The organism is Demequina litorisediminis (assembly GCF_030161615.1).
Lineage (GTDB): Bacteria > Actinomycetota > Actinomycetes > Actinomycetales > Demequinaceae > Demequina > Demequina litorisediminis.
This window is the reverse complement of the sequence record NZ_BSUN01000002.1, coordinates 1-53322: the sequence shown is the minus strand read 5'-3', so window position 1 is coordinate 53322 and position 53322 is coordinate 1. Positions and strand designations below refer to the sequence as shown.

The 53322-nt window shown below is 66.6% G+C and carries 71 protein-coding genes and 4 pseudogenes; 37 read left to right on the top strand and 38 right to left on the bottom strand.

The features are described 5' to 3' along the window. The first annotated feature begins 695 nt into the window (after nucleotides 1–695). On the top strand, nucleotides 696–941 hold the full coding sequence (locus tag QQK48_RS17875) for a hypothetical protein (protein ID WP_284329548.1): 246 nt from the start codon (nucleotides 696–698) through the stop codon (nucleotides 939–941). A 37-nt stretch (nucleotides 942–978) separates the two neighbouring features. On the opposite strand, the gene QQK48_RS17870 is transcribed toward QQK48_RS17875, so the two are convergent. The 11 genes and pseudogenes from QQK48_RS17870 to QQK48_RS17825 all read right to left on the bottom strand — a co-directional run bounded on the left by QQK48_RS17870 (nucleotide 979) and on the right by QQK48_RS17825 (nucleotide 7072). Continuing rightward, nucleotides 979–1209, bottom strand: a complete 231-nt coding sequence (locus tag QQK48_RS17870) for a hypothetical protein (RefSeq protein WP_284329547.1) — start codon at nucleotides 1207–1209, stop codon at nucleotides 979–981. 7 nt (nucleotides 1210–1216) lie between these two features. Beyond that, on the bottom strand, nucleotides 1217–1633 hold the full coding sequence (locus tag QQK48_RS17865; protein WP_284329546.1) for a hypothetical protein: 417 nt from the start codon (nucleotides 1631–1633) through the stop codon (nucleotides 1217–1219). Continuing rightward, a complete protein-coding gene (locus QQK48_RS17860; RefSeq protein ID WP_284329545.1) occupies nucleotides 1599–2045 on the bottom strand; it encodes a DUF5979 domain-containing protein in 447 nt (148 codons plus the stop codon). Before QQK48_RS17860 ends, QQK48_RS17865 begins: the two co-directional genes overlap by 35 nt. Nucleotides 2046–2091: 46 nt before the next feature. Beyond that, the gene (locus tag QQK48_RS17855) at nucleotides 2092–2346 is read right to left on the bottom strand and encodes a DUF5979 domain-containing protein (protein ID WP_284329494.1); all 255 of its coding nucleotides are present in this window, start codon (nucleotides 2344–2346) and stop codon (nucleotides 2092–2094) included. Further along, nucleotides 2343–3011, bottom strand: coding sequence for a DUF5979 domain-containing protein (locus tag QQK48_RS22415; RefSeq protein WP_431308450.1), 669 nt, complete (start codon nucleotides 3009–3011; stop codon nucleotides 2343–2345). Before QQK48_RS22415 ends, QQK48_RS17855 begins: the two co-directional genes overlap by 4 nt. Then, nucleotides 2920–3693 (bottom strand): annotated as a pseudogene (locus QQK48_RS17850) (DUF5979 domain-containing protein); the annotation flags it as partial. The pseudogene QQK48_RS17850 and the gene QQK48_RS22415, both read right to left, overlap by 92 nt. After that, nucleotides 3686–4168 carry a hypothetical protein gene (locus tag QQK48_RS17845; RefSeq protein ID WP_284329492.1) on the bottom strand — a complete coding sequence of 161 codons (483 nt, stop codon included), beginning with the start codon at nucleotides 4166–4168 and terminating at the stop codon, nucleotides 3686–3688. The gene QQK48_RS17845 and the pseudogene QQK48_RS17850, both read right to left, overlap by 8 nt. Then, entirely contained in the window at nucleotides 4165–5568 is a 1404-nt protein-coding gene (locus tag QQK48_RS17840; RefSeq protein ID WP_284329491.1) for a DUF6923 family protein, read from the bottom strand. Before QQK48_RS17840 ends, QQK48_RS17845 begins: the two co-directional genes overlap by 4 nt. 55 nt (nucleotides 5569–5623) lie before the next feature. Next, nucleotides 5624–6664: a hypothetical protein gene (locus tag QQK48_RS17835; protein ID WP_284329543.1), complete on the bottom strand. Its 1041-nt coding sequence runs from the start codon at nucleotides 6662–6664 to the stop codon at nucleotides 5624–5626. A gap of 38 nt (nucleotides 6665–6702) precedes the next feature. Then, nucleotides 6703–6834, bottom strand: a complete 132-nt coding sequence (locus QQK48_RS17830; RefSeq protein ID WP_284329489.1) for a hypothetical protein — start codon at nucleotides 6832–6834, stop codon at nucleotides 6703–6705. Further along, nucleotides 6827–7072: a hypothetical protein gene (locus QQK48_RS17825; RefSeq protein ID WP_284329542.1), complete on the bottom strand. Its 246-nt coding sequence runs from the start codon at nucleotides 7070–7072 to the stop codon at nucleotides 6827–6829. The genes QQK48_RS17830 and QQK48_RS17825 overlap by 8 nt, the downstream gene beginning before the upstream one ends. Nucleotides 7073–7480: 408 nt before the next feature. On the opposite strand from QQK48_RS17825, the pseudogene QQK48_RS22410 reads away from it, so the two are divergent. From QQK48_RS22410 to QQK48_RS17800, 7 genes and pseudogenes are all read left to right on the top strand, one after another. Further along, nucleotides 7481–7711 (top strand): annotated as a pseudogene (locus QQK48_RS22410) (relaxase domain-containing protein); the annotation flags it as partial. A 44-nt stretch (nucleotides 7712–7755) separates the two neighbouring features. Then, on the top strand, nucleotides 7756–8370 hold the full coding sequence (mobF, locus tag QQK48_RS17820) for a MobF family relaxase (protein WP_284329541.1): 615 nt from the start codon (nucleotides 7756–7758) through the stop codon (nucleotides 8368–8370). Beyond that, nucleotides 8348–9496, top strand: a complete 1149-nt coding sequence (locus QQK48_RS17815; protein ID WP_284329540.1) for a relaxase domain-containing protein — start codon at nucleotides 8348–8350, stop codon at nucleotides 9494–9496. Before mobF (QQK48_RS17820) ends, QQK48_RS17815 begins: the two co-directional genes overlap by 23 nt. Next, a pseudogene (locus QQK48_RS22405) lies at nucleotides 9454–9543 on the top strand (hypothetical protein); the annotation flags it as partial. The gene QQK48_RS17815 and the pseudogene QQK48_RS22405, both read left to right, overlap by 43 nt. 64 nt (nucleotides 9544–9607) lie before the next feature. Continuing rightward, complete coding sequence (locus QQK48_RS17810) at nucleotides 9608–10279, top strand: hypothetical protein (RefSeq protein ID WP_284329539.1); 672 nt, start codon at nucleotides 9608–9610, stop codon at nucleotides 10277–10279. Further along, a complete protein-coding gene (locus tag QQK48_RS17805) occupies nucleotides 10239–10463 on the top strand; it encodes a hypothetical protein (RefSeq protein ID WP_284329538.1) in 225 nt (74 codons plus the stop codon). The genes QQK48_RS17810 and QQK48_RS17805 overlap by 41 nt, the downstream gene beginning before the upstream one ends. Next, a complete protein-coding gene (locus QQK48_RS17800; protein ID WP_284329537.1) occupies nucleotides 10453–11088 on the top strand; it encodes a hypothetical protein in 636 nt (211 codons plus the stop codon). The genes QQK48_RS17805 and QQK48_RS17800 overlap by 11 nt, the downstream gene beginning before the upstream one ends. A gap of 19 nt (nucleotides 11089–11107) precedes the next feature. Here the strand turns inward: QQK48_RS17800 and QQK48_RS17795 are convergent, their stop codons facing one another. The 14 genes and pseudogenes from QQK48_RS17795 to QQK48_RS17725 form a co-directional block, all read right to left on the bottom strand. After that, the gene (locus QQK48_RS17795) at nucleotides 11108–11326 is read right to left on the bottom strand and encodes a hypothetical protein (RefSeq protein WP_284329536.1); all 219 of its coding nucleotides are present in this window, start codon (nucleotides 11324–11326) and stop codon (nucleotides 11108–11110) included. Nucleotides 11327–11412: 86 nt separating this feature from the next. Beyond that, on the bottom strand, nucleotides 11413–11727 hold the full coding sequence (locus QQK48_RS17790) for a hypothetical protein (RefSeq protein WP_284329535.1): 315 nt from the start codon (nucleotides 11725–11727) through the stop codon (nucleotides 11413–11415). 123 nt (nucleotides 11728–11850) lie between these two features. Next, nucleotides 11851–12204, bottom strand: a complete 354-nt coding sequence (locus QQK48_RS17785; protein WP_284329534.1) for a DUF4913 domain-containing protein — start codon at nucleotides 12202–12204, stop codon at nucleotides 11851–11853. A gap of 17 nt (nucleotides 12205–12221) precedes the next feature. Then, nucleotides 12222–13994 (bottom strand): type IV secretory system conjugative DNA transfer family protein, encoded by a 1773-nt coding sequence (locus tag QQK48_RS17780; protein WP_284329533.1) that lies wholly within the window; start codon nucleotides 13992–13994, stop codon nucleotides 12222–12224. Between the two features lie 30 nt (nucleotides 13995–14024). Beyond that, a complete protein-coding gene (locus QQK48_RS17775; protein WP_348523826.1) occupies nucleotides 14025–15341 on the bottom strand; it encodes a P-loop NTPase family protein in 1317 nt (438 codons plus the stop codon). A gap of 127 nt (nucleotides 15342–15468) precedes the next feature. Then, a pseudogene (locus QQK48_RS17770) lies at nucleotides 15469–16949 on the bottom strand (SCO6880 family protein). After that, nucleotides 16946–18676, bottom strand: a complete 1731-nt coding sequence (locus QQK48_RS17760; RefSeq protein WP_284329530.1) for a TrbL/VirB6 family protein — start codon at nucleotides 18674–18676, stop codon at nucleotides 16946–16948. The pseudogene QQK48_RS17770 and the gene QQK48_RS17760 overlap by 4 nt, the downstream one beginning before the upstream one ends. Nucleotides 18677–18681: 5 nt before the next feature. Beyond that, entirely contained in the window at nucleotides 18682–19170 is a 489-nt protein-coding gene (locus QQK48_RS17755; protein ID WP_488798435.1) for a DUF8175 domain-containg protein, read from the bottom strand. Further along, complete coding sequence (locus QQK48_RS17750) at nucleotides 19139–19444, bottom strand: hypothetical protein (RefSeq protein ID WP_284329528.1); 306 nt, start codon at nucleotides 19442–19444, stop codon at nucleotides 19139–19141. The genes QQK48_RS17755 and QQK48_RS17750 overlap by 32 nt, the downstream gene beginning before the upstream one ends. Continuing rightward, nucleotides 19441–19635 carry a hypothetical protein gene (locus QQK48_RS17745; RefSeq protein ID WP_284329527.1) on the bottom strand — a complete coding sequence of 65 codons (195 nt, stop codon included), beginning with the start codon at nucleotides 19633–19635 and terminating at the stop codon, nucleotides 19441–19443. Before QQK48_RS17745 ends, QQK48_RS17750 begins: the two co-directional genes overlap by 4 nt. A 229-nt stretch (nucleotides 19636–19864) precedes the next feature. Continuing rightward, nucleotides 19865–20302: a hypothetical protein gene (locus QQK48_RS17740; protein ID WP_284329526.1), complete on the bottom strand. Its 438-nt coding sequence runs from the start codon at nucleotides 20300–20302 to the stop codon at nucleotides 19865–19867. Further along, nucleotides 20299–20730 (bottom strand): hypothetical protein, encoded by a 432-nt coding sequence (locus tag QQK48_RS17735; RefSeq protein ID WP_284329525.1) that lies wholly within the window; start codon nucleotides 20728–20730, stop codon nucleotides 20299–20301. The genes QQK48_RS17740 and QQK48_RS17735 overlap by 4 nt, the downstream gene beginning before the upstream one ends. Then, complete coding sequence (locus tag QQK48_RS17730; RefSeq protein WP_284329524.1) at nucleotides 20727–20909, bottom strand: M23 family metallopeptidase; 183 nt, start codon at nucleotides 20907–20909, stop codon at nucleotides 20727–20729. Before QQK48_RS17730 ends, QQK48_RS17735 begins: the two co-directional genes overlap by 4 nt. Continuing rightward, nucleotides 20906–21355, bottom strand: coding sequence for a M23 family metallopeptidase (locus tag QQK48_RS17725; protein ID WP_284329523.1), 450 nt, complete (start codon nucleotides 21353–21355; stop codon nucleotides 20906–20908). The genes QQK48_RS17730 and QQK48_RS17725 overlap by 4 nt, the downstream gene beginning before the upstream one ends. 392 nt (nucleotides 21356–21747) lie before the next feature. On the opposite strand from QQK48_RS17725, the gene QQK48_RS22400 reads away from it, so the two are divergent. Continuing rightward, nucleotides 21748–22212: a helix-turn-helix domain-containing protein gene (locus tag QQK48_RS22400; RefSeq protein WP_431308449.1), complete on the top strand. Its 465-nt coding sequence runs from the start codon at nucleotides 21748–21750 to the stop codon at nucleotides 22210–22212. Nucleotides 22213–22375: 163 nt separating this feature from the next. Here the strand turns inward: QQK48_RS22400 and QQK48_RS17720 are convergent, their stop codons facing one another. Together QQK48_RS17720 and QQK48_RS17715 are read right to left on the bottom strand one after the other, a co-directional pair. Next, nucleotides 22376–22810: a hypothetical protein gene (locus QQK48_RS17720; protein ID WP_284329522.1), complete on the bottom strand. Its 435-nt coding sequence runs from the start codon at nucleotides 22808–22810 to the stop codon at nucleotides 22376–22378. Further along, entirely contained in the window at nucleotides 22767–26222 is a 3456-nt protein-coding gene (locus QQK48_RS17715) for a hypothetical protein (protein WP_284329521.1), read from the bottom strand. The genes QQK48_RS17720 and QQK48_RS17715 overlap by 44 nt, the downstream gene beginning before the upstream one ends. Before the next feature lie 325 nt (nucleotides 26223–26547). Here QQK48_RS17715 and QQK48_RS22395 point away from each other — a divergent pair, with 325 nt between their 5' ends. The 11 genes from QQK48_RS22395 (at nucleotide 26548) to QQK48_RS17665 (ending at nucleotide 32848) form a co-directional block, all read left to right on the top strand. Beyond that, nucleotides 26548–26976 carry a helix-turn-helix domain-containing protein gene (locus tag QQK48_RS22395; protein ID WP_431308448.1) on the top strand — a complete coding sequence of 143 codons (429 nt, stop codon included), beginning with the start codon at nucleotides 26548–26550 and terminating at the stop codon, nucleotides 26974–26976. A gap of 54 nt (nucleotides 26977–27030) precedes the next feature. Beyond that, complete coding sequence (locus tag QQK48_RS17705; RefSeq protein WP_284329520.1) at nucleotides 27031–27771, top strand: hypothetical protein; 741 nt, start codon at nucleotides 27031–27033, stop codon at nucleotides 27769–27771. 267 nt (nucleotides 27772–28038) lie between these two features. Continuing rightward, complete coding sequence (locus tag QQK48_RS17700) at nucleotides 28039–28449, top strand: hypothetical protein (RefSeq protein ID WP_284329519.1); 411 nt, start codon at nucleotides 28039–28041, stop codon at nucleotides 28447–28449. 209 nt (nucleotides 28450–28658) lie between these two features. Beyond that, a complete protein-coding gene (locus tag QQK48_RS17695; RefSeq protein ID WP_284329518.1) occupies nucleotides 28659–29126 on the top strand; it encodes a hypothetical protein in 468 nt (155 codons plus the stop codon). Next, complete coding sequence (locus QQK48_RS22390; protein WP_431308447.1) at nucleotides 29041–29436, top strand: helix-turn-helix domain-containing protein; 396 nt, start codon at nucleotides 29041–29043, stop codon at nucleotides 29434–29436. Before QQK48_RS17695 ends, QQK48_RS22390 begins: the two co-directional genes overlap by 86 nt. Nucleotides 29437–29638: 202 nt before the next feature. Continuing rightward, nucleotides 29639–30040, top strand: a complete 402-nt coding sequence (locus QQK48_RS17690) for a hypothetical protein (RefSeq protein WP_284329517.1) — start codon at nucleotides 29639–29641, stop codon at nucleotides 30038–30040. Nucleotides 30041–30223: 183 nt separating this feature from the next. Further along, a complete protein-coding gene (locus QQK48_RS17685) occupies nucleotides 30224–30625 on the top strand; it encodes a single-stranded DNA-binding protein (RefSeq protein ID WP_284329516.1) in 402 nt (133 codons plus the stop codon). Nucleotides 30626–30834: 209 nt separating this feature from the next. Beyond that, on the top strand, nucleotides 30835–31440 hold the full coding sequence (locus QQK48_RS17680) for a ParA family protein (protein WP_284329515.1): 606 nt from the start codon (nucleotides 30835–30837) through the stop codon (nucleotides 31438–31440). Next, a complete protein-coding gene (locus QQK48_RS17675) occupies nucleotides 31400–32314 on the top strand; it encodes a hypothetical protein (RefSeq protein WP_284329514.1) in 915 nt (304 codons plus the stop codon). The genes QQK48_RS17680 and QQK48_RS17675 overlap by 41 nt, the downstream gene beginning before the upstream one ends. 11 nt (nucleotides 32315–32325) lie before the next feature. Further along, nucleotides 32326–32730, top strand: a complete 405-nt coding sequence (locus QQK48_RS17670) for a hypothetical protein (protein WP_284329513.1) — start codon at nucleotides 32326–32328, stop codon at nucleotides 32728–32730. Beyond that, the gene (locus tag QQK48_RS17665; protein ID WP_284329512.1) at nucleotides 32720–32848 is read left to right on the top strand and encodes a hypothetical protein; all 129 of its coding nucleotides are present in this window, start codon (nucleotides 32720–32722) and stop codon (nucleotides 32846–32848) included. Before QQK48_RS17670 ends, QQK48_RS17665 begins: the two co-directional genes overlap by 11 nt. Nucleotides 32849–33223: 375 nt before the next feature. On the opposite strand, the gene QQK48_RS17660 is transcribed toward QQK48_RS17665, so the two are convergent. Together QQK48_RS17660 and QQK48_RS17655 are read right to left on the bottom strand one after the other, a co-directional pair. Then, nucleotides 33224–33676 carry a homing endonuclease associated repeat-containing protein gene (locus QQK48_RS17660; RefSeq protein WP_284329511.1) on the bottom strand — a complete coding sequence of 151 codons (453 nt, stop codon included), beginning with the start codon at nucleotides 33674–33676 and terminating at the stop codon, nucleotides 33224–33226. Between the two features lie 19 nt (nucleotides 33677–33695). Next, the gene (locus tag QQK48_RS17655) at nucleotides 33696–33956 is read right to left on the bottom strand and encodes a hypothetical protein (protein WP_284329510.1); all 261 of its coding nucleotides are present in this window, start codon (nucleotides 33954–33956) and stop codon (nucleotides 33696–33698) included. A gap of 653 nt (nucleotides 33957–34609) precedes the next feature. Here QQK48_RS17655 and QQK48_RS17650 point away from each other — a divergent pair. The 14 genes from QQK48_RS17650 (at nucleotide 34610) to QQK48_RS17585 (ending at nucleotide 45081) form a co-directional block, all read left to right on the top strand. Next, nucleotides 34610–35026, top strand: coding sequence for a hypothetical protein (locus QQK48_RS17650; RefSeq protein ID WP_284329509.1), 417 nt, complete (start codon nucleotides 34610–34612; stop codon nucleotides 35024–35026). Nucleotides 35027–35914: 888 nt separating this feature from the next. Then, the gene (locus QQK48_RS17645; RefSeq protein WP_284329508.1) at nucleotides 35915–37240 is read left to right on the top strand and encodes a ParB/RepB/Spo0J family partition protein; all 1326 of its coding nucleotides are present in this window, start codon (nucleotides 35915–35917) and stop codon (nucleotides 37238–37240) included. 254 nt (nucleotides 37241–37494) lie between these two features. Next, nucleotides 37495–37743, top strand: a complete 249-nt coding sequence (locus QQK48_RS17640; protein ID WP_284329507.1) for a hypothetical protein — start codon at nucleotides 37495–37497, stop codon at nucleotides 37741–37743. Between the two features lie 217 nt (nucleotides 37744–37960). Next, the gene (locus tag QQK48_RS17635; protein WP_284329506.1) at nucleotides 37961–38893 is read left to right on the top strand and encodes a hypothetical protein; all 933 of its coding nucleotides are present in this window, start codon (nucleotides 37961–37963) and stop codon (nucleotides 38891–38893) included. A 236-nt stretch (nucleotides 38894–39129) separates the two neighbouring features. Beyond that, nucleotides 39130–39594 (top strand): hypothetical protein, encoded by a 465-nt coding sequence (locus QQK48_RS17630; protein WP_284329505.1) that lies wholly within the window; start codon nucleotides 39130–39132, stop codon nucleotides 39592–39594. A gap of 51 nt (nucleotides 39595–39645) precedes the next feature. Continuing rightward, nucleotides 39646–40062 carry a hypothetical protein gene (locus QQK48_RS17625; protein WP_284329504.1) on the top strand — a complete coding sequence of 139 codons (417 nt, stop codon included), beginning with the start codon at nucleotides 39646–39648 and terminating at the stop codon, nucleotides 40060–40062. Between the two features lie 713 nt (nucleotides 40063–40775). Next, nucleotides 40776–41123 (top strand): hypothetical protein, encoded by a 348-nt coding sequence (locus tag QQK48_RS17620; RefSeq protein WP_284329503.1) that lies wholly within the window; start codon nucleotides 40776–40778, stop codon nucleotides 41121–41123. 104 nt (nucleotides 41124–41227) lie between these two features. Then, nucleotides 41228–41497: a hypothetical protein gene (locus tag QQK48_RS17615; protein ID WP_284329502.1), complete on the top strand. Its 270-nt coding sequence runs from the start codon at nucleotides 41228–41230 to the stop codon at nucleotides 41495–41497. A 19-nt stretch (nucleotides 41498–41516) separates the two neighbouring features. Continuing rightward, nucleotides 41517–41855, top strand: coding sequence for a hypothetical protein (locus QQK48_RS17610; RefSeq protein WP_284329501.1), 339 nt, complete (start codon nucleotides 41517–41519; stop codon nucleotides 41853–41855). After that, nucleotides 41855–42196, top strand: a complete 342-nt coding sequence (locus tag QQK48_RS17605) for a hypothetical protein (RefSeq protein WP_284329500.1) — start codon at nucleotides 41855–41857, stop codon at nucleotides 42194–42196. Before QQK48_RS17610 ends, QQK48_RS17605 begins: the two co-directional genes overlap by 1 nt. Before the next feature lie 674 nt (nucleotides 42197–42870). Beyond that, nucleotides 42871–43059 carry a glutaredoxin family protein gene (locus tag QQK48_RS17600; protein ID WP_348523824.1) on the top strand — a complete coding sequence of 63 codons (189 nt, stop codon included), beginning with the start codon at nucleotides 42871–42873 and terminating at the stop codon, nucleotides 43057–43059. A 69-nt stretch (nucleotides 43060–43128) separates the two neighbouring features. Continuing rightward, nucleotides 43129–43665, top strand: coding sequence for a hypothetical protein (locus QQK48_RS17595; RefSeq protein ID WP_284329499.1), 537 nt, complete (start codon nucleotides 43129–43131; stop codon nucleotides 43663–43665). 27 nt (nucleotides 43666–43692) lie between these two features. Beyond that, nucleotides 43693–43944, top strand: a complete 252-nt coding sequence (locus QQK48_RS17590) for a hypothetical protein (protein WP_284329498.1) — start codon at nucleotides 43693–43695, stop codon at nucleotides 43942–43944. Nucleotides 43945–44940: 996 nt separating this feature from the next. After that, entirely contained in the window at nucleotides 44941–45081 is a 141-nt protein-coding gene (locus QQK48_RS17585; RefSeq protein WP_284329497.1) for a hypothetical protein, read from the top strand. A 37-nt stretch (nucleotides 45082–45118) separates the two neighbouring features. Here QQK48_RS17585 and QQK48_RS17580 read toward each other — a convergent pair whose 3' ends face one another. From QQK48_RS17580 to QQK48_RS17540, 9 genes are all read right to left on the bottom strand, one after another. Then, a complete protein-coding gene (locus QQK48_RS17580) occupies nucleotides 45119–45772 on the bottom strand; it encodes a DUF5979 domain-containing protein (RefSeq protein WP_284329496.1) in 654 nt (217 codons plus the stop codon). Beyond that, a complete protein-coding gene (locus QQK48_RS17575) occupies nucleotides 45738–46001 on the bottom strand; it encodes a hypothetical protein (protein ID WP_284329495.1) in 264 nt (87 codons plus the stop codon). The genes QQK48_RS17580 and QQK48_RS17575 overlap by 35 nt, the downstream gene beginning before the upstream one ends. A 227-nt stretch (nucleotides 46002–46228) precedes the next feature. Beyond that, nucleotides 46229–46483, bottom strand: a complete 255-nt coding sequence (locus QQK48_RS17570; RefSeq protein ID WP_284329494.1) for a DUF5979 domain-containing protein — start codon at nucleotides 46481–46483, stop codon at nucleotides 46229–46231. Then, nucleotides 46480–47829 carry a DUF5979 domain-containing protein gene (locus QQK48_RS17565; RefSeq protein ID WP_284329493.1) on the bottom strand — a complete coding sequence of 450 codons (1350 nt, stop codon included), beginning with the start codon at nucleotides 47827–47829 and terminating at the stop codon, nucleotides 46480–46482. Before QQK48_RS17565 ends, QQK48_RS17570 begins: the two co-directional genes overlap by 4 nt. Continuing rightward, nucleotides 47822–48304: a hypothetical protein gene (locus QQK48_RS17560; protein WP_284329492.1), complete on the bottom strand. Its 483-nt coding sequence runs from the start codon at nucleotides 48302–48304 to the stop codon at nucleotides 47822–47824. The genes QQK48_RS17565 and QQK48_RS17560 overlap by 8 nt, the downstream gene beginning before the upstream one ends. Beyond that, entirely contained in the window at nucleotides 48301–49704 is a 1404-nt protein-coding gene (locus tag QQK48_RS17555; protein WP_284329491.1) for a DUF6923 family protein, read from the bottom strand. The genes QQK48_RS17560 and QQK48_RS17555 overlap by 4 nt, the downstream gene beginning before the upstream one ends. Nucleotides 49705–49823: 119 nt before the next feature. Continuing rightward, nucleotides 49824–50801, bottom strand: coding sequence for a hypothetical protein (locus QQK48_RS17550; RefSeq protein ID WP_284329490.1), 978 nt, complete (start codon nucleotides 50799–50801; stop codon nucleotides 49824–49826). Between the two features lie 38 nt (nucleotides 50802–50839). Next, entirely contained in the window at nucleotides 50840–50971 is a 132-nt protein-coding gene (locus QQK48_RS17545) for a hypothetical protein (RefSeq protein WP_284329489.1), read from the bottom strand. Beyond that, complete coding sequence (locus tag QQK48_RS17540; RefSeq protein ID WP_284329488.1) at nucleotides 50964–51332, bottom strand: hypothetical protein; 369 nt, start codon at nucleotides 51330–51332, stop codon at nucleotides 50964–50966. The genes QQK48_RS17545 and QQK48_RS17540 overlap by 8 nt, the downstream gene beginning before the upstream one ends. A 210-nt stretch (nucleotides 51333–51542) precedes the next feature. Between QQK48_RS17540 and QQK48_RS17535 the strand changes: the two genes are divergently transcribed. The 3 genes from QQK48_RS17535 to mobF (QQK48_RS17525) form a co-directional block, all read left to right on the top strand. Further along, nucleotides 51543–51854: a relaxase domain-containing protein gene (locus QQK48_RS17535; RefSeq protein ID WP_284329487.1), complete on the top strand. Its 312-nt coding sequence runs from the start codon at nucleotides 51543–51545 to the stop codon at nucleotides 51852–51854. Nucleotides 51855–51888: 34 nt separating this feature from the next. Beyond that, nucleotides 51889–52011 carry a hypothetical protein gene (locus QQK48_RS17530; protein ID WP_284329486.1) on the top strand — a complete coding sequence of 41 codons (123 nt, stop codon included), beginning with the start codon at nucleotides 51889–51891 and terminating at the stop codon, nucleotides 52009–52011. Then, on the top strand, nucleotides 51980–53322 hold a 1343-nt coding region (mobF, locus tag QQK48_RS17525), incomplete at its 3' end, for a MobF family relaxase (RefSeq protein WP_284329485.1). The genes QQK48_RS17530 and mobF (QQK48_RS17525), both read left to right, overlap by 32 nt.

The window sequence follows — 53322 nt, the reverse complement described above, 5'->3', positions numbered from 1 at the left end:
TCGACTGTGGCGGCTTCTTATCGTCTGCCATGTTTGCTCCTCGTGCGGTCTGACCTAAATCGTCTGGGCAAGAATAAGGGCGACCAGAGACGTGCCCCACAGGACAAAGCCGAGCGAGGAAGTTGGCCCGCAGGTTGTTGCGTGACTCCTCCGCCGTCATGAATTCAAGGCTTGCGGTCGAGCACAATGTCTGAGGCCTCAACCGGCGAAGCGTCCCAGATGTCGTGCCGCATCGCCGCGACAGTGTGTTCGTATCGGTTCCCCTGCCACAGCGCTGCGATGCCGAACCCCACGGCGTTGGCTGAGAGCGTCATTGAGATCATCGCCCATCCAGGGTGCATCGCATCCAGGTTCGTCTGGCTAATTGTTAGGCCAGCCGCCGCAATCAAGATGCTTGCTCGAGTGAGAGCGGCACTCGCCGAGGAAACGATGTTCGCGCGTTGCCGGTCTGTCTCGGCATGGAGCAGCGCGAGATGGTGCGCCCGGCCCTCGTACGGGGAGGGGGTTCTCTCCGACTACCCTTGGGGCGGAATCTCATGCCGTCGCCTTATCGGCGCCGTGAAGCGCGTACATGGCCCTATTCATAGTGGAGTCCGTCCACACCTGTCGACCACGGCGCGAAGAGTGCCCGGTATGTCCAACTAGAGCCTCGTGATGTCGAGCGCTCCGCCCATACCTATCTCTATGCTCTGGGCATGAGTGCACCAATAAGCAATCCCGGCTCGCTGCCTACTTGGCGGAGCCTTCTTACTAAGACGTTCGCGGTCTACCGAGACGCCGAGCCCGAATCCGCATCCGAGGTGGAGCCCGGTAGCGACGCGTTCCACACACGTTCGTGGGCCCGTGGCCGCATCGATGCGCTGTTGCAAATCCTCGCGCTGCTGGACAAGGACAGGGCAGACCAAGCCCGCACGGAGTGGAATCGCGTCCTCGGGGCGTAAGGCTTGGCGGAGTACGAACACGGTGCTGGAGATGTATTCAGAGCCTGCCGTTGCGTCGACGTGATGCGAGCAGCGTTCCAGCGACCGCAATCGCTCCGGCAACCGCAAGGCTGACAACCCATCCAGCCGGACCCGTCGCGGCGAGCCCGCGCTGTGTCGTGGGTTCCCGCGGCTCGTCGTCCGCGAACGGGATGAATGAAGCGAAGTCGGCATCGCCGCCACGCTCGCCGATCGTCGCCAGGACCGTGATCCCCGAGGCGTCGGTCACGAGGCATTCACTTCCGATCGGGAGCAGGCTGCGCAGACACTTCCTCGTCGACCGCCAAGAGGAACCGCATCGGCTTGTCCTGGTCAAAACCGGTTGCAAAGATTTCACGGCCCGCCGCCGTGCACGTCGCGGTCACGGCCTCGCGTTCCCATGCTTGCGTAACGTCACCGGTGACGGCGCGACGAATTCTGAGGTCCGCGCCCTTGACGCTCGTCACCACCGCGACCTCGGCTGCAGCCGGCTCGCTGACGACAATTGTCGACCGTGACGCGGACACCTGAGCCAGATCGTCACCGTGCACGTCTACGCCGCATGTGGAGCCCACGGGCAATCCTTCGAGGGCGGCAGTAGCGCCGTCGACGGCCGCCGTCTCCTCGAGCGTGCCGACGTCATCGCCCCACGGAGCGGTGCACTGCGCGGCCACGTCGACGGTTGTCGGCGCCCACGAGGCAAGCCGAGCGTTCCCCACAGACGTCGTGTCGAGCAGCAGGCTCTCCGGCCTCATACGTGTTCGAGATCTCGACGTCCACCACGGAGGTGTTCGAGATCTCGACGACGTCCGCCGTCGTCGCCGTGCGCGCCTGACGGTAGTCACCCGTCTGGAGCGCGCAGGCTGTGTCCACGGGAAGCCCAGACGACAGTGCGGCCGTGGCAACGCTTGGCGTCAATGTCTCGTCGAGGACCTCGCCAAACCGATCCGAACGGCAGATGACGTCGACGGGGAATGTGGAGGGCACCCACGCCGCCCCGGCCGCCGGCCCCTCCACCGCGGCGCTCAACCGCACCTTGCCAGCGTCGAAGCGTGCCGAGACATTCACTCCGGTGTCGCCACGCACCTCGAGCAGCGATGCCGGAGTGAACGTCAGCGCATCCGCACCGCTGTCAGGCTGCGAGATCTCGCAGGCTCGCGCCCGTGGGAAGACCCGTCACCGCATGCGACGTCCCCGCGGCCGCGGTGAACGTCTTGACTCCCACCAGGCCCGAGTCCGTCGAGCACTTCACTGTGGTGGGGAACGTCGATGGCGCCCAGGCGGTCCGGGCGCCACTACCCAACGTGCCCTGTGTGACCCGCAAGGTGTTCTTGTTGAACGTGTAGGCCGCGGTCACGATCGAGGGTGCCTCGCGCGTGATCGTCACGGACTGAGCGTCGAGGGACACCGCGGCGGCCAAAGGTTCGGCGACTGCAGAGACTTCACACTCAGTCCCCATGGGCAGACCGCCGGCGGCCGGGCCGCAGCGCCGGATCCCACGGACACTGTGCCATCGATGAAAGTCCCGTAGTCGGGATGGGAGCAAGTGGCCTCGAGGACGAACTGCGATGGCACCCATGCCTCAGCCGCGGCGGTGCCGCGGACGGCAGCGGCGACGTCGAGAGTTCCGGCCTTGAACGTGTTCCGAACAGTCACGGATGACGTGCCGCGAACCTCAACCGATTCGCTGGGTCCGTAGGTGAGCGCATCGGCCCCGGCGTCGTCCTGGTGGACAGCGCAGCGTGCTCCCAACGGGAGCCCGGCGATCGTGAACGTCGAACCCGCCGCCTGGACGAAGTCTCGTGAGTACACCTCGCCAAGCCCATCGCGTGAACACACCACCGACGTGGTGAAGGCGTCGGGCACCCACGCCTCGCCGGCGCCGGAGCCGACGACTGCCGTCGTCACTCGCAGCGCGTTGGCCGAGTACACGGACACCAGGCTCGACGGTGGCTCCGCCGGCAGTGATTGTCTGCGCGTCCACGAGCGAGATCTCGTCGGCCTGATCTGCTTGCCCCGTGACGTCACACACCGACCCCACGCGAATCCCATCGACGGCGCGCGCGCCATCGGCCGGCACCGTGAGGATCTGGTCGACCACGACCCCATCCACAGGGTGCGTGCAGACCACTTGCGCCTTGATCGAGTCAGGCACCCATGTCTCACCGGCACCCTCACCCTGAACGCTGCTTTGGACAGTCAGCGAGCCCTGCGCATACGTCAGGACCGCGACCAACTGCACCGGCGCCGAAGTGTCCAGCGAGACTGACGCCGCGGATAGATCGGTGGAGTCCTGGCCGTAATCCCCGACCGTTCCCTCACAGGAAGTCCCAGGCGGGAGCCCGGCGAATGCGTAGCCGGTCCCACCCGGAACCACCGTCACCGCCTGGTCGACGAGCACTCCGGCATCGGTGTGCCGGCACACGACGTCGACGACTACCTCAGCAGGTACACGACCCGTCGACGCCGCATTGCCATCCACGTCAACGCGGACGTCGACGCCCGCAGAATCGAAGTCCGTCACCACCGCGACCTCAGGCACAACCCCGACGATTGCCGTCGACGGCGTTACCGTCGACGTGCCTGCGATGCCCGCATCAGGCACCACGGTGCACGTGTACCCCAGGGGCAGCCCAGCCGCGATCGACCAATCTCCATCCACGGCAAGCGTCACAGGCCGCCTCACCGAGTGCGACGCATCGGGCGAGACACACATGACCTCTGTCTCAACCATGGCGGGTAGCCATGACGCACCGGCCGCGTCTCCCGTCGACGAGTGAGCGACCTCGAGGGAACCAAACGACACCGCGAACGCCGCACCGCACGAGGCAATCTCGCCGCTGCAGTTCACGACGTCGGCACCCGCAACGCGGCTTGTCACATCCTGGTCGCCCACGTAGTTCGCGCCGACGACAAGGCTCGTGGCGGATCGTCGCTGACTCCCCCGCCGCCAGCGTGCCGCGCCACACGATCTGCTGTGCGCTCTCGTCATAGTCCGCGGTTCCGCGTGAAGCCGCCACCATTCCCATGGTGGCGTCGTCGAGCGCGCCCGAGACGTCGACGACAGCCGAGCGGTGCCACAGCGAATCCTTCCCGGTGTTCGTCAGAGTCGTCTCTACTGTCACCGTCTCGCCCGGCGCCGCTGACTCGACGTCGTCGACGATCCGCATCGCAGCCTCAAGGGAAGCCGTGTCATGCGAAGGCGTCACGAGGTAGTCCTCGACCTCGCCTCCCAGCACCGCGCCTGTGGGCTGAGGATCGTCAATGTCGCCCGCGAAGATCCGCAGACGTAGGTAGGTGTCTGTGGGGTCCTCCCCGCCGGCGGAGTGTAGGCGGGCAGGGTCAGCGACACCGTTCCGCTGTGGCTGATCGTCGTGGTGACGCGGTCACTGTCGTTGATGAACGATCCGCTCGAGTTGGTGTCGAACCACGCAGCCACGGTCGCGGGCTCATCGCCGCGCACCTGAACTGGGAAGTCGATCGTCAGCGGTGAACCGTCGACGGGATACTCGAGTGGAATGGTGAGGGCGTCCTCGTCCGCAGCGCCGTGGATGTCGTCGCCGTCCGCCTTGATGCCGGGAAGTGCGTCGTCGCCGTCAGCGTCGACCAGGTCACCGAGTGTGTAGTCAGCAGTGAACGACTCGGGGTCGTAGCCGGTGATCGAGTGGCGCGCACCATCGGCGGCAACGGTTGTCCCGTAGGAGTCGGGAGCATCACCGAAGTCAGTGGTGAGAGGCACGGTGCAGCGGGCGCCATCGTTCTGTGAAGACGTGGGGCCGGTGGCCACGAGCGTGGTCGCGCCAGTGATGACGTTCACCCGCCAGATCTCGCCCGTCGCGTTCTGACCGCCGTAGACGTTGCCTTCACCGTCGGCGTACATCGCGCCGTAGGTGCCGTAGGTCATGGCGAGGTTCTCGTGACGAGCCACGAGGCCCTGCTCGATGTTCGAGGGGTCGAGCGACATTGCAGTTGTCGTGCCGTCCGCCATGCGGACCAGAGCCCACACCAGGCCCGTGTAGGGCTCGTAGGCCCAATCCGAAATGTTGAAGGTGCCGGCGGGAACCGGAACGTCGTACACGTCCGCCAGGGAGTGCATGAAGGTTGGGCTCGTGCGGTCGACGTCGACGACCATCACGACGTAGGCCTCGTCCACGAGTCCCAGCATCCACAACTGTTGCGCGTCGTCGACGTCACCGATGACCCATGCGGGGCCGTCGTACTTCGAGCCGATGCCAATCGGAGTTCCGTACCTCTTGGTGACACCGTTGCTGCCCATCGACGCGATCACGGGGGACGCTTCGCGCAACGCACCCCACAGCAGCCCGTCAGCCTCGTTGTAGCCGACCGCGTTGAGGTTTGATGGCTCGTCGCTGGTCGCGACTCGTGAGGCTACTCCCGAGGCTAGGTCGAGCGCGTAAGCCTCGGTCGGGCCGTTCTGCAGAATCCAGCCCTCACCCGTGCACGCCCACGGCACCTGATCGGCTGCGCGGCTCGGGGTGGTCGCGGCCGAGGTAAGGCCTGCCGCGGTGATGACCGCGGCGAGAGCGAGCGCGGCCGCGCGATGAAGACGCGAGCGATGGCGACGGGTGATAGGTGCGGAGTGCTGCATGGTGAATCCCCCTCGCCTGGGACGAAAGTTTGTGAATGCTGACCCCTTGTCGACGTCACGCGACGTCGACACGGGGTGTCTTGCACCAGCGCCCGGTGGGTGAGGTGCAGCGTGGGGCAGTTACGGCGCGAGGTCGACGCGTGGCGCGCCCGGCGCCGGGGTCGGAGGGGCTACGCCCACCGACGGCTGCGCGACGGGCGCGGCGGCCTGAGCCGCCTTCCACATCGCGTCCATTTGCGGCAAGCGCCCGTCGAGCGCTCGCTCGACGCCTCTCACGGTTTCGGCGATCACGTCGCGCGGAACGCCACGTTCCACGCCCGAGCGACCGAGAACCCCAAGAGTGGAGTTGTCCCGCACGTGGCTGATGAGGCCGCGCACGACGGGCCGACTTGCCGTTCGCGCAGGTCGCGGTTACCGCGATCTCTGCGAATGCCGGTCGGTATTCGACCGGGGCTAGTCGCAGTGCCTCGACGACGACGGCCTCCGCAGTGTCCGAGTGGCACGCGCGTGCCACGATGGCAACGCGCGCGGCAACGTCAGACGTTGCCAGATGCCCAAGGGTCGACAGACGTGCTGGTGTGACCTTGGGATACTCGGCAACCGCCGCATCGAACGTGCGTCGTGCGACTTCCACGCGAAATGAGGGTGCGGTGCTGTCGAGAGCGCGAGCATCCTTGGTAGTCAGCACCGCATAGCCAGGCTCGGGTGCGAGTCTCAGTTCGGCCACAGCCCCCGGCGGTCGCTGCGCACCGGTGATGAAGGCCGCCTGGGTCGCCACATCGGGCAGCCGTTCGGGACGGTATGACTCACTCGGGGCGTCCCAGGCTTGCCAGGTGTCGCCCGCATCGACATACCCGTGAAGGGACTTGCCGCCGAGAGCCGCCGCGGTCTCGCGCGCTGTCGCCGCTGCAGAGCGGCCGTACCCGACGATGACCGCGAACTGCTCTGGTGTCCTCGTGATGCGCCGAGTTGCTTTCGCGATCTCCTCGCTGGTCGCGCCGGGACGGACTAGTGTCACCCCGCGGGGCCCGTCATCGTTAGCCACGATCACGGCCATCTGTCCTTCGACGGGTCGCTGTCCAATGGCATCGGGCAACGTCGCTATGAAGGGTGCGAGGTTCAAACGGTGCTCGCTCATCGGGCTTCCACGCTGATGACGGGGGTGATGAACACCGGGTCGGGCTCTTGATCGCTCCACGCAGCGATCGACGCCGCGACCACGTTCTCGAGCATCGAATCGAGCGCGAACAACGTCTCGTCAGGCATCCGAGACCACGCTCCCCTCGTAAGCCGGGGCGGGCTCGTCGACGGAGTGCTCCACTGCGGGCGCCGCGATGGGCGCCGAGCGCGCTGCGCGAATCATCCCCTGGACGTCTCGCACGGAGCGATTAAGAAGCATCGCGATCTCGCCTGCAGACAGATGGTCGTCGCGCAGGCTGCATGACGACGTCCGCGAGGCGCGTCCGCGCGGACTCCTCCGCGGCCGCCAACGCGGCCTGCGCACCTGCCAACGCTTCACGTGCGCTGATTACAGGAGCCTCGACGTCAAGTGCGGCCTCGACGGAGGCTTGGATTCGCGCGTCGCGCTCTGCGCGATCGGCGTTGAGTTTGGCCAGCCTACGTCGCACTTCTGCGCGTGCTGCTGGACCTGGCTTGGTAGAGCGAGGCATTGGTTCAACCGTTCGTCTGTGAGTCAGTTACCTCCCATTGCCCTAAGTCCTACCTCTCTCACAGGCCCGACCATACCCCTCCTTTGAGTGAGCCGTCCACACTCCCGTGGAAAACCCAGCCAAACCGCCAAAGCCGAAGGCAGAACTGAACACACCTCTTGCACCACGGTGCGGTTTTTCCACAAGTACCGGCTAGGGTGGGCGCATGATGACCGTTCACAAGGCTTTACGCGGGTGACGGCTATCGGTATCTGACTGATCAGATTTCGAGCGCAGACCAGAAGCGCGAGCGTGGGCAAGCGCTCGGCGACTACTACCTCGAGACGGGTAACCCTGCGGGCCAGTGGTGGGGTCGTGGCGCTGAGGCGCTGCGCGTCTCTGGCGCGGTGACCGAGGCGCAGATGCTCGCTTTGTTTGGCGAGGGCCGGCACCCCGACGCAGACAGGATCGAGGCGCAACTCACGGCTCAGGGGTACTCCCTGACCAGGCGCTCGCCAGCACGCAACTGGGTCACGCCATGCCAGTGTTCAAGGCCGCGGCGGACGACTTCACGCCCTACGTTGATGCCGCGTTCACTGACTTTCACACCGCCTACGACCGTGTTCCCAGTGCCAGCGAGGCGTCCCAGGCGCGGCGTGATGCCGCGTTCGAGTACCTCCGCATCCAGCCCGAAGCGGGCGTCATCACGACTACCGACGTGAACCGCTTCCTCGCCGAGCAAGGCGGGAGCGCCAAGCAGGCAGTGTCAGGATTCGACCTGGTGTTCACACCAGTCAAGAGCGTTTCCGTGCTGTGGGGCTTGGCCGATGAGGACACGTCCAAGACGATCGCCCGCATTCACGACGAGGCCTGGCAGGCGTCCATGACTGCGATGCAGGAAGACGCTTGCGTGACCCGCACGGGCCACGGAGGTGTGCTCCAGATCGACGGCGACGGGTTCGCGACCGCCGCGTTCGACCACCACACATCACGGCACGGTGACCCAAACCTGCACACGCACGTCGTGGTCGCGAACCGGGTCCAGGACGCCCAGGGGACGTGGCGCACGCTCGACGCGCGCGCCATCTACGCTTATGGCGTCGCCGCTTCCGAGCGCTACCAGGCTCGAGATGGAGTCGCGCCTGACCCGTGAACTTGGCGTGACGTTCGAGGACGTCTACACCGCACGCGGTGGCCAGGCCGTACGCGAAATCGTGGGCATCGACAAGGGTGTGCGGGAGGCGTTCTCGTCCCGCACACGCGACATTGGCGCGCATCTTGACGCGCTCGTGGCCGAGTACACGACCACTTATGGTCGGGCGCCGAGTAAGGCCACGATGCGTCGTCTTGCTCAGCAGGCGACCCTCGCGACCCGCCCGGCGAAGGAGTCTGGGGAGACTCTTGGTGAGCAGCGCGAGCAGTGGGCTGGGCGCGCACGCGAACTGTTGGGGCGTCGCTCCGCGGTGCGCAAGATGACCGCCGGCGTGGTTGCTGGGCCGCGCAAACCGGCCCCGTTCACCCTCACGGTGGACCAGGTCGACGGGCTAGCGCGCGCAGTCGTTGAGGACCTGGGGCAGAAGCGTGCGCGTTGGAACAGCGCCAACGTCACCGCGACCACTGAGCGCCTGCTGCGCGACTACCTCTCCCCCAACGCGGACCTCAAGTCCCGCATGGAGCACTTTGCCGGCGGTAGCGCGGCCGGAACGTTGGCCGACCTCGAGGACCTTGACGCCACGATTCGTGAGGTCGTGGCCGCGACCGAACATCACTCCATCGACCTGTCGATGCCGGACCTACTGAACACGCCCGACGTGTTGAGGCGGCGCGATCGCACCGTGGTCTTTGGCCCGGCCCACGCGAAGTGGCGCACAAGTGAAGCCGTCCTCGCGCGCGAGACGCGACTTCTCGAGGCCGCCGAAACTGCGTGGGGTCCCGTGTTCGATGCCGCCAACGTGGACCTGCTGTCACGGATGCGCACACGTCCCCTCGACGAAGGACAGGCTCGCCGTGGCGCGACGCTTCATCGCGTCGGGCCGTCTCGTCGACGCGGCTATTGGTCCTGCCGGCGCAGGCAAGACCACCGCCATGAAGGTGTTCGCCGATGCCGTGAACATCGGCGGCGGCCGCGTCGTTGCGCTCGCCCCATCGGCCGCGGCCGCGAAGGTACTGAGCGGCGAGGCTCGAGGTGCGCGCCGAGACTGTGGCGAAGTTCGTCGACGCCTACACGCGGGGTCGCATCCCCGAGGCCCTACGGCTTGACGCATCGACAGTCGTTCTGATCGACGAGGCTGGCATGACCGACTCCGCCGACATTGACGCGGTCATCACCCACGCCCGCGAGGCGGGGGCGTCCGTGCGCCTCATCGGCGACCCCGCACAGGCTCGACGCCGTGACCGGCGCGGGCTCGCTACGCCTGTTCGATCGCGCCGTAGGAGCGGTGCACATGGATCAGATCTGGCGCTTCCACTCGGCCGAGGAAGCCGACGCCACTATGTGTCTACGCTCCGGCAGCACCAGCGCTGCGGACTTCTACATCGACAACGGTCGCCTCCACACCGGTACTGTCGACTCCGTCACGGAATCGATGGTCGAAGCCTGGAAGGCTGATCTGTCACGCGGTGACACCTCCGTGATGATCGCCGCTACCCGCGACCAGGTCACCACTCTGGCCCGCGCCGCACAGGCCTGGCGCATCTCCACTGGGGCGGTCAAGATGACCACCACGAGCCTCGCAGACGGCTCTGTCGTCGGTATCGGCGACCTGGTCGTGACCCGCCGGAACGACCGCGAGAACACCTACGGTCGCGGTGACTTCGTGCGCAACGGCGACACCTGGACCGTCACCGCAGTAGACAAGACCGGTGCGCTCACGCTGTCCCGAGAGGGCACCCACGACCAGGTGCAGGTCGACGCAGAGTACGCCGCCCAGCACGTCGACCTGGGATACGCCGTCACCGTCCACGGTTCCCAGGGCCGCACCGTCGACCACGCCCACCTCCTCATCAACGACACCACAGGACGTGACCAGGCTGTACGTGGGGCTCACGCGCGGCCGCGCTGACAACCACATCTATGTCGCCAACATCGCCGCCGGTGACGCGGACGGCCACCACGCCGTCGCGCCGACCATTTCGGCCGCGTCGATCCTCAAGAACGCGATCGACAACAACACCGACCAGACCTCCGCGCACGCCACCTTGTGGGACGAGTACGCGGCAGAGAACAAGGCTCGACGTGTGGCTTGAACGCCACCGCGCCGTCCGCGATCTCCACTCCCCCAGTGCGGCTGCAGGCGACGCCATCGTTCGCTCCGCGATCGGCGACGACGCCCCTGCGGTGCTAGGCGCGGAGACGTACGAGGCCGCCGTCGAGTACGCGCGCACCCGCGAACCGCGATCCGCCGAGGCAGAACTTCGCGCCCTCGCGCACGCCCACACGAGCCGCGAGGACTTCACCGAAGCGTGCCGCCAGGGCGTCGACGACGCGCGCTACGCGCCCGGCATCACCACCGGCAAGGCGGACGTCGATGCCTGGCTCGGCCGCGCGGAGAGCCGCATCCGGGACCTCATGCAAGACGCATCGGCCGCGGACTACCCGGAGGGCACCGAAGCCGCGGCCATGCGCCACGAGTGGGGTGTGCGCCCCCTCGTGGATCCCGGCGCCGAGGCGGCCGCGGAGCACGGCCGCAAGCGCGCCGTGCTCGAGGGGCTTCTCCGAGAGCGGGGCCTTGACGGTGACCGACTCGCGCAAGCGCTCGCCCGCTACGACGCGGACCCCGCCGGGGTGACCGCGGCGGCGCAGGTGCGTCCGTCGACTTCCCCTGCGCCTGCGCCGAGTCCCACGCTCCAGCGCGATTCTCCCGCGCTGTAGCGCGGGCGAAGGCGGTCTGTCAGCCGGCCGACTGCTGTGACTCGCTGGAATCGCGGTCGATCAACCTGTGGCTGCCGGACTTGGTTGCGACCCGCTCACCGGGCTTACGTCCGTGCTTGACCTTGAAGGTGCGGATCAACTCGACTACGAGTTCTTCTTCGCGTGCGCTGATGGGCTCGGCTTGGCCGTCTTCGATCCGGTCGGCGAGTTTGCTTCGCCACTGTCGCGTGGTGCTCATCTACGCACCTCCCTCCTCGTCATTGTCGGTTGCCGCTGGCTCACTGTCCACGGCACGAAGCACCGTTTCCTCCAAGAACCCGACAATCATTTCTCCGTCTTCCTCGCTACCGAGTCAATGAGCACCCCAAGCGCTCGGATGCCTAGCAGACGATCAGCGACCGCATCAGCACGGGCCATCTCTATCGCCCACCCCGCTCGACTCCACCAGGCTTCGCGGGCGCCTGTGTCGCGGGCGACCTGCGACGCTTTGCCGGCGGCAAAGTACGCGATGACGGCGCCGACAAGTGCAAACAGTCCCGCGGCAGGCGGTCCGGTAAGGAATGGGTGCCAGAAGTCCTTCTCGGGGGTCCACGGCCCGATCAGGGCGCTGGCCCCCCAGCCGATGCTCGCACCCCCCACGCTCGCGACTAGTAGCCAACCGCGCTTGATTTCTACCGCCCAGAAGGGAGCACGAGGTGTTTCCTCTACCGAGGCGTGCTCAGATGCCCGTGACATGCCCCAACTATGGCGTACGAGGCTGCCTCAGGCGTCGTCGGGCTCGGCCAACTCGAGCACGCTCGTGGGGTCGGAGGTCATCCAGTGTGCGATCGTCTCGTCGATGGCGTGGTCGTGGTCGAGGAGTGGACTCGGGGCTGGCGTGTGAACCCCTGTCTTGCATTTCTGCATGGAGCGCATCGTGTTGATCCGCTCCATCGTCGGCCAGAGCCAGTGCAGGTGCCACGCGATCGGCGCGGTATCCGGGATTCGCATCGTGTATGCGCTGTCGTAGGCATCTTTGAGTGCGGTGAGGTGCCACAGCACGTCGGGGTGACGCCACCAGCACGGCTTGAGTGAGGTGTCGGAGTAGCGCAGGTGCGTCGCGTCAAGCCACTCCACCCACTGGACCAGGTCGCCTAGGAGCTCTGCGCGCAGCGCGGGGGCAACTTGTCCCAGTCCAGGCGCCGGGGCACGGGCGGGGAGTCGCTTTCGACCGGTGCGCTCTCGGCGGCCAGGTTGTCCGCGATCGCCATTAGTTCATCGTCCATGCCTGCACCTTGCTTTCGAAGTCCTCTTGGGAGCGACGAATCTCTTTGGCGTCGGGCCGCTCCCAGAAGGGTTGTGTGGTGATGAGGGCCGGTGGCTGGTTGAGGTAGAACAGCAGCGCCTTGCCGGTGGGCAGTTCGCGGATTTGGTCTACGCGGAGGTTGTCTTCCCACTCGGTGCTGAATGACCGTGATCCGCGATACGTGCCTCCGGTGGAAGACGTGGTGCGTACGACCTGGCGCTTGCCGGCAAGGTCCGAGAGTTGCTTGAGAAGGTCGCTCTCCTTCACTCCTCCGAGCAGCACGACGGCGGCGGCACCGTTGAACATGGTGCGCGCGCCGCTGGCACCCCAGCGCGCCTCGAGCCTGTGCGAAGGACTGGGTGATCGTCCACACGATCATGCCGCGGCCTCCCGAGTCCGTCATGAGGGCAGGCAGCGAAGGAATCGGGGCGATGTTGGGAGCCTCGTCGAGCACGAGCGTCACCGGTGTCTCGAAGCGGCCCGTGGTGCTCTGCTGCGACCGAATCCGCGCGTGACGCTCGATCGTGGCCACGAGCGCTGTCGTCAGCGGCGCAGCAGACCCCTCCCCCATGGTCGACATGAGGTAGAGGGTGTCCGATGAGTCAAGGAACGCGTCGACGTCGAACATGCGCGGCGAGGGAAGAACGGCCTCAACCGTCTTTCCAGTCCTCAGCGCCGACAACGCGTTCCCCAGCGTCATCTGGACCGACTGAATCGTGGGACCTGCCTGCCCGCGCGTGTAAGTCTCGAGTTCGCTTGCCCAACCGGGCGCTGCATCGTGGTGCGACTCGAGAATGCTGTACGGGTCTCGCATGCGGGTGTCGTGCGCCCACGCCACGACGTCCGCGATCGTTCGTCCGTCGAGCGCGGCCGCGTGGAGGTAGGCCCCGAGAACGGCAGAGGCGGCTTGCTCGAAGAACGCGGCGTTCGTGGCACCCTCGCCCATCGGTGCGGCCTTGACCATGGCGCGTGCCCGCTCGTCGGCCTCGTTGGGGTCTTGGCAGCCTGCGACGATGTCCCATGAAGCCGGTGTGGGCCATCCCGACATGCCCTCGGGGTCGAAGACGTGTACCGAGCCCTTGTGTGATCGCGACAGGTGGGTGAGGCGCAGGACCTCGGCCTTGGTTGAAGTGGTCACCACGGCACCGGGGGCGTCGATGACGGCGCCGATGACTCGTGTGGTGGTCTTGCCGGAGCGGGGCGGGGCAATCATGAGGCCCGCGTCCTCGCTGCGAATCGAGACCGGCTTGTTGCCCTCGAAGCCGATGACCTGCCGGTGAGTGTCGTTCGGGGACGTCGCCTTGGTCACCTTGCGTGCCGACGCGAGGCCCTTGTGTGTCGTGGCGCGCCGTGAGTGCATGCCTAGCGCCACGGTGACAGCGGCGCCCGCTGCCCAGATGCCGGCGGCGATCGCCCACCCCCAAGCGCCGGGCCACTGAATCGTGCCGTCGACGAGCGCGTCCACCGCATCTAGCGGATGGCCGGGCACGTCCTGGTCGATGCTGGCGGCCGCGGTGCCCCAGTGGAGTCCTGCGTAGAGGCCGGTGCCGCATGTGAGTGCGACGCCGCCGAGTGTGAGCAGAGAGGCGAATTGGGGGTCGAGGGGGCGTCGGTCGCTCATGCGGGTTCCTTGATCCAGGCGGCGTTGGTGTCATACACGGCGAGGCTCGTCGACGGTGAGGTCGACGTGGACGGGGATGCCCGGACGTCCCTGGACCTTGATGAGAAACTGTCCGACGCCGGGTGGGGTTGTGTTGGCGCCGGCTTGGTTCCAGGCGGGCGGGGCACCCCACGAGGTGAGGGTGTCGGCCTCGGCGGCCGACAAGGACATGATCGAGCGCAGGAGCGGGATCTCTGACTGTGGGAGACCTGCACAGGCGACGAGCCCGGCGCGCTCCACAAAGCCACGGGCCTTGGCCCGATCCTCGGAGTTGGGAAGCGCCTCGAGGTCGTTCATTGTGTGGGTAATCATTGCCAGGCCCACGCCGATGGTGCGGTTCAGGCGTGTCAGCGCGTCGACGCGGTCGACCATGCCGGAACTGGCCCGCAGAGCACGCCACATCTCGTCCATCACCACGAAGTAGTGGCGACGTTGTCCGATGCCGGCATCAGCGAGTGCGCCTGCTACCGCGACTGACGCGAATGCGGTCGACCAGCACGCCATCAGCGCTGCTGCTGACAGTTCACGATCCGATTCGTCGATGCCAGAGATGTCGAATGCCACCGGCCGGTCGAGATGCATGGGTTCGTCGGTCGGGTGGGCGAACATCTCGCCCAGGCGGCCCTTGCCTGTCAGTGCGATCAAGGACGCTTCGAGGTGTTCGGTGATCGTCTGGTACCGGGCAGTATCGCCGCGATCGAGGGCGACCGCTCGCACTGACTCTGGCGCCGAACGGATCACGGCGAGGACGTCGGCGAGCACGGGGACGTCGGGGTTATGAGCGTCGATGAAGCGCAGCGCTTGGTCAAGGATCGTTTCTTCACGATCCGTGATGGGCGCATGGCGCACCAGTTCAATGAGCGCGGACACCATCGTGAGGCGACGTCCGTGGGACTCCGCCTCAAGTTCTTGCGCTGCCTTGGTGTGGCCGGCGTCGCGCAGTTGCTTCGCGGCCTCGCGCGCCTCGCCTGGGTCCATGACGTTCAGGTGGCCGCGTCCGCGGCCGAGACGGATCACTTGGCCGCCAAGGGCGCGGACGACGTTCACATAGTCGGGCTTCAAGTCGCCGGCGACGATGGGGTTCACCCCGTAGCCTGCGAGACCGGTCACCATGCGCTTGACGAGGCTGGACTTGCCGCGGCCGGGCAGACCCATCACGAAGATGGAGGGGTTCGAGATGAGGCGAGCGCGGTTGAACCACGACACCGGGTCACAGCACACCGTGGCGCCGGTGCCGAGGTGACGTCCGATGGGCACTCCCACCATCGGGGCGCCGGCACCCACGACGAACGGCCATAGGCCGCACACCTGTACTGATGTGCCGCGCCACGTCTGAGGCACGGGGATCCGCGCGGCCGCTCCACCAGCAGGTCCGCGCCATCCACGCGCAGGGGCGCGCAGCGCCGGGGGTGGGCTGGCTTCTTCGCTGAGCGCTTCACAGTGCGCTCCTGATCGACGCCGTGAGTTCCGCGCGTCGCGCCGGAATGATGCCCAAGGGCAGTCCGATCGCGAACGCCGCGTCTTGCGCCCCGTAGGCCGGGCGAAGTCGGATGCGCGCCGCCTTGGAGGCCGAGTCGATGGCAGCCGCAACGTCGGCATCCGCGGCGCCGCCGGTCCCGACAGTCGTTGCAGTCACGAGCATGGCGAAGTTCATCAGAGCCGCACCGGCCGCTTCCTCGGCCGCGGTGGTGGCCGCCTGGAGCATCTCGAGCGAGTCACGCGCCGCGACTTGCTGGCGCTGCGTAGCGCGCTGGTTGGCGGTGCGAATGTCCTGCTCGACCATCCCGGCCGCGCGACCAGGGTCGATCGGTTCAAACATCAAAGTGACGCGCTTGCGCGCGATGCCGCGCTGAGGGGCGAGGAGCTTCTCTAGGCCTCGAGCCGAGATGAGGCCGTGGGGCGCACCGGTCATGACCCAGGTTCGGCTTGTCGCGTCGTCATGCCTGTAGGAGTCCCAGGAGGCTTCGGCCGCGGTGGGGCCAACGTCTGAAAACTCGAGCGGGACGTGGTCGCCAGCCATGCGCGCCTCGTCAATCAGCGACGCCACAGCGGGGTCATACGCGGTGCGAATCACCTCACACAACCGGGCCGCGTCGAGTGGCGCAGCGACGCCCGCTCCCGTGGAGGCAAGCGTGCCCGTCAGTTCGGGGAGACGAGAGGCCAACTCGCGTCCCACCCGATCTGCCTTCTTCGTACTCGACACAAAGGTGAGTGCGAGGTAGGCGCGGACCACAGACGATCCCGCGGGGTAGTTCTCGACCGTGTCCGCGAGGACCTGGCGGGCGAACTGGGGTGCGTCACCTGAAATGTTCGCCGCTACCTCCCTGCCGAGCCGACCACCCGTGTCGGGCGCGGTTTCCACCGTGACCGAGGCACCCACCAGGCCGGGCTCCCCCGCCAGGTGGGAGAGCCACCATCCCCACGAGCCAACCCATTGGTCGATCTGCTCATCGTCGACGAGAGCGGCACCGTCTGGCTCCGTCTCGATGACGAGCGTGTGAAGCCCGCCCGGCGGCGAGTAGATCAGAGCGAACGGTCGACCGAGCGAGTCCACGTGCTCGCTGAGCCGCAAGGGTGCGGCAACACCGGGCGCTGTGTGCGCCCCCAGCCAGTCGCGGCCAGCGGGCCGGACCTGTAGACGTTCCTCTTGGTTGCCTTCGTCTTTGCCCACATGATGCGCTCCCACACCCTTTCAATAATCGATACGTGGTCGGCGTTCTTCGTGACGACCAGGCCCGCGGCGATCGCGCTCACACCCATAGCGGCCAGACCCGCTAGTAGTCCCGCGATCGCGACCGTGAGGAACGTCGCGATTAGCGCCGCGAACAGGAGTGCCGTGCTCAACCAACCGAGGCCCAGGAGCCCCTTCGTGCTAGGTCGACGCCAGTTGCCATAGTTGCGTGTGCCAGCACTCACGACTGTGCTCCGTCCGCGGTGTTTTCGGCGACGTCAGAGGCGCCCTTGGCGATCGCCTGGGAAACCTGCATCCCGGCTTGCGCGCCCGCAGCGATCACAAGCGATGCGCCACCTGTGGCGGGTGCCGCGGCCGCTCCCGCGGCGGTGGCTCCGCCGCCTGCCGCCGCGGCGCCACCTGCTCCCGCGGCTCCGGCGCCTGCCGCTCCACCGGCCGCGCCGCTTGCCACTGGTGCAGCGCCCGAGGCCGGGGGCGTGCCTCCGCCGGGAGGTGCGCCGGGCGCAGTCGTGCCAGGTGCACCGGGAGCCCCACCGGCGCCGGTCGAGGAGTGCGTGCCGCCGTCGGCTCCGATTGCGCCTGGCGCCCCAGCGGTACCGGTGCCAGGAGCGCCGGGCGAACCGGGCGAACCGGGGCCTCCTGGTGCACCCTGGGATGCCGCGGGGGTGGGTGACCCGCCACCGGAGTTGCCCGAAGGGCTCTGTTGTGGAGTACGGGAGGCTTGTCCCGCTCCACGCATTCCGTACGCCATTGTTTGGGCGCCGGAGGCGACTGCCATTCCAGCGCCCATCGCCACACCTCCTCCGCCTGCTGAAATCACAGCGCCCACCGCGGGAGTGATGAACCGCATGAGTGCGGGCATCGCGATCAATGCCAGGACCATGAGTACGACCCCTGCTGCGAGGGTCAGTAGCGGGTCGTCTCGGTCAGGAAAGATGCCAGACGCGCCATCGCCTACGAGTTTGAACGCCGTGGCGTAGATGATCGCGGCCACGGGCTTGTAGAGGATCAGCGCGATGACCCACGCCACAGAACGGTTGAACCAGGTCCTCCCCATCCCCGTGTTCGTAAACGATGCGGTGAGGGGCAGCACGCCGGTCAGGACGACGAGCATTGCTCCTCGAGCGACCAGAAGCACGATCTGTAGGAGAGTGGCGCAGACCGCCAGCAGGCCCATGATGATGACCAGGAGCATGCCCAGTCCGCCGCCCATGGTCGCGGGGCCACCGATCACGAGAAGACTGGTGAGGCCTTCGCCGAAGCATGAAGCGTCCGCGGCGTTGCACTCGAGTGAGCGCGAAAGGATCCACACTGAGAACTTGTCGGTGGCTGCGATCAGCAAGCCGATCATCGTGGTGCCCACCGCGGTCACGGTGATGAGGGTGAGGATGGAGCGCAGGAGGTCCTTCGCGGGCTCCATCCTTTGGTCGATGATGATTCGGATGGCCCCCACCATCACTGACAGGAGGACGAGGACTAGCAGCCAGCCCCACAGGCTCGACTGGATGAAAGCCGCTGCGCCCGCGACTCCACGTGGTCCCCTGCCGACGACTGCGCGTGCGATCGGGCCCGCTGCACCCAGAAGGCCCACTGCCACGAGCACGGCACCCATGCGCCCGATCGCCATAGCGCCATCGCCAGCCCGAGAACTCCTCATCATGAGCATTGCGAGGCAGATCAGGGCCAGCACCGCGAGGACGGCACCGCCCCATGCCACCCAGTCCAGGACGGGATAGGTGCTACTCACCCCTGCCGCGTCCATCACGCCAGGGGTCTTCGCCCCGGGACTTGACGACAGCACGGGCACACCGATGTGTACCCACGCTGTGCCGACCGAGCCCACGGCGACACCAAGTGCTTCCTGAGTCATTTCGGCGATCTCGGCGAACACCGAGCCCGTCAGGGCATCGGCGACGGGGCCGGTCAGCCAGCCAAGTCCTGGGATATCCATGACGCCTACTGCGCGTTCGTGGTGGGTGTGAACAGCACGTAGCCGTCGAGGGACGAGATCGCGCCGGAGGTCACCTTGGACGTGTCGGCTTCAATCTTCCAGTCGCCGTCGCTCCACACGAGCGGCAGCATCCCCGCTTGCTGGGTGATGGTGCCCTGGTACGAGCTCTCGATCGCGACGTCAATCCAGGCGCGTTCGCCGTCGTACTGCAGCACCCGCACACCCAATGGGTTCGCGCGAAAGTCTGTGAGGATTTCCTTCCTCTGCACCATGTCGGTCTCAGTGCCCGGAGCGTTCGCGTCGGGACCGGGTCCCGCGGCGTATTCGTTGTAGGCGTAGAAGGCGTCGTCGACCAAAGCCGATCCCTGGATTGAGTACGCCATCGCTGCTAGCACGGCGCCCTCGGGGCTGTGCTGGAAGCAGTAGTAGAAGCCAGACGGGTCCTGAGCGCCCGGCCCGTACTCAGGCGAGGCTCCATAGCGGGAAGGTGCCAACGTGCAACTCGGAGACGTCGAACGGCTCGAGGACTGTTCCCGTCATCTCCACGCCGCCCAGGCCGCACACCGAATCGGACTCGGTTTCTTCCTCGGTGAGCACGGTCGGTGCCGTCGAGGGTGAAGGGGAAGCGCCAGGCGACGACTCCGACGAGGCGACAGCGTTCGGTGTCGCCGGTGCCTGGGTCACGATTCCTTCGCTCTGACCGGAGCAGCCAGCCAGGGCCACCGCGGCCGCGGTAGCCCCAGCCAGCACGAGCGAGCGTGTGCTCATGCGATGAAGCCGACGATGGACGATGCGGCACCGATGATGATGACCGCAATGAGGGTCTTGCCGATGGCGCCCACGCCCTCCTGGGTGGCGCCGGGACGCTGGTTAATCATCAGCATGACCGCCGCCGCGATGAGGGCGAACACGGCCGCGATGAGGCCGCCCCACTTCATCCATGCGAGCAGGGTGTCCACGAATTCGAAGCCCGGGGGCGCGACGCGGCCGGGTCAGGAAGAGCAGGGCTGGTCGTCGGCTCGATGAACTTCATGGTGAGTGCGTTCATGGGTTTTCTCCTTGTGTCAGGTGTTCCAGCAGAAGCCGCAGGCTCGCGCGGCTGGTTGCGTCCCGTCACGGCGCCGAGGCGCCATTCGGGCACATAGGGGATGGGCCACACGTCGGGTGCGGCGCCGGTGGCGTGCCGCCTCAGATCGCGCAGGCTCCTTCGGGAGTCGGCCCGGCTGGTCGGCGTTGAGTACCGCGGCCTCGAGGTGGACGAAGGGCAGGCTCGCCGGCGGCGTACTGGCGCAGCGCCGCCATGAGACGTGTGAGGCCCTGATAGTTGGTCCGAGCAACGAGGGCCACGCGTGCGATCGACCCATCGGTGGGTCGAGGCCAGCAGTGGTGCGCGTCCTGGCCGCCGAGCGCGGCGAGCGTGCTCTCGCCTGCCCCGCCATGAGCGCCGACCCACCAGACCGCACGTCCCGGGGCGACGTCGCGCACCTCGAGGCGGTCGATCGCCTCAGGTGGCACCACGCCCGCCTGCAGCGACACCTCACGGCGTGCACGGACGGCCACAGGTGGCGTCGTGATGATCGCCGTGGCGCGCTTGGAGATCCACGGATTGTTCGCGGCGTCGCTCATGCGTGGCTCCATGCGCTCGGGTTGAGCAGTTGCAGCCCCTCAGCGGCGCTCGTCGGCGCCTCGACCCGGCACGTCGAGCACGAGGCCGCCGTGATGGCACACGGGGTGTTGCACTGTCGGCACGGCCCCTTGACGGGCATCAAGTCGTCGTCGACGTCGACGTAAGGCTCACCCAGTGTGTGCTCCACGACGATGCCCGCGGGTGTGACGGCGAGGTGCCATTCGCCGTCAGGGTCGGTCACGTTGAGTGCCACCGCTCGACCTAGTTGGATCGCGACCTGGACGGTGCGGGTGAGGACACCTGCACGAGTTCGCTCAAGGTTGTACGCCTTCAGGTTCTCCGCGGCCGTCGACGTCCACACGACCGCCCTGGCGTTGTCGTTCACCTGCGCGGTGACCGTTGGCCACTTGGCAACGAGAATCCTCATGCCGGGTCACCGTCCAAGCGGCCGGCGAGGAACGGCACCGGGTCGATGGCCTTGTCCCCCACCCAGACCTCGAAGTGGAGGTGGCATCCGGTCGAGTTGCCGGTAGACCCGCTGATCGCGATCTGCTGTCCCGCGGCCACTTCATCCCCGACGTCGACGAAGATCCCGGCTCGCGTCATGTGTAAGTACCGAGTGCGAACGCCGTTGCCGTGGTCAATCGACACCATGCCCAGTTGCCGGACATGCCAGCGAAGGTCACCGTTCCGTCGTGGGCCGCGTAGATCGCTTCACCACAGGAGCCGGCCGAGTAGTCCGTGCCCAGGTGCGCGCGCCAAATGTGCAGGGTTGGGTGGAAACGAGAAGGGCTAAACGACGATGTGACGCGCGCTGTCGGGATGGTCGGGTGCGCCCATCCGCTGAGCGACACCTGCGACGTGGTGCACGTCTCGTCGACCACAGCCGTCGACGACGTCGACGGTGAAGGGGAAGGTTGCGCGACGCACACGTTGGCCGCGTCTGCATCCGAGCCGCCAATGACTGCGAGGCCGAGCACCAGAAAGATCGGGGCGACGAACACCGCGACAACGCCCGCAGCGGCGAGCCCGCCGCGACCGCCCTCAGCCATGGTGTGCGCTCCGCGCCGCCACGATGTGACGACTATCCCCCGTGTACTTCATTGCCCGTAACTCCTGCTCTCTCGTGATCTGCCCTCGGTGCTCTCATCCGGTGGGGTGGCCCGCTACTGGTTGCAGCGGGCCACCGCCGGTGTGTGAGAGATAGGACTCAGGGCAATGAGTCCCGCATCCCGCGCTGGGGCGGGTGCGTCTGTGGAGGGTCACCACGGCGACGTGGGACCACGGACCGCGGCGCACATGCTGCACGCGACCCAGACTCGAAGTGTGGATTAGGCGTTCCGGCGCACACAGAATGCGCCACTACGGCCCCATTCATATGTGGACGCAAGACAAGTTCCCTCAGCGAAACTAGGCGGGCCCAAGTGCCCGACTACCTGCTGTAATGTTACTAAACGAATGCGTTTATGGACATTTCTCAAATGTCCAATCTTTAGCATCACGCGCATTTCCCGCATCATTCATATTTTCCGTTTCATTCGCGACAGGAGTCACTAGTGATGAAGGACGAGGCCCGCTCGTGAGTGCAGGACTAGATGAGTTGTTCCGTGATCGCGCAGCGCTTCTGCCCCTGGCCGAAGTCGCCGAGATGCTTTGCATCGAGAAGAGCCGCGTGGGCGTGTGGGTTCGTGAGGGGAAGGTGCCAGCCGTGCGGCTTCCCGGTGGCGGCCAGTGGCGCATCATCCGCGATGACCTCAAGGCACAGGCTCGAGGCCAGCGGCGGCCGCAAGCCCGCCTAGATCCGTACACACGAGAGGGGGCAAGCCCATGCGGGCTCGCCCCCTCTCGGCGTTCATCCCTTACCTGCGACGGGAGTTGGAACGCAGCATGGCAGCGCCCCCGACGATGAGGAGACCCGCGGCCGCGGCCGCGAGCAGCCATCCGACTGTGACTCCCGTGCGCGACAGCCACGGCGGTGGCGGCGGCGAGGCCGTCGTCGTTTCTTCCTCGAGGCCGTACTCGTCAGCAAACTCACCGTCGAAGTAGGCGCGCAGGCTCCTCGGGCTGAGAGTTCAACCTGAACGACCACACCCACACGTAGACCCCAGGCTTCTCTGCCACTCCGGCTCGACGTACAGGCGCTCGCCAGCGCCCTTGGACGCGACCACCTGAGTGGACGCGACCGGCTCAACGCCCTTCGGCACGTCAGCAGTCGGCTTGGCGGGTGCCTCGTCGCCTGCGTAGTACAGGTCAACGTCCCACGTCACCGGGACGGGATCTCCGTCGGCGCCGGTGAGCCACTCGTCGTCCACGAGCGCGTCACCCTCGGCCGCGGACGTGAGGAACGTGTCCGACAGAGTGTCGCCCACGATGACTTCACGGTTCGGAACCCTTGAAACGCCCGCGGGCTGGAACGCCTTGGCCGTCGTCGTTTCGTTGAGCAGGCCGTATTCATCGGCCCAGTCACCCGCGAAGTAGGCGCGCAACTCCTCGGGCTGCGTTTCCACGTGGAAAGCCCAGACCCACACGTAGTAGCCGGCCTTCGTCGCGGTGCCCAGGCTCCACGGTCAGGACCTCACCGGCCCCGCCCTTGCCCGTCACCTGGGTCTGGCCCACCTGCAGCGCACCCTTGGGGGCAGCGCCAGGAAGCACCAGCGGCGGAGTCCACACGGTAGACGTCGCCACCGCTGACGGTGCCGGGGGCTCCGGCGGTGTGGTGCCGTGGAAGTAGAGCGTGACGTCCCACGTCACCGGCAACGGGGTGCCGGTGGTGTCCGTCAGCCACTCGTCGACGACGAGCGGGCCGCCAGGCTGCGTCGCCGTGGTGAACGTGTCAGCCAACACGTCACCGACCGCAACCTCAGGCTCCACGACCTGCGAGACACCCGCGGGCTGGAACGCCTTCGACGTCGTCGTTTCATCGGTGAGGCCATACTGGTCAGCCCAGTCACCCGCGAAGTACGCGCGCAACTCCTCGGGCTGCGTTTCCACATGGAAAGCCCAGACCCACACGTAGTAGCCGGCCTTCGTCGCGGTCCCCGGCTCCACGGTCAGGACCTCACCGGCCCCGCCGGTACCGGTCACCTGAGTCTCCGCGACCAGGTCGCCCATCTCGACGGGCTCCACGCTCGAGTCAGACTCGACCGCGCTGCCAACGTCCTCAGGGGACAGCGACACGCTCGGCGCCGGATTCGGTGACTCCCCCGCCTTCACGGGGTCGACCGGCGGTGTGGTGCCGTGGAAGTAGAGCGTGACGTCCCACGTCACCGGCAACGGGGTGCCGGTGGTGTCCGTCAGCCACTCGTCGACGACGAGCGGGCCGCCAGGCTGCGTCGCCGTGGTGAACGTGTCAGCCAACACGTCACCGACCGCAACCTCAGGCTCCACGACCTGCGAGACACCCGCGGGCTGGAAAGCACGCGAGGTGATCGTTTCATCAGTGAGGCCATACTGGTCAGCCCAGTCACCCGCGAAATAGGGCTGCCAGCGCGCAGGCTGCGAGGAAACGTTGAACTCCCACACCCACACGTAATAGCCAGCCTTCGTTGCCGTGCCCAACTCCACGGTCAGGACCTCACCGGCCCCGCCCGTACCCGTTACCTGGGTCTGGCCCACCACTACAGGTGTGGGCGTTGCAGGCTCGAGGGGGACTGCCGGCACACTCTCCGGCGGCGCCGACCCATCCACGTCGGGAGCCGGTTCACCGGCCGACTCGTCATCGCCGGCGTCGACGTCGATCGTCGGGTCGACCGGCGGTGTGGTGCCGTGGAAGTAGAGCGTGACGTCCCACGTCACCGGCAACGGGGTGCCGGTGGTGTCCGTCAGCCACTCGTCGACGACGAGCGGGCCGCCAGGCTGCGTCGCCGTGGTGAACGTGTCAGCCAACACGTCACCGACCGCAACCTCAGGCTCCACGACCTGCGAGACACCCGCGGGCTGGAAAGCACGCGAGGTGATCGTTTCATCAGTGAGGCCATACTGGTCAGCCCAGTCACCCGCGAAATAGGGCTGCCAGCGCGCAGGCTGCGAGGAAACGTTGAACTCCCACACCCACACGTAATAGCCAGCCTTCGCGGCCGCGCCAAGATCGACCGACAACAGTTCACCAGAGCCACCGCTGCCCGTGACCTTCGCACTGCGCACACGTTCAGCGCTCGACGGCACCGAGTTCTGCCGTGCAGGCGGTTCCATGCCGGCGTAGTACACCGTCACGTCCCACGTCGCCGGCACAGGGGTTCCACCAGGAGTAGTGAGCCACGAGTTCGTCACCAGCGCTCCCCCGGAACGCGTCGACGTCGTGAACGTGTCCACCAGGCGATCGCCGACCGACACGATGGGCTCAAGCACCTTCGACGTGCCGCCGGGCTGGAACGCCCGCGCCCGCGCAGTCTCATCGGCCAGGCCGTAACGATCAGCCCAGTCGCTCCCCTCAGCAAGATAGGGACGGTTCACCGCGGGCTGTGACTCGCGATCAAACGACCACACCCACACGTAGTAGCCGGCCTTCGTCGCGGTCCCGATCTGAGCCGTGAGCCGCTGGCCGCTGCCGTTGGTCCCCGTGACGCGTGCCGTGCCCACCAATTCTGCCCGGGCCGGCGGGCTCGCCGACGTCGAGGACGGCGCCGTGACGCCGTGATAGTAAACGCTCACGTCCCACGTCACAGGCACCGGTGAACCACTACGCCGAAGCCACGAGTTCGTCACCAGCGCTCCCCGGAACGCGTCGACGTCGTGAACGTGTCCACCAGGCTCGTCACCCACGGCGACCACCGAACGCTGCACGCTCGACGTGCCGCCAGGCTGGAACGCCTGTGCCACCGAAGTCTCGGCCGGGATGCCATAGTCATCCGCCCAGTCCCCAGTGAAGTATTTGCGATACGCGGACGGTTGCTCGCTCGCATCGAAGCGCCACACCCACACGTAGTAGCCGGCCTTCGTCGCGGTCCCGATGGTCGCGGTCAACCGCTCCCCCGGACCCTCAGTGCCGGTAATCGTTCGTGTGCCGACCAGCTCCGCTCCACTCGGGACCGTGCCCCGCTGCGACGGCTCCGAACGGCCGTGGAAGTACAGACTCGCCTCCCACCGCGCCGGAACGTACGGGAAGCCAGCCTCTTCAAGAATCGGCCACGTCTGAGAACCCGACGCCTGAGTGGTGAACGTGTCCGTCAACGTGTCGCCAACGTCAACCCGAGCCGCCTGCACACGCGAAACGCCCTCAGGCTGGAAAGGAACAAACACGGCCGTCGCCGGGTCTGAGTAGGTGAGGTCAGTGTTGGCGCCCGAGATCACAACATCCTGAGGGCTGGCCGTACCGACCGGCGCCGAACTTGCCGGTGCTGCGTCGTGATAGCGAATCGTGAACGAGACATCACCGGTGCCCGTCGCGGTCCACGCGTGCACGCCTGACCGAGCGGAGGTCGTTGTAGTTCCATACGCGAACCGGCCTCCCGACTCATCAAAGGTTGCCGGTCCTTCGATGCGGACTGTGTACGAGATCCCCGATAGGTGGTCCCCCCACGCGTCCTTCACCCCTACGCCTGAGAGGGTTCCTCGCATCGGGCTCGAGTTCGTCACGGGGTTGGCCTTGAGTGCCGATGTCGTGTTGTTCCACTGAGAAAGCCCCCTGAACTTGCTCACAAGGTTCTTGGAGGCCTGAGGGAAATCGGAATGGTTCCACACGCGTGAGGCCAACGACGCGTTATCCCCGCTCCCGGAGAACTCATCTGCCCACAACAGGTACTGCACAGCGGCCGCACCCGTGGGAGTGTCCCAACCGTTATTGCCAAGCCACAGCAGGTAGCGCAGCCGCGCCGAGCCTGTTCGACGACCACGAGTACGAAGCGCCTGTCTCGAGATCAGCGCCAGCCTCGATACACCACACCTTGCCCGTAGTTCCCGACGGACGATTGCCCACCACATTCGGATTCAGGCCGCCCAACCACTTCTGACGCCACGCTGCGCTATCGCCGTAGGACCAGAACTCAGACAACACAACGCCGGCACCAGAGCCGCGTTGCTGTCCCGAGCCGTTCGTCCACCCGTTGGTTGTTTCGTATGCCTGAGCGGGCTGCGGTGTGGCCGTTACTGCGGCGGCTCCCACCAGCAAGGCAACCAGGAGTGCCGCCCAAGGCTCTGTGCACTGATCTCACGTTGACCTCCGTGCGATAGAGACTGAAAAAAGTTTGATGTAGTTTCTCACTACATCAGAGCGAGTAACCGTGTTAGAGTCTATTCGTGATTCTGAATGAACCGCTACCCTGGACACATGCCTGGGGCGATGGAAGGACTACCGAAAGTGCCGCCGTGGACCCCTGCGCCTGGACACCTGTCGACAAGAGCCGGCCTTGATGTGTTGCGCGCCGTTGCCCTGCGTGGCCCACAAGGCGCGACCGTCAACGAGGTCATGGAAGACATCAACGCGAGCCGGAGCCGTGCCTACTCGGCGCTTGAAGGGCTCACCACGGATGGGCTGGTCAAATCGGATCCACCACAGGGTCAGCGTCGACCTCGAGTTCCGATTCGGTACGTCGCCAGCCACGACGCCATCGAAAGCGCTGTGCGTGATCTCGGCCGCTGGGCTCACGGCGTCGTCGAGGATGCCGACGGCGGCGAGCATGGTGGCCAGTCCGACGCGTGTGGCGCCGTCGAGGCGTCTCAAGCGCTTAACTCTTAGTCACATCAACCGATCTGTCCCCTCCTGCGGCGTCCAAAGGAAGGGAGCATCGCCGTGACCTCAAACAACTCTGAAACAAGCCCGGCTCCTAAGCCCAGGCTCACCCGCCGAAGGGTTGCCTTGGTCGCCGCCGCGGCCACGGGCGTCCTGGCATTTGCGGGTGGTGGGGTCGCGTGGGGCGCGCACCGGGCTGCCGAGGCTGACGCGGCGGCCGCGCTCGACGCGTGTACTGCGGCGGCGAGTGACCTTGCGACGCTCGCTGGCCGCGCCGCCGAGGCGGCGAAGGCCGGCGCCGACACCACGGTGGACGCCGCGGAACTCGAGAGCACGCTCGCGATTGCGCGTGGCTTGCTCGAGGAAGCCTGCGACGGCGGTGGCTCTGCCTCCGCCCGTACAACCGCGCTCGAAGGCGCGGCGCAGGCGAGGCTCGACGCTGCGAGCACGCTTGAGGGCGCGACCGACGAGTTCGAGACCGCGACTGCCGCGTGGGTGCACGACGACGCGCGCACCACGTGGGAAGACGTCGTCTCCCAGTGGGATGAGGCAAGCGAGAAGGCTCGCACGCTGGTCAAGGACGTAGGCGAGGACGTCAAGAAGCCTGCGACTGTCACTGCTGTCACCAAGCATCTCAGCGCAGGCGACACGATCGCCGATGCGCTCTCTGATGATGCGGATGCTACGGAGATCTCCGCGCATACCAAGGACCTCGAAGCCGCGATCGACGAGCCTCGCACCGCTGACCGCGGCGCTGTCGAAGTCTCACCAGGCCTGGAAAGACGAAAAGGCCAAGGCTGAGGCCGAGGAGGCCGGCTCGTCTACCGACGACGGCAAGGCCGCCGCGGCCTCGCCAGGCGGTTCCTCAAGTTCGTCTGGATCGTCTAAGTCCTCGAGTTCCGCGCCTGGATCATCTTCTGGCTCGTCGAGCAGGCTCCAAGGGCTCATCTTCCTCTGGCTCGTCGAGCTCGTCTGGCTCGTCGACGCCAGAGAAGACCACGGAGCCCAAGCCCAAGCCCGCGGAGACCACTCCCCCGCGCCCAAAGACCCCGTGATGTCCTGGTCCAAGTGCGACGGAGAGTCCATGTGGCGCTTGCCGATGGCAGCCCCACGGGAAGTGGAAAGGGTTGCGCCATTGCCTCGGACGTGCGTGCGCGCATCAAGGACAACCCTGGCAGCGGGGCGTGCTCGTTCCTCAAGTCGATCACTGCCGACAACAGGGACACGCTCATCAGCCAGGCGAACTACTACCAGAAGCCTTGGGAACACCAAGACGGTGGTGACGCAGGCGAACGAGACTCAGGTCAAGGTCGAGTATTACGGCTGCCAGGCGTCCTAGTGGCAAATGACAACTTCTCGCGTCGCGCCTACGGCGTGGGAGAGTTTGCCGCCCCTAGGGTGCCCCTATGGATAGCCCTACCTGCACCGTGCGTGCGTGGTGGCGACCCTATGAGCCCAGTGACCTCCAACTCAAGGTGAGGTCGACCGGCGGGTAACAGCCCCCGGGAAAGCGAAAAGCCCGCTCCCGATGTTTGGCGACTGGAGGAGCGAGCCTTTTCTAACGGTTAGTTAGGAGTAGTCCCATAGTAGGCCCCCACACGGGGTTTAGTCGAACACACCCAAAAACAGGTGATCTACCTGCATCTTCACGCACTTTGTGGCGTGTCCTCGACGACCCTCTGCCCTCCTTGGCGACCGCTCAAGCGGACCCGCTAGCGGCCCTCGCCGCGCTCCCGGTGCGCTCTCACGCGGCCGCGATCCAATACGCGATCGCCCGCTCCCTCGGACAGCCGGCACCCGCGGCCGCGACCACGGCCCCACAAGCCGCTCCCAGCCTTCCTGCGTGGCATCTGTGCAACGACGCACAGCAAGCCCGCTGGCGCGTCCTCAAACGCCGCGCAGCACGCTCCTATCACCGCTCCCGCCCCATCCGGGGCCTCAAAGCCTCCGACCGTGGCCACGAGGCCGCCGTGAGCCGCGCAGTGACGCTCGAGGACGACCTCACCAGGCCCGCGACCCGCGCCGGGTGGATCGAGGCGCTCGAAGAGTCAGCCTTCATCGACAGCCTCGATGCCTCTCAGACGTCCAGGAAGGGCCGCTCCAAGCGCGACATGGTCCTCGAGCCTGGCCAGAGCCCTCGCAGCGTCAGAACGTGACCGTACGGGCACCACAAGCCCCGGCCACGCCTATCTCGCACGCCGCCTCGGCGTCAGCGGAAGGACCGTCACACGCTACCTACGCGCCCTTGAGGCGGCCGGTTTCGTCATGGCCCTGTCTGCGGGCCGTTCAGCAGGCTACGGAGGCTCTGACGAGGGCGCTTTGCGCGTCGTCTACCTCCTGGTGGTGCCCCGCGACCCCTCGAAGCCTGCGCACGCGGCCGTGCACCGCTCGCCGCACTTTCACACAGTTCATGCGGTCGGTTGTGGAGAAGGTTGTCACCCCCTCCTGGCCACCAGGAGTAGGTAAAACCCACGCACGCGCGCACGAGGTTTCAAGCATGATGGAGCCGCTTCGCGGCCCAGAATCTATTCCGAGCGGCCTATTCGGCCGCTGGTCACGTGCCAATCACCCTAGATACACGCGCACAGTTCGGCTTGGGCCCAGGAGATTGTCCCGGACAAGCCGTGACAAGGTCGCGCTCGAGGTCACCCAACTGCGACCTGAGTTGATGCGCGTCAAAGGGCTGACGTTCAAAGCGCTGCGGGCCGCGATTCGTGAGTTCGTCGACGCCGGCTACGACGCCACCGACATCGTTCACATGCTCGACTGGACTCCCAGGAACGAAGCCCGCCCACACTCAGGGCTCTACGGCATCGTGCACGGCACCGCATGGATCGCTCGAGTATTCGACCCCTGGCGCGATAGCCACGGCACTCCCCTGGCGTCACCTGGCGCTCGTCGACGCGCAGCCGAACACCGTCGGCGCAACGCGGCCGCCGAGCGCGCCGCACAGCGCGAGCACGAACGGATCCAGGCTCCTCCACGAACGGGCAACAGCCCCCGCGGGCTACGGCCGCGACTACTACCTCGCCTGCGCGCGGCTGGCGCGTTCAAAGGAGCCCGGTCGTGAGTGCCCAAGCGTTAGGACATACGTCCCTACGGGCTCGCCGTATGTCTGATTTGCCCTGGAATCGCCTGCGAGTCATGTCACACCGGTTAACACCCGTAACACCCCGATCCCTACCGTGAAAGTGCACAATCTTTCGCCACGGCACGGATGCCAACGGCACTTCATGGAACGGATTCCACCACAATGAACACCTTCACCGTCCCCACCGAGGGAACCTTCCCAATCATGGGCTGGGTCGCCACCGCGCCCGTCCTCGACGACGACACCGTGACCTTCGACCTCGTCGTGACACCCCGCATCAAGAACGCTAGCGACGACGGATGGACGCCTGCACCAGCCGAGTGGTTCACCGTCAACGCCTACGACAGCCTCGCGTTCCACCTTGCACAGTCCGTGCGCGTTGGAGAGCCCCTGTTGGTCTTTGGCTCAGTGGGCAGCCCCTCCCCCGCCTCCGGGACACAGCGCACGCGGCACCGCCTCCACGCCACCGCCGCGGGACACAACCTCGCCATCGGGCCAGCCATGTTCGGCGCCGGCCGAGACGAACTCGTGGATCATGACACCTATGACGTCACGCCCGTGTGAACGCGTGACGCCACAGGTGCATCCACATAGGCAGACCGACGTGACGCCACACGTTCGGCTCTACGTTTCCCCATCTATGACGTATGGCTAGCGTTATGGCATGGCGTAACGTGTGAACTATGGTACGGTAGTAAACGTTAGACAGGGCGTGGCGCAACGCACGCTCTCACATACGGCTACTAGTGTGGTTTCACACAGGAGGAATGGTTATGGCTATTGCACGCAGTGTGGTTGTTGCTCAGGGCAAGGGTGGCGTCGGTAAGACGTCCGTTGCCTGCAACGTGGCGGGCCTCGCCGCGGCGTCCGGGCTGAGGGTTCTGCTCGTGGACCTGGATCCCCAGGGCAACGTGGCTCGCGACCTCGGCATGGAGCGGGGGAGTGGCAACGACCTCCTGATGGCACTCATGGCCGGGGCCACGCCACCGATCGTTAAGGACGTGCGTGGAGGGCTTGACGTGGTCCCCGGCGGGCCAGACATCGCCGACCTCACCGCCATGGCAATGTCCCGCGCGATGCGCGGCGAGCCGGGTCTGTCCAAGAACCTCAACCAGTCGCTCGCGTCCATCGCGGGTAACTACGACCTCATCCTGATCGACACCCCGCCGGGGGAGAAGATGCTCGTCGAGGCCGCGTTCGGCTGTGCCGCCGCGGTGGTCATCCCGACCAGGTCGGACGACGCCAGCATTGACGGCCTCGAGCGAGTCGCTGAGCGGTTCATTGCCGCACGCGACACCAACCCCGACCTTGAGCCTCGCCGGAGTGCTGCTGTTCGGCATGGGATCACGCTCCCGCCGCCTCGAGCGATCAGTGCGTGACACCATCGCCCAGGTCGTTGGTGCCGCCGCTCCCATCTTCGACACGCCTATCCGGCACCTCGAATCCGCGGCCGTCGACGCCCGCCGTCACGGCCGTCTCGTCCACGAACTCGAGGACGCCGTCTCGGAGGACCGCAGCGCACGCCTCGCAGCGCTGCGCGCAGGCGAGAAGCCCGGCGAAGGACTGTTCGTCAGCAACGCCACCAGCCTCGCCAACGACTACCAAGACTTCACCCGCGAACTGCTCAAGCGCATCGCTGAGCCTCGAAAGCAAGGAGATCCCCGCATGAGCCCCGAACGCCAAGCCCCCCAGCGTGCCAGCCTCGAAGGCGCATTCTCAGGCAAGGACCGCGGCCAGGCTCTCTCGGGTCTCCTGACGCCCAAGGCCCCTCAGCCGGCGGATGCAGCCACACCCGCACCGTCGGAACCGGTGCCCGTGAAGCCGAGCGCCGAGCCCAAGCAGGCTAAGCCCGCTACAACACCCAAGAAGGCGGCCACACCCGTCTCCCAGAGCGTCGACAACGAGACGATCGTGAACGTCGGTATCTACCTCGAGCCCGACCTCCTCGAGCGGCTGACCGCGATCCGCAAGGAACGCGACACGACCTACGCCGACCTCCTGGTGGAAGCATTCGACGCCGTCGACGTCGAGAGCCTCACCGAGCACTTCGCAGGTACGACCGCGCCGAGCCTCGTCCCTGGACAGATGCCCCGGGCTGTCAAGGTCAAGCGATCCGGCTCCGGCATCCAGCGTCAGTTCCGCCTCACCGTTGCGCAGCGCGACTACCTCGACGCGATCGCCGACAAGGTCGGCGCCCCGTCGAGGTCAGCCCTCGCCGCTACGGTGCTCGCAAAGCACGTCGACCGCACCTAGGAGCCACACGTATGGTCAACACCGATAGCGGCCCCACGGAGTCCGCCAATCCCGTGGAAGCGGCGATCACCGCGCTCACGGCCGCGGCCCGTCAGACCCGTGTCAGGGGCGCAGGCACCGAGCACGAGAAGGTCGAGCCCGTCGACTTCGCCGAGATCGCGTGCCACGTCTTGACGACGGTGGCCGCGAACATCGGGGGAGTGGAGGACCTGCTTGCAGGACGCTCCGGCTCGTGGGAAGCCGACTACGTGCGCAACATCGTGAACTCCACCGCGGGCGCCGAGCCCGGCACCCTCCTGCCGTACCGCACCGAGCCAGTCCAGATCGCATTCGACGAGGAAGAGGAGTTTGAGATCTTCGGGCTTACTGACCTCTACTCCGAGCAGGTCGACGAGCCTCGAGGCCGTGACGTTTGACGAGAACGCCACCGAGGAGCAGACCAACGCGGCCTACCGGGCGCTGACCCGCATGGCCGAGCCTGTGGGAAGCGGACCTTCTCGCCTACCGCGACAACTACCTCGAGGCAGCGCGTAGTTTCGTGGCCGCCCGCGGTGCCACGTGCGACGTCGTGCTCGTCGGACGGGACCGGTGGAATGAACTCGGCGATGAGGTCAAGTCTCACGCCCACGACCACGCCCGCCTGCCCATGACCGGCGCCGCCCCAGACTTCTCAAATGGCACGCCCGCGGACGCGCTACGCCGCTCTGGCAACACCTACGCCGATCGTGCAAGATGATCGCAAGCCCTGAGGCTCCCCCCAGGAGCCGGCGCGTCGGGTTAGCCCCCTTTCCTGACGCCGCGGGTTCGACTCCCGCACAGGGCACCGTGCCGGCATGGTGGTTTGGTCGCCACCACACCGGTCACTCACCTGAGGCCGCCGACACCAATTCCTTTCTGGCTCCGGCGGCCTCAGGCCTTTCTCCGCGCCGTCCGCCACGAACGACTCGAGATCGCACGCCTCCGGCTCGCATGCTCGGCCCGCAACCGTGCCACATACTGCGCGTGCAGATCAGGCACCACGAGCATCGGCAAAGCCCGGTTCACAACCTCGTGCCACAACCCCACCTTCTCGATCGTCGCGACAGAGGGACAATCCTCGCGCCCCGCAGCCCACTCCCGATACTGCGAGCCCGACGTCGACCCCGTCTCAGCGATGAACTCCGCCACCACATCGGCGCACAACTCCAGCGTCCACTTGTCATGCCTACGTAGAGGCTGCACAGTGCCCACTCCCGCGGACTCGAGCGCGGCATTCCATGAGCCGAAACGTCGAATGATCGTCTGGCTCGACGGGGCAGAGGCACCCGGCCGCGTCGCGAGATTTCGATAGCGGGCCTCACGCACATCACCATCAAGAACCACCGCCGCCTTACGCAGCGCTTCACGCAGCCTGCGCGTCAGTCCACGCCCGTGTCTTGCGCCGCTCAGGCGCGGGTGTGTGCGCGCTGTGACGAGCAAACGCCACCAAATCCGGACCCAACACCCTCGCCAGCGTCTCGACGTCGGTCCTCGCATGCCGGGCGAGAGCCTTCATGGTGATCCCCGGCTGCGCTTCCAGCACGCGACAAGCGCGCGCCAGCGCATCAAGAGATCTCGAGCGAGCATCCCGATCGGTGTACTGGAACGTCAGCATGGCCCTCATGGTGGCGGGACGACACGACGATGTCGACGGGCCACGCCTGCCCCCAACCAAGTACCGTCCGGCAACGCTGCCACCGCGGAGTGTGTGGCATCTATTGACAGCACGAATGTGCGGGCTTAGGTTGCAAATGCGTGCAAAGGGGCATCGCGCATGTGTTGGGGATCTAGTCCAATCTGGGGGGACATGATGACACAAACGGCCAAGCCGGCGAACTCGGCCAAATTGAGAGTGGCCGCCATTTCGGTCATGGCGGGAATTCTCGTCGGCATGACAGGCACTGCGGCAACCGCGGCCGTGGTGTACGGGGCCTGGGAAACGGTGTGGAACGTCGGCGCATACGACTACAAGGCCCGACCTTCCGCTAACAGCAATGGCACGAAGCCATCAGGCGGACTCACCGTGTCGTCGTCGCCTACGGCTCCCGCGGGGTGGCAGGGGGCGTCGGCTCGCCTCTGGCGCGGCAACGCCCTTTGTGGCTCGGCGAGCCGGGTCCTTACAACACAGAGCGTCACAATCATTTCGCGAACCGTGGCGAAGGATTGTGGGTCGGGAGAGTACCGCGGGTCCGGCTTTGGGTACGCGTACTACAGCGGTGACTATCGTTCACACCAATCGGCCCGAAGCCCGATTGTGATTTGGTGAAGGTGATGAAAATGCGACACATCTCGCTCTCTCCTCAAATGATTCTCATCGCCGGGGTCGGCCTCGTCGGTGGAGTGGGAATCGGCGTTGCACTTGGCGTCTCAGGTCTAGGTACCTCTGCGCCGCCTGGCGCGGCTCCTGTCGCTGAAACTCACCAGCCCACTGTCAGCAACGACGACACCCGGCTCGGAGAAGTCATCCTCGACGAGAAGGAGCCCGAGTTCATTCAGGCCTGGGGTGAAGACGGAACCCTCGGGTTCGTCAAATCAGCAGACCTCGAGCCTGTAAAGGTGTCCAGCCCTGAGGATGCTGCGCGTGCCAACGACGTGGCGGACAAAGTGTTCTCGATCCCGCTGTATGACGAGGACGGGAAGACTGTCATCGGCGAGTTCCTTGTGAACGACGGCGCGTCGACTATCGAGAAGTAGCGACCCCGGCGTTCCCCCCGCCCTCCGGCAGAGAGGTTGTGCCCGGTCGACGTGGCACCGCCGCGCAGCCGCCTGCTTGCGAGCCGGTGTGTGTCGGCGGGGTACAACCGTCACCCAGAGTCCCGCTGTCCACTTGTGGGCGGGTGGAGCCCCTTGCGTAGCCTCAGGCCGTCCACAAGAGGGCAGGGGGCACACGCCCCAACCCACCCCCGCGCCGCCGGCGCTAGCCGGCGAGCGCGCTACCAAAAGGAGCGACCGCAAGCGGTCGCGCAGTCACCCTCCCGCCGACCGGACGCCCTGCGGGCGTCCAACGGCATCCCCGGGTCTTCTGGCCATCATCACGGTCAGTGCCTGCCAATACGTTCTGTCTTTGAAGTTCACCAGGATGGAGTGCCGTGGCTAGAGCCCGACCTGGTGGGCGTGCCCTTCGGGTCGGGCTCTAGTCGCTTTGCGACCCAAGCCCCGCTGTTTCCATCCGTGCGCGCGCGGCGCTTCGGATGGGCGGGTCTTGGCCCTTCGGGTCACGATCCCTCACGCATACCCCAGCCTGCGGCTGGTGGCCCACCAGACAAGCCTGGTGGGGAGCGCTGCGCGCTCGTGGACGCGTCCGCTGCGCGGCCGCGACAGTGTGGGGTGTTCAAGCATCGGCTGAGGGACCATTCTTGCCCTCTGCGCGCTGCGCACAACCGTCGCCTGCGCTGCCGGCCTGACCGGTCCGGCGAGATTCCTTTCCCTCGCTGCGCTCGGCCGTGAATCTTCCTCCCGGTGGGCCCCTTCGGGGTTGCTGCTTTCGCGCTCCGAGGGCATCTGGTCCCCTATCAGCCGATGCGGTGACCAACCGTCACGCACACCGCGCGCGGGCCGCACCGGGTGAGAAAGGAACCACCCATGCACGCCATGACGCTTGCCACCGTCGCGCTCAACGAGGTTCACCCGAACCCCGCAAACCCGCGCTACGACCTCGGCAACCGCGACACCCTCACCGCATCCATCAAGGACCGCGGAATCATCCAGCCCCTCGTCGTCACCCCCGACCCCGAAGGCGGCTACACCATCATCGCCGGACACCGCCGCCACGCCTCCGCCACCGACGCCGGGCTTACCGAAATCCTCGTCAACATCGTGCCCGACGCGGACGCCGCCACCATCGCGGCCGCAATGGTCCACGAGAACACCCAGCGTGCAGGCTTCACCGATGCCGAACTCGCACGCGGCATCCAGGGCATGCTCGACACCGGCGCAACCGCCGCCGCGATCGCCAAGGGACTCGGCGCCAAGCGCGACACCATCAAGAACCTCGCCGCCGCCCACGCCGCACCCGAGGACACCCGCGCCTACCTCCATGCCGGAGAAATCTCGCTCGATCAGGCCCTCGCCCTTGCCGACCTCGAATCCAAGGACGCCGACCTGTACGCCACCACCCTCGCCGCGGTCGAGGACGGCCAGAACCCCGACTGGGTGCTCAGGAAGGCCCGCGAGGCAATCGCGAAGGCCGAAGCCGTCGCCCAGGCCGAGAAGATCGCCGCCGACACCGGCGTGACCATCATCACCGAACGGCCCTCCGGCTGGGACGGTAAGTCCAAGCACCTCAAGTCCGACGAGGAAATCGCCCAGCACCACGGCCAGCCCTGCTACGGCATCTACCCCACCGTCACCAACGACGGCGAGGCCGTCGTCCAGCACTGGTGCACCAAGACTCGCGCCCACGACCCCAAGGCCGAGACCGTCGAGGTGTCTGAGGACGACAAGGCCGAGCGACGCCGCGTGATCGCCAACAACAAGGCATGGGACACCGCCAACGGTGTCCGTCGCGCCTGGCTCACCGAGTCGCTTCACCCCCGCACCACCATCCCCAAGAAGCACATCCCCACGCTCCTGGCCCTCAACATCGCCACCCCCTACAGCGAAGAGCACGTGCGCGAAGCCGTCCGCATCGTCGCCGCCGTCAAGAACGGCGCATGGCCCGGCGCAGAAGCCCACGCCAAGGCCACCGTCAACGACGGAGCGACCCTGCGGACCCACCTCCTGGCCACCATCGCCCGCCACGAGGACCGCGTGTCCAAGACCGTGTGGCGCGAGAACCGCACCGGCTTCGCCGCACACCTCACGCTCCTGGCAGACCTCGGCTACACCCTCACCCCGCCCGAAGCCCACTACGTCACCACCCACAACAACGGCGACCACACCGCCACCCAGACCTACACCACCGACTAGCCACCACGGTCGCGGGCCGGAACACCCGGCCCGCGACCCCGGCAAACGACTCGGGCCGCGTGGGTACCTTGCGCGCATGACCCACCACAGCGCGCAGCTTGACCAGACCGGCATCGAGCCGGCCCCGGCCAACGCGCCTCGCGGCGCGACCGTCGACGACGTCGACTTCGACTGCCACCTCTAACCGCGAAAGCCGCACGCCTTTCTGTGCGCGACGCCTGTTGGTGAACGCATCTAACCTCTAGGTTCAACTCATGGCTATTCACCAGTCACCCGACGTGGACCGCATCATCTCCGACGTCCGCCGCACCGCTGCCGGCCTGCCCTTCGACGAGCGCGCACGCCTCATCCGAGGCGTCACGCACGCCGTCCGCGAAGCCATCAAGACCGACGTGTCTACAGGCGGCGCCCCAAAGGGGCGCGCATGGGAACTTGACCAACTCGCCCCCATTAATGACGCGGCCGAGAACCATTACTTCACGGCCCTCGACGAACGGCGATAGCGACCATGACCGGCTCCTCCTCCCTCGTCTGGGACCCGCTGCTCGCCGAGACTCACTCGCGACCGAACTCACCATCACCGGGCTGCGCCACCTCGCGCAAGCACCCACGAAGGCGGACATTTGGATAGGGAGCGTTTCGGACGTCAAAGCCCCCTCAACCTTGGCCTCCACACCTTTACATCAGGCTTCGAGCGACTAGGGAAAGTCGCGATCCTCCTTGACGGGCGACTTCGCGACGGCGAGTTTCGGCCCGTTAGGGGCTACAACCACGGCGTCGCGCAGCCTGTACGCAGCCGTCCGCGACCTCGCCGCTGGCAACGGCGACCAGTGGCCGTCCATTGACCCCGGCACCTTTCACGGCGACGCCGTCGAGTTCCTGACCGCATATGCGGGTGGGGGAGGGCGCTACGCCTATATGGACACGCTCGCCAGCGGTGAAGTCAAACCCGACCCCCACACCCAATGGACTGCGCTTTGCGACCGCGCGCCAGCCTTGAGCAGACCTGACGAGTTCATGATCTGGATCTACGACCAGGTGCCGAACGTGATCTACACGAGCGAGGACGACGAGATTCAGTCGATACTTTCAGGCTGGCTCGACGGTGTTCGAGGCTCGTATCTGAAAGGTTCGACGGCGACCACTCTCGCGCTCTACGACCTGGTGTACCCCATCACACGCCACATTTCAGCCCTGTCGCGGCGAGCCTTTTACGAACACGACACGCCAGGCATTCCCTACCTCGCCGAAGTGATCGACCACGTTTTCCTTCCCTCGCATGAGGACTTCCTCGGCATGACCCTGATGAATTTTGGCGACCCAGAAGTCGTGAAGGAGATCGTTCTCGACCGGCACGAAGAGCCCAACTTCGACGACCTGGACGACGACGAAGAAGGAGACAGCGAGGACCTGGTGGGCGTGCCCCTGGCGGGGTCGGGCTCTAGTCGCTTCGCGACCCAAGCCCCGCTGGCTCCATCCGTGCGCGCACGGCGCTTCGGATGGGCGGGTCTTGGCCCTTCGGGTGACGATCCCTCACGCGTGCACCAGCCTGCGGCTGGTGGCCCACCCGACAGGCGGGTGGGGAGCGCTGCGCGCTCGTCGACGCGTCCGCTGCGCGGCCGCGACAGTGTGGGGTGTTCAAGCATCGGCTGAGGGACCATTCTTGCCCTCTGCGCGCTGCGCACAACCGTCGCCTGCGCTGCCGGCCTGACCGGTCCGGCGAGGTTCCCTGCGGTCGCTGCGCTCCCTGGTGAACCTTCCTCCCGGTTGGCCCCTTCGGGGTTGCTGCTTTCGCGCTCCGAGGGCATCTGGTCCCCTATCAGCCGATGCGGTGACCAACCGTCACGCACACCGCGCGCGGGCCGCACCGGGTGAGAAAGGAACCACCCATGAGCGCCTTCATCGTCGCTAAGACCCACATCGACGCCCTCGTGACCGCGGGCGTGAAGAACCGCACCCACGGGCCTCTCTATGTCCACCACGGCGGCATCGCGCTCGACGTGCGCCACGCAAACGCCGACCTCATCGGCCAAGCCCTCACCGACGCCGTTCACGCATCCGTAAACCACCGCTACCGCGACGCCGTCAACCCGCCCGCCTACACGTTCCGCATGCTCGACACCGACGTGCTGCCCCCCGTCGTGATTCTGTCCCTCATCGCCTGCTACCGCTACCAGGCATGCGAAATCGACGGCTGGGACACCACGCTCGCCGCGACCTACCTCAACGTCATCGAAGCCGCCAGCATCCGCGAACTTCCCGGCTACGACGAAGCCCCCTGGGAACTCACCGACGAGGGATACCAGGCACTCGGCCCCAAGCGCATCGTCTCCGCACGCGGCCGCCGCTCCTAAACCCCGCGCGGCGGGCCACACAGTGGCCCGCCGCCCCGAAAGGAACCCCAAATGCTCACCACCCAAGAACGAACCGAAGCACTCTACGAGGCCGCCACCGCCGTAGGCGACGCCAAGCGCCACGAACTCGCCACGGCGGCAGGTGCTCTCATCGCCCACGCCCTGAGCATGTGCCCCGACGCCCACCGCGTCTACCTCATCGACACAGGCGAGAGCGACCGCGACGCCTACGGAATGATCGTCGACGAAATCGAGTGCCCTCACCACGTCATCGCCACCTCGGCATGCGCCGTGGCCCGCGCCCTCGACCTCGGAGAAAGCGAAAAACTCGACCCCCTGGCCCACGCAAGCCACCTCAGCGCCGACCACCTCGCATGGATGATCGAAGCCCTGCGAATGCGAGCACACACCTACACCCAGCGCTACAGCCTCGCGACACGCGACCTCGACCACATCGACAGCCTGTAACCCAAGCGCCCGGCCACCCACCAGTGGCCGGGCCGCCGGTCGGGCGGGTGTGGGTGTCTGGCGTCGAGCCAGACGCCCACAGCCCACACGGGGTGTGGGCGGGTCGTGACCGCGCAGGCGCATCGAGCGCCGGCGGTCACGAGCCTCGCACAAGTGCGAGCAGGGCCGGACGGAGCCGGCCCGAGGGTGGGGGAGTAGCACCATGAGTGCCCCCTGACCACCTGTGCACGCGCTCCGGCTGGGGCCGGGCCTTCGCGCGCACCCAGGATGGACAGCAGGACCCAACCGCCCGGTTGCACCCCGCACGACACAGCCAGAACGTGCATGCAGCCTGCGCTGCTCACGCCTGGCCCACGTCGACCGGGCACAACCTGGACCCGTGGGGGAGAGCAACGGCGGCGGCCGCCGAGGCGGCCTGGTGCCGGCATCCGCCGGCACAAACGCTGGCCGCTAGCGCGGCCCTGAATTGGTCGACCTCGCATCCGGCGAGGGACCATTCTTGCGCCCTCCGGGCTGCGCGCAACCGCACCTGCGGTGCGGCCGTCTCGTCCGGCGAGGTTGCTTCGCTCCGCTCGCAACCTTCCTCCGTCGACGGCCCTACGGGTTGCACTTCGCCCTCCGCGGCGCATCTGGTCCCCTATCGCCGGATGCGGGGATTGACCAGCGCTCAACACCACAAAGCGCATCCCCCCACCGCGAGAAAGGACACCACCATGCCCAACCACACCTTTGCCGCCGCGAGCCCCGTCAACCTCTACGACGAGAACAACGAATGCCGCCACTGCGGCGAGCACGTCGCCGACCCCCACCAGCCCGAATGCGTCGCCGGACTCGGCCTCACCACCACCAGCGAGACGCCGCTGTTCTGGTGCGAACACAGCGGTCGCATCGTGTGCTTCGAGCACCTTGGCCACTACGGCCGGACCGCCGTCAAGCACGACCCCCGCGCCAACGAATGGCCCACGCCCCTCAACCACTGGCGCCCCGTCCTGACGGTCGACCGCCGCGACTGGCACGAGGAGATCGGGGCGCCCATGAAGTGCGAGTCTTGCCCCCGCTGACCCGCACCGGGCCTCGCTGGCACCAGCCAGCGGGGCCTTTCCTTTTCCCGAAACGCAGGCTAATATTGGTGGACACAATCCATATTGTGTGAGACAATATTCATATGGGAATCGAGTGGACCGCTAGCGCCGACAAGCACGGCATCCCCCGCGAGGAAGCGCAGTGGGCCATGCTCCACGCCGATCACGTCGAGACCGAGTTCGGAGAACCGCGCATCCCCGGCCAGGGAGCCCCCACGCTCTACATCGGCCCCAGCAGGTTCGGAACACTCGAGGTACTGGTCACGACCACCCCGCCACGCACCGTCCTGGTGTTCCACGTCATGCCGCTTCGGGCAGTCACCGCCCGAGCCGTCGGGTACACGCAGAAGTAGAAGAGGAAGGAACCCCGCCATGAGCGACACCACCGACCGCGACGCCGCCCTCGACGCGTTCGCCGCTGACCCCACCAAGTGGGGTCAGTCCCGCGGCACACTCACCGGCGCCGATGCCGCCGCTCACGGCCGAGCTCTGCTCGAATCCGCCGGCGTCGACGTCGAAGCCATCGAGCGATCGGCCGGACGGCCGCGCCTGGACCGCGCCACCAACAAGCCCGGCCAGCGCAGCCCCCGCGTCAACGTCGCCGTCACCGACGCACAAGACCGCGCACTTGCCCGCCTCGTCGGCCCCGGCCGAAAGAAGAGCGACATCGTGCGCGACGCCATCGATGAGTACCTCGCCGCACACGCCTGATGTTTGACTCTTTCCTCGCCAACGCCGTGCTCATGGTCGGATGGGCGACCGTCGTCGCCGGCGTCGTCATCCTCGCCAAGAACCCGCGCTCACACGTCGACGACGTGCTCCGCGACAGAGCAAAGCGCATCCAATCGCTCCGAGCCGTAAGCGTCGGCTTCGCGCTGGCCGTCGCAGGCATGACGCTGGTGTGCGCCTCGAACTGGATCGCAGGTGTCCCCGGACTCGCGAACCGCCTCGTGTTCACCGCGGCCGTCGTGTTCGCTTGGGGATGGGCCGCGCGCGCTGCAAGAGCCAACGCGCAGCGCATCCAAGAACTCGAGGTTGATGAAGGCTACTAGCGACGGGCGGGTGTGGGTGTCTGGCGTCGAGCCAGACGCCCACAGCCCACACGGGGTGTGGGCGGGTCGTGACCGCGCAGGCGCATCGAGCGCCGGCGGTCACGAGCCTCGCACAAGTGCGAGCAGGGCCGGACGGAGCCGGCCCGAGGGTGGGGAGTAGCACCATGAGTGCCCCTGACCACCTGTGCACGCGCTCCGGCTGGGGCCGGGCCTTCGCGCGCACCCAGGATGGACAGCAGGACCCAACCGCCCGGTTGCACCCCGCACGACACAGCCAGAACGTGCATGCAGCCTGCGCTGCTCACGCCTGGCCCACGTCGACCGGGCACAACCTGGACCCGTGGGGGAGAGCAACGGCGGCGGCCGCCTGGGCGGCCTGGTGCCGGCATCCGCCGGCACAAACGCTGGCCGCTAGCGCGGCCCTGAATTGGTCGACCTCGCATCCGGCGAGGGACCATTCTTGCGCCCTCCGGGCTGCGCGCAACCGCACCTGCGGTGCGGCCGTCTCGTCCGGCGAGGTTGCTTCGCTCCGCTCGCAACCTTCCTCCGTCGACGGCCCTACGGGTTGCACTTCGCCCTCCGCGGCGCATCTGGTCCCCTATCGCCGGATGCGGGGATTGACCAGCGCTCAACACCACAAAGCGCATCCCCCCACCGCGAGAAAGGACACCACCATGAAGATCACCGTCTACTCGACAGGACCCACGTGCCTGCGGTGCCACATGACCAAGCGAGCGCTCAAGGAGGCAAGCCTCCCGTTCGCTGAGGTGGACGTCCGCGACGACGCCAAGGCCGCATCATTCGTCAAGAACGAGCCTGGGCCACGCCGAGGCGCCCGTTGTTGTCGTCGAGATCTCCGGTGAGGTCGACCACTGGTCGGGCCACAACCCCGACAAGATCAAGGCCCTCGCTACCCGCGGAGAGCAGGAGCGATGACCTACAGCGCGGAACTCGTCACCATCACCTCCCAGGCCACGGTCGGACCCGAAGACGCCCTGTGGCTCACCGTTCCCTTGACCGGGCTCTTTGCCTTCGCGTACTGGTACTTCACGCCTACCCAACCTGGAGGTCGACGCGCACCACAGACGTCTCGCCGGTCGCGCTCTTGGGGCGCCACGACCGCGCTGCTGCTTCTGGCGTTGACCGTGAGCGCCTGGACGGTAGGCGCCTGGCAGTACCTCTCGGACGGAGTCGACCAGATCACCTACGTGGAACTCGCCGGCACCGTAGCCTCCACTGAGACCGAGAACCGCAGCACCACCTTCCGGCTCGAGGAGTACCCGGACCTCCTCCTTGAAGTCGGACACTGGCGTGGGGGAGACCGATATCGCCAAACCGCCGGCACGAACGTCACCACCTACTGCGTGACGACAGACCCCGACCCCCGTGACACGACACTGGAATGCCAAGCGGACGCCCCGCAAATGAGTGGGGAGATCGACACCGAGCGTCGGCCGCTTCGCGGGTAAGAGCATCCGACGGATAATCAACGGACCATGAACGACGATCTCCACCAACAAGCGGGCGACCCCGATTTAAGAGCGACCGGGGCTCCCCAGTTGGAGTATTACGCCGCGGCGCGCAACGGCAGCACGGCCATCCTCGAAACCGCCACCCGCGACGTCGTCGCGTGGGTGGTGCACGACCGCGACAGCCTGCGCGCGCGATCGCGAGGATGGGTGTCCCCGCCAGAGGACACCATCCCCTCACTCATCGTCCACGTAGCACGCCACCGGGGAAGCCGCTAGGCTGACCCTGGAAGCGCGATGTTCGTGCATCCTCCCTGGTAGAACCCGACATAACGGCTATTATCGGCGCACCGACCGAGCGCGGATCACCGAGACTTCGGCGGCTTGGGCGGCTTGGGCGGCTGAGGCTGCCTGCTGAGCTCCCGGAGAAGGCGCGGGGGTCGGGATGACTTGGGTACCGGCGGTGGTTGCTTCGACTGTGGCGGCTTCTTATCGTCTGCCATGTTTGCTCCTCGTGCGGTCTGACCTAAATCGTCTGGGCAAGAATAAGGGCGACCAGAGACGTGCCCCACAGGACAAAGCCGAGCTTGAGGAAGTTGGCCCGCAGGTTGTTGCGTGACTCCTCCGCCGTCATGAATTCAAGCCTTGCGGTCGAGCACAATGTCTGAGGCCTCAACCGGCGAAGCGTCCCAGATGTCGTGCCGCATCGCCGCGACAGTGTGTTCGTATCGGTTCCCCTGCCACAGCGCTGCGATGCCGAACCCCACGGCGTTGGCTGAGAGCGTCATTGAGATCATCGCCCATCCAGGGTGCATCGCATCCAGGTTCGTCTGGCTAATTGTTAGGCCAGCCGCCGCAATCAAGATGCTTGCTCGAGTGAGAGCGGCACTCGCCGAGGAAACGATGTTCGCGCGTTGCCGGTCTGTCTCGGCATGGAGCAGCGCGAGATGGTGCGCCCGGCCCTCGTACGGGGAGGGGGTTCTCTCCGACTACCCTTGGGGCGGAATCTCATGCCGTCGCCTTATCGGCGCCGTGAAGCGCGTACATGGCCCTATTCATAGTGGAGTCCGTCCACACCTGTCGACCACGGCGCGAAGAGTGCCCGGTATGTCCAACTAGAGCCTCGTGATGTCGAGCGCTCCGCCCATACCTATCTCTATGCTCTGGGCATGAGTGCACCAATAAGCAATCCCGAGCTCGCTGCCTACTTGGCGGAGCCTTCTTACTAAGACGTTCGCGGTCTACCGAGACGCCGAGCCCGAATCCGCATCCGAGGTGGAGCCCGGTAGCGACGCGTTCCACACACGTTCGTGGGCCCGTGGCCGCATCGATGCGCTGTTGCAAATCCTCGCGCTGCTGGACAAGGACAGGGCAGACCAAGCCCGCACGGAGTGGAATCGCGTCCTCGGGGCGTAAGGCTTGGCGGAGTACGAACACGGTGCTGGAGATGTATTCAGAGCCTGCCGTTGCGTCGACGTGATGCGAGCAGCGTTCCAGCGACCGCAATCGCTCCGGCAACCGCAAGGCTGACAACCCATCCAGCCGGACCCGTCGCGGCGAGCCCGCGCTGTGTCGTGGGTTCCCGCGGCTCGTCGTCCGCGAACGGGATGAATGAAGCGAAGTCGGCATCGCCGCCACGCTCGCCGATCGTCGCCAGGACCGTGATCCCCGAGGCGTCGGTCACGAGGCATTCACTTCCGATCGGGAGCAACTGCGCAGACACTTCCTCGTCGACCGCCAAGAGGAACCGCATCGGCTTGTCCTGGTCAAAACCGGTTGCAAAGATTTCACGGCCCGCCGCCGTGCACGTCGCGGTCACGGCCTCGCGTTCCCATGCTTGCGTAACGTCACCGGTGACGGCGCGACGAATTCTGAGGTCCGCGCCCTTGACGCTCGTCACCACCGCGACCTCGGCTGCAGCCGGCTCGCTGACGACAATTGTCGACCGTGACGCGGACACCTGAGCCAGATCGTCACCGTGCACGTCTACGCCGCATGTGGAGCCCACGGGCAATCCTTCGAGGGCGGCAGTAGCGCCGTCGACGGCCGCCGTCTCCTCGAGCGTGCCGACGTCATCGCCCCACGGAGCGGTGCACTGCGCGGCCACGTCGACGGTTGTCGGCGCCCACGAGGCAAGCCGAGCGTTCCCCACAGACGTCGTGTCGAGCAGCAGGCTCTCCGGCCTCATACGTGTTCGAGATCTCGACGTCCACCACGGAGGTGTTCGAGATCTCGACGACGTCCGCCGTCGTCGCCGTGCGCGCCTGACGGTAGTCACCCGTCTGGAGCGCGCCTTGTGTCCACGGGAAGCCCAGACGACAGTGCGGCCGTGGCAACGCTTGGCGTCAATGTCTCGTCGAGGACCTCGCCAAACCGATCCGAACGGCAGATGACGTCGACGGGGAATGTGGAGGGCACCCACGCCGCCCCGGCCGCCGGCCCCTCCACCGCGGCGCTCAACCGCACCTTGCCAGCGTCGAAGCGTGCCGAGACATTCACTCCGGTGTCGCCACGCACCTCGAGCAGCGATGCCGGAGTGAACGTCAGCGCATCCGCACCGCTGTCAGGCTGCGAGATCTCGCAGGCTCGCGCCCGTGGGAAGACCCGTCACCGCATGCGACGTCCCCGCGGCCGCGGTGAACGTCTTGACTCCCACCAGGCCCGAGTCCGTCGAGCACTTCACTGTGGTGGGGAACGTCGATGGCGCCCAGGCGGTCCGGGCGCCACTACCCAACGTGCCCTGTGTGACCCGCAAGGTGTTCTTGTTGAACGTGTAGGCCGCGGTCACGATCGAGGGTGCCTCGCGCGTGATCGTCACGGACTGAGCGTCGAGGGACACCGCGGCGGCCAAAGGTTCGGCGACTGCAGAGACTTCACACTCAGTCCCCATGGGCAGACCGCCGGCGGCCGGGCCGCAGCGCCGGATCCCACGGACACTGTGCCATCGATGAAAGTCCCGTAGTCGGGATGGGAGCAAGTGGCCTCGAGGACGAACTGCGATGGCACCCATGCCTCAGCCGCGGCGGTGCCGCGGACGGCAGCGGCGACGTCGAGAGTTCCGGCCTTGAACGTGTTCCGAACAGTCACGGATGACGTGCCGCGAACCTCAACCGATTCGCTGGGTCCGTAGGTGAGCGCATCGGCCCCGGCGTCGTCCTGGTGGACAGCGCAGCGTGCTCCCAACGGGAGCCCGGCGATCGTGAACGTCGAACCCGCCGCCTGGACGAAGTCTCGTGAGTACACCTCGCCAAGCCCATCGCGTGAACACACCACCGACGTGGTGAAGGCGTCGGGCACCCACGCCTCGCCGGCGCCGGAGCCGACGACTGCCGTCGTCACTCGCAGCGCGTTGGCCGAGTACACGGACACCAGCTCGACGGTGGCTCCGCCGGCAGTGATTGTCTGCGCGTCCACGAGCGAGATCTCGTCGGCCTGATCTGCTTGCCCCGTGACGTCACACACCGACCCCACGCGAATCCCATCGACGGCGCGCGCGCCATCGGCCGGCACCGTGAGGATCTGGTCGACCACGACCCCATCCACAGGGTGCGTGCAGACCACTTGCGCCTTGATCGAGTCAGGCACCCATGTCTCACCGGCACCCTCACCCTGAACGCTGCTTTGGACAGTCAGCGAGCCCTGCGCATACGTCAGGACCGCGACCAACTGCACCGGCGCCGAAGTGTCCAGCGAGACTGACGCCGCGGATAGATCGGTGGAGTCCTGGCCGTAATCCCCGACCGTTCCCTCACAGGAAGTCCCAGGCGGGAGCCCGGCGAATGCGTAGCCGGTCCCACCCGGAACCACCGTCACCGCCTGGTCGACGAGCACTCCGGCATCGGTGTGCCGGCACACGACGTCGACGACTACCTCAGCAGGTACACGACCCGTCGACGCCGCATTGCCATCCACGTCAACGCGGACGTCGACGCCCGCAGAATCGAAGTCCGTCACCACCGCGACCTCAGGCACAACCCCGACGATTGCCGTCGACGGCGTTACCGTCGACGTGCCTGCGATGCCCGCATCAGGCACCACGGTGCACGTGTACCCCAGGGGCAGCCCAGCCGCGATCGACCAATCTCCATCCACGGCAAGCGTCACAGGCCGCCTCACCGAGTGCGACGCATCGGGCGAGACACACATGACCTCTGTCTCAACCATGGCGGGTAGCCATGACGCACCGGCCGCGTCTCCCGTCGACGAGTGAGCGACCTCGAGGGAACCAAACGACACCGCGAACGCCGCACCGCACGAGGCAATCTCGCCGCTGCAGTTCACGACGTCGGCACCCGCAACGCGGCTTGTCACATCCTGGTCGCCCACGTAGTTCGCGCCGACGACAAGGCTCGTGGCGGATCGTCGCTGACTCCCCCGCCGCCAGCGTGCCGCGCCACACGATCTGCTGTGCGCTCTCGTCATAGTCCGCGGTTCCGCGTGAAGCCGCCACCATTCCCATGGTGGCGTCGTCGAGCGCGCCCGAGACGTCGACGACAGCCGAGCGGTGCCACAGCGAATCCTTCCCGGTGTTCGTCAGAGTCGTCTCTACTGTCACCGTCTCGCCCGGCGCCGCTGACTCGACGTCGTCGACGATCCGCATCGCAGCCTCAAGGGAAGCCGTGTCATGCGAAGGCGTCACGAGGTAGTCCTCGACCTCGCCTCCCAGCACCGCGCCTGTGGGCTGAGGATCGTCAATGTCGCCCGCGAAGATCCGCAGACGTAGGTAGGTGTCTGTGGGGTCCTCCCCGCCGGCGGAGTGTAGGCGGGCAGGGTCAGCGACACCGTTCCGCTGTGGCTGATCGTCGTGGTGACGCGGTCACTGTCGTTGATGAACGATCCGCTCGAGTTGGTGTCGAACCACGCAGCCACGGTCGCGGGCTCATCGCCGCGCACCTGAACTGGGAAGTCGATCGTCAGCGGTGAACCGTCGACGGGATACTCGAGTGGAATGGTGAGGGCGTCCTCGTCCGCAGCGCCGTGGATGTCGTCGCCGTCCGCCTTGATGCCGGGAAGTGCGTCGTCGCCGTCAGCGTCGACCAGGTCACCGAGTGTGTAGTCAGCAGTGAACGACTCGGGGTCGTAGCCGGTGATCGAGTGGCGCGCACCATCGGCGGCAACGGTTGTCCCGTAGGAGTCGGGAGCATCACCGAAGTCAGTGGTGAGAGGCACGGTGCAGCGGGCGCCATCGTTCTGTGAAGACGTGGGGCCGGTGGCCACGAGCGTGGTCGCGCCAGTGATGACGTTCACCCGCCAGATCTCGCCCGTCGCGTTCTGACCGCCGTAGACGTTGCCTTCACCGTCGGCGTACATCGCGCCGTAGGTGCCGTAGGTCATGGCGAGGTTCTCGTGACGAGCCACGAGGCCCTGCTCGATGTTCGAGGGGTCGAGCGACATTGCAGTTGTCGTGCCGTCCGCCATGCGGACCAGAGCCCACACCAGGCCCGTGTAGGGCTCGTAGGCCCAATCCGAAATGTTGAAGGTGCCGGCGGGAACCGGAACGTCGTACACGTCCGCCAGGGAGTGCATGAAGGTTGGGCTCGTGCGGTCGACGTCGACGACCATCACGACGTAGGCCTCGTCCACGAGTCCCAGCATCCACAACTGTTGCGCGTCGTCGACGTCACCGATGACCCATGCGGGGCCGTCGTACTTCGAGCCGATGCCAATCGGAGTTCCGTACCTCTTGGTGACACCGTTGCTGCCCATCGACGCGATCACGGGGGACGCTTCGCGCAACGCACCCCACAGCAGCCCGTCAGCCTCGTTGTAGCCGACCGCGTTGAGGTTTGATGGCTCGTCGCTGGTCGCGACTCGTGAGGCTACTCCCGAGGCTAGGTCGAGCGCGTAAGCCTCGGTCGGGCCGTTCTGCAGAATCCAGCCCTCACCCGTGCACGCCCACGGCACCTGATCGGCTGCGCGGCTCGGGGTGGTCGCGGCCGAGGTAAGGCCTGCCGCGGTGATGACCGCGGCGAGAGCGAGCGCGGCCGCGCGATGAAGACGCGAGCGATGGCGACGGGTGATAGGTGCGGAGTGCTGCATGGTGAATCCCCCCGCCTGGGACGAAAGTTTGTGAATGCTGACCCCTTGTCGACGTCACGCGACGTCGACACGGGGTGTCTTGCACCAGCGCCCGGTGGGTGAGGTGCAGCGTGGGGCAGTTACGGCGCGAGGTCGACGCGTGGCGCGCCCGGCGCCGGGGTCGGAGGGGCTACGCCCACCGACGGCTGCGCGACGGGCGCGGCGGCCTGAGCCGCCTTCCACATCGCGTCCATTTGCGGCAAGCGCCCGTCGAGCGCTCGCTCGACGCCTCTCACGGTTTCGGCGATCACGTCGCGCGGAACGCCACGTTCCACGCCCGAGCGACCGAGAACCCCAAGAGTGGAGTTGTCCCGCACGTGGCTGATGAGGCCGCGCACGACGGGAGCCGACTTGCCGTTCGCGCAGGTCGCGGTTACCGCGATCTCTGCGAATGCCGGTCGGTATTCGACCGGGGCTAGTCGCAGTGCCTCGACGACGACGGCCTCCGCAGTGTCCGAGTGGCACGCGCGTGCCACGATGGCAACGCGCGCGGCAACGTCAGACGTTGCCAGATGCCCAAGGGTCGACAGACGTGCTGGTGTGACCTTGGGATACTCGGCAACCGCCGCATCGAACGTGCGTCGTGCGACTTCCACGCGAAATGAGGGTGCGGTGCTGTCGAGAGCGCGAGCATCCTTGGTAGTCAGCACCGCATAGCCAGGCTCGGGTGCGAGTCTCAGTTCGGCCACAGCCCCCGGCGGTCGCTGCGCACCGGTGATGAAGGCCGCCTGGGTCGCCACATCGGGCAGCCGTTCGGGACGGTATGACTCACTCGGGGCGTCCCAGGCTTGCCAGGTGTCGCCCGCATCGACATACCCGTGAAGGGACTTGCCGCCGAGAGCCGCCGCGGTCTCGCGCGCTGTCGCCGCTGCAGAGCGGCCGTACCCGACGATGACCGCGAACTGCTCTGGTGTCCTCGTGATGCGCCGAGTTGCTTTCGCGATCTCCTCGCTGGTCGCGCCGGGACGGACTAGTGTCACCCCGCGGGGCCCGTCATCGTTAGCCACGATCACGGCCATCTGTCCTTCGACGGGTCGCTGTCCAATGGCATCGGGCAACGTCGCTATGAAGGGTGCGAGGTTCAAACGGTGCTCGCTCATCGGGCTTCCACGCTGATGACGGGGGTGATGAACACCGGGTCGGGCTCTTGATCGCTCCACGCAGCGATCGACGCCGCGACCACGTTCTCGAGCATCGAATCGAGCGCGAACAACGTCTCGTCAGGCATCCGAGACCACGCTCCCCTCGTAAGCCGGGGCGGGCTCGTCGACGGAGTGCTCCACTGCGGGCGCCGCGATGGGCGCCGAGCGCGCTGCGCGAATCATCCCCTGGACGTCTCGCACGGAGCGATTAAGAAGCATCGCGATCTCGCCTGCAGACAGATGGTCGTCGCGCAGCTGCATGACGACGTCCGCGAGGCGCGTCCGCGCGGACTCCTCCGCGGCCGCCAACGCGGCCTGCGCACCTGCCAACGCTTCACGTGCGCTGATTACAGGAGCCTCGACGTCAAGTGCGGCCTCGACGGAGGCTTGGATTCGCGCGTCGCGCTCTGCGCGATCGGCGTTGAGTTTGGCCAGCCTACGTCGCACTTCTGCGCGTGCTGCTGGACCTGGCTTGGTAGAGCGAGGCATTGGTTCAACCGTTCGTCTGTGAGTCAGTTACCTCCCATTGCCCTAAGTCCTACCTCTCTCACAGGCCCGACCATACCCCTCCTTTGAGTGAGCCGTCCACACTCCCGTGGAAAACCCAGCCAAACCGCCAAAGCCGAAGGCAGAACTGAACACACCTCTTGCACCACGGTGCGGTTTTTCCACAAGTACCGGCTAGGGTGGGCGCATGATGACCGTTCACAAGCCTACGCGGGTGACGGCTATCGGTATCTGACTGATCAGATTTCGAGCGCAGACCAGAAGCGCGAGCGTGGGCAAGCGCTCGGCGACTACTACCTCGAGACGGGTAACCCTGCGGGCCAGTGGTGGGGTCGTGGCGCTGAGGCGCTGCGCGTCTCTGGCGCGGTGACCGAGGCGCAGATGCTCGCTTTGTTTGGCGAGGGCCGGCACCCCGACGCAGACAGGATCGAGGCGCAACTCACGGCTCAGGGGTACCCCTGACCAGGCGCTCGCCAGCACGCAACTGGGTCACGCCATGCCAGTGTTCAAGGCCGCGGCGGACGACTTCACGCCCTACGTTGATGCCGCGTTCACTGACTTTCACACCGCCTACGACCGTGTTCCCAGTGCCAGCGAGGCGTCCCAGCCTGCGGCGTGATGCCGCGTTCGAGTACCTCCGCATCCAGCCCGAAGCGGGCGTCATCACGACTACCGACGTGAACCGCTTCCTCGCCGAGCAAGGCGGGAGCGCCAAGCAGGCAGTGTCAGGATTCGACCTGGTGTTCACACCAGTCAAGAGCGTTTCCGTGCTGTGGGGCTTGGCCGATGAGGACACGTCCAAGACGATCGCCCGCATTCACGACGAGGCCTGGCAGGCGTCCATGACTGCGATGCAGGAAGACGCTTGCGTGACCCGCACGGGCCACGGAGGTGTGCTCCAGATCGACGGCGACGGGTTCGCGACCGCCGCGTTCGACCACCACACATCACGGCACGGTGACCCAAACCTGCACACGCACGTCGTGGTCGCGAACCGGGTCCAGGACGCCCAGGGGACGTGGCGCACGCTCGACGCGCGCGCCATCTACGCTTATGGCGTCGCCGCTTCCGAGCGCTACCAGCTCGAGATGGAGTCGCGCCTGACCCGTGAACTTGGCGTGACGTTCGAGGACGTCTACACCGCACGCGGTGGCCAGGCCGTACGCGAAATCGTGGGCATCGACAAGGGTGTGCGGGAGGCGTTCTCGTCCCGCACACGCGACATTGGCGCGCATCTTGACGCGCTCGTGGCCGAGTACACGACCACTTATGGTCGGGCGCCGAGTAAGGCCACGATGCGTCGTCTTGCTCAGCAGGCGACCCTCGCGACCTGCCCGGCGAAGGAGTCTGGGGAGACTCTTGGTGAGCAGCGCGAGCAGTGGGCTGGGCGCGCACGCGAACTGTTGGGGCGTCGCTCCGCGGTGCGCAAGATGACCGCCGGCGTGGTTGCTGGGCCGCGCAAACCGGCCCCGTTCACCCTCACGGTGGACCAGGTCGACGGGCTAGCGCGCGCAGTCGTTGAGGACCTGGGGCAGAAGCGTGCGCGTTGGAACAGCGCCAACGTCACCGCGACCACTGAGCGCCTGCTGCGCGACTACCTCTCCCCCAACGCGGACCTCAAGTCCCGCATGGAGCACTTTGCCGGCGGTAGCGCGGCCGGAACGTTGGCCGACCTCGAGGACCTTGACGCCACGATTCGTGAGGTCGTGGCCGCGACCGAACATCACTCCATCGACCTGTCGATGCCGGACCTACTGAACACGCCCGACGTGTTGAGGCGGCGCGATCGCACCGTGGTCTTTGGCCCGGCCCACGCGAAGTGGCGCACAAGTGAAGCCGTCCTCGCGCGCGAGACGCGACTTCTCGAGGCCGCCGAAACTGCGTGGGGTCCCGTGTTCGATGCCGCCAACGTGGACCTGCTGTCACGGAT

Bases quoted from the DNA above. Each gene is read 5' to 3' on its own strand.
- QQK48_RS17875 (WP_284329548.1), top strand. From the start codon at position 696: ATGAGTGCACCAATAAGCAATCCCGGCTCGCTGCCTACTTGGCGGAGC.
- QQK48_RS22415 (WP_431308450.1), bottom strand. From the start codon at position 3,011: ATGGGATTCGCGTGGGGTCGGTGTGTGACGTCACGGGGCAAGCAGATC.
- QQK48_RS17840 (WP_284329491.1), bottom strand. From the start codon at position 5,568: ATGCAGCACTCCGCACCTATCACCCGTCGCCATCGCTCGCGTCTTCAT.
- QQK48_RS17830 (WP_284329489.1), bottom strand. From the start codon at position 6,834: ATGCCTGACGAGACGTTGTTCGCGCTCGATTCGATGCTCGAGAACGTG.
- mobF (WP_284329541.1), top strand. From the start codon at position 7,756: ATGCCAGTGTTCAAGGCCGCGGCGGACGACTTCACGCCCTACGTTGAT.
- QQK48_RS17815 (WP_284329540.1), top strand. From the start codon at position 8,348: ATGGAGTCGCGCCTGACCCGTGAACTTGGCGTGACGTTCGAGGACGTC.
- QQK48_RS17795 (WP_284329536.1), bottom strand. From the start codon at position 11,326: ATGAGCACCACGCGACAGTGGCGAAGCAAACTCGCCGACCGGATCGAA.
- QQK48_RS17780 (WP_284329533.1), bottom strand. From the start codon at position 13,994: ATGAGCGACCGACGCCCCCTCGACCCCCAATTCGCCTCTCTGCTCACA.
- QQK48_RS17760 (WP_284329530.1), bottom strand. From the start codon at position 18,676: ATGGATATCCCAGGACTTGGCTGGCTGACCGGCCCCGTCGCCGATGCC.
- QQK48_RS17750 (WP_284329528.1), bottom strand. From the start codon at position 19,444: ATGAGCACACGCTCGCTCGTGCTGGCTGGGGCTACCGCGGCCGCGGTG.
- QQK48_RS17740 (WP_284329526.1), bottom strand. From the start codon at position 20,302: ATGAGCGACGCCGCGAACAATCCGTGGATCTCCAAGCGCGCCACGGCG.
- QQK48_RS17735 (WP_284329525.1), bottom strand. From the start codon at position 20,730: ATGAGGATTCTCGTTGCCAAGTGGCCAACGGTCACCGCGCAGGTGAAC.
- QQK48_RS17730 (WP_284329524.1), bottom strand. From the start codon at position 20,909: ATGACGCGAGCCGGGATCTTCGTCGACGTCGGGGATGAAGTGGCCGCG.
- QQK48_RS17725 (WP_284329523.1), bottom strand. From the start codon at position 21,355: ATGGCTGAGGGCGGTCGCGGCGGGCTCGCCGCTGCGGGCGTTGTCGCG.
- QQK48_RS22400 (WP_431308449.1), top strand. From the start codon at position 21,748: ATGTTACTAAACGAATGCGTTTATGGACATTTCTCAAATGTCCAATCT.
- QQK48_RS17715 (WP_284329521.1), bottom strand. From the start codon at position 26,222: ATGTGGTGGGCAATCGTCCGTCGGGAACTACGGGCAAGGTGTGGTGTA.
- QQK48_RS22395 (WP_431308448.1), top strand. From the start codon at position 26,548: ATGAACCGCTACCCTGGACACATGCCTGGGGCGATGGAAGGACTACCG.
- QQK48_RS22390 (WP_431308447.1), top strand. From the start codon at position 29,041: ATGCCTCTCAGACGTCCAGGAAGGGCCGCTCCAAGCGCGACATGGTCC.
- QQK48_RS17690 (WP_284329517.1), top strand. From the start codon at position 29,639: ATGCGCGTCAAAGGGCTGACGTTCAAAGCGCTGCGGGCCGCGATTCGT.
- QQK48_RS17685 (WP_284329516.1), top strand. From the start codon at position 30,224: ATGAACACCTTCACCGTCCCCACCGAGGGAACCTTCCCAATCATGGGC.
- QQK48_RS17680 (WP_284329515.1), top strand. From the start codon at position 30,835: ATGGCTATTGCACGCAGTGTGGTTGTTGCTCAGGGCAAGGGTGGCGTC.
- QQK48_RS17675 (WP_284329514.1), top strand. From the start codon at position 31,400: ATGGGATCACGCTCCCGCCGCCTCGAGCGATCAGTGCGTGACACCATC.
- QQK48_RS17670 (WP_284329513.1), top strand. From the start codon at position 32,326: ATGGTCAACACCGATAGCGGCCCCACGGAGTCCGCCAATCCCGTGGAA.
- QQK48_RS17655 (WP_284329510.1), bottom strand. From the start codon at position 33,956: ATGAGGGCCATGCTGACGTTCCAGTACACCGATCGGGATGCTCGCTCG.
- QQK48_RS17650 (WP_284329509.1), top strand. From the start codon at position 34,610: ATGCGACACATCTCGCTCTCTCCTCAAATGATTCTCATCGCCGGGGTC.
- QQK48_RS17645 (WP_284329508.1), top strand. From the start codon at position 35,915: ATGCACGCCATGACGCTTGCCACCGTCGCGCTCAACGAGGTTCACCCG.
- QQK48_RS17640 (WP_284329507.1), top strand. From the start codon at position 37,495: ATGGCTATTCACCAGTCACCCGACGTGGACCGCATCATCTCCGACGTC.
- QQK48_RS17630 (WP_284329505.1), top strand. From the start codon at position 39,130: ATGAGCGCCTTCATCGTCGCTAAGACCCACATCGACGCCCTCGTGACC.
- QQK48_RS17625 (WP_284329504.1), top strand. From the start codon at position 39,646: ATGCTCACCACCCAAGAACGAACCGAAGCACTCTACGAGGCCGCCACC.
- QQK48_RS17620 (WP_284329503.1), top strand. From the start codon at position 40,776: ATGCCCAACCACACCTTTGCCGCCGCGAGCCCCGTCAACCTCTACGAC.
- QQK48_RS17615 (WP_284329502.1), top strand. From the start codon at position 41,228: ATGGGAATCGAGTGGACCGCTAGCGCCGACAAGCACGGCATCCCCCGC.
- QQK48_RS17610 (WP_284329501.1), top strand. From the start codon at position 41,517: ATGAGCGACACCACCGACCGCGACGCCGCCCTCGACGCGTTCGCCGCT.
- QQK48_RS17605 (WP_284329500.1), top strand. From the start codon at position 41,855: ATGTTTGACTCTTTCCTCGCCAACGCCGTGCTCATGGTCGGATGGGCG.
- QQK48_RS17600 (WP_348523824.1), top strand. From the start codon at position 42,871: ATGAAGATCACCGTCTACTCGACAGGACCCACGTGCCTGCGGTGCCAC.
- QQK48_RS17595 (WP_284329499.1), top strand. From the start codon at position 43,129: ATGACCTACAGCGCGGAACTCGTCACCATCACCTCCCAGGCCACGGTC.
- QQK48_RS17590 (WP_284329498.1), top strand. From the start codon at position 43,693: ATGAACGACGATCTCCACCAACAAGCGGGCGACCCCGATTTAAGAGCG.
- QQK48_RS17565 (WP_284329493.1), bottom strand. From the start codon at position 47,829: ATGGTTGAGACAGAGGTCATGTGTGTCTCGCCCGATGCGTCGCACTCG.
- QQK48_RS17555 (WP_284329491.1), bottom strand. From the start codon at position 49,704: ATGCAGCACTCCGCACCTATCACCCGTCGCCATCGCTCGCGTCTTCAT.
- QQK48_RS17545 (WP_284329489.1), bottom strand. From the start codon at position 50,971: ATGCCTGACGAGACGTTGTTCGCGCTCGATTCGATGCTCGAGAACGTG.
- QQK48_RS17530 (WP_284329486.1), top strand. From the start codon at position 51,889: ATGCCAGTGTTCAAGGCCGCGGCGGACGACTTCACGCCCTACGTTGAT.